Below are 57,671 nucleotides of genomic sequence, written 5' to 3' on the forward strand. Positions count from 1 at the left end.
CACTGGCGGGTAATCTGGCGAAGCGCGATCTCGTCGCGGGCGACCTCGTACAAGATCTGCGACTCGCTGCGGCCGTGAGTGCGCAGATCAACGAAGTTGAAGACGAACGCGCTGACTCCTTCGTTGCCGATGGCTGTGCCGAGGTGTCGCTCCAGCTCGTCGGAGTTCGCAGCGGTAGAGATCTTCTGGTAGCGGACCGGTGTCGGCCCGCACAGGTCCACAAGGTGATGCTCGAGGAGCTCGCGCTCATGGGCGTTGAGCGACTCGTCCTCGCGGTCGGAATTCCCCCACCAGTCGGGGAGCCTTGCCGCGATTTCTCCGGGGAAGAGTCCGCTGAACAGCGCATTCCGGGAGTACGGCGTCGCTGTCGGCAGAACGGCGAAATAATGTGTCGTCTCCACGTCGAAATAGGGCGCCAGCAGCGGCTCGAGCACCCGCCACTGGTCGAGCCGAAGACAGTCCACCACAATGAACACCGCGGCACGATCGCGCTGGAGAATCGGAAGCAGAAACTCACTTACGATGTCGATCGAGAGCGGCGGGCGGTTTCCCTCGAGGTTCTTCAGCCAGCCCGGATATTCCGCCTGCATATAGGCGGCGAACTCTCGATGCATGTCGGGATAGAGCCCCCGCAGTGAATCGTACAATCCGGTCTCACCGGCGGCGGCGAGGTCGACGTCCCAGCGCATGAGCTCGTCGAAGCGGTCGATCCAGCCGCGCCAGTCGAGGTTGCGATCACGCTCCAGCTCGATCGCCCGGAAGCGCTCGACGAATCGGCGCGCGATCGCCTGCTGGCGAATGCGCGGCCCGTCGAGAATCTGCGTGATGATGCTCAGCACCTGACGCGGATTGATCGGCTTGACAAGGTAATCGCGGATGTTCGCGCCTATCGCTTCCTTGAGGGTCGCGTCCTCCTCGCTCTTGGTGACCATCACGACCGGAAGATTGGGAGCGAGCTCGCGGACGTCCCGGTAGGCTTCGAGCCCCCGCTTGCCAGGCATCTGCTCGTCGAGGAGCATGATGTCGAACGGGCGGCGCCGGAGCATCTCGACGGCATCGTCGGCGTTGCTGGCCCACTCGACGTCGTAACCCTTGGACCGCAGGAAGATGCGGTGAGACTCGAGGAGCTCGCCTTCGTCGTCCACCCAGAGGATGGATTTGGGGGGTGGTGCCATAGGTTTTGTGAATGTAGCCGGGGGTCTAATGAATGCCTAGATTCGACTCTGTGATAGGACAGCAGCCTCGTTTTGCGCTTGCTACGCCACGTTTTCGCTTTCGCGCGCTGGCTGCGTGCGCCGGCCGCGCATCAATTGGCGGCGACCGTGAGGTGGCGATGGCATGCCTCGTGGCCGGCCGCCTCGCCGCAGCGCTCCTTCCGCCCTACACAATTGGCGCCGCCGACCTTAAGGCGCGATCGACTGGCGCAAAGCATTGGCTCGCCTCGCTTTCGCTTCCCGCTCCCATCAGATCGGCGCTAACACATCTTGCTGACGCGGTAGCTGCTGGAAACCGTAAGACGGCAGCTACCGCGCTCACGCAACTCGTCTCCGTGGCGCAGCGCAGCATCGACGACGCGTCGGCCGCGGAGCTCGCAGCTGTCGTGGCTAACCTCGAGGCTGAGACCTGAGCCTCTGGCTCCTCGCACCAGTGCTTTTCTCCGTTGACTTTGTCTCCCCTCCCTGCCGGTATATTTAGAAAAACGAGAGCGATATAGGCGATGGCCGGTCATAGCAAATGGAAGCAGATCAAGCATTACAAGGCGGCGACCGACGCCAAGCGCGGAGCGCAGTTCACAAAGCTCATCCGCGAGATCACCATGGCCGCCAAGCTCGGCGGCGGCGATCCGGCCGGCAACCCGCGGCTTCGCACCGCGATTGAAGCAGCCCGCGCCGCGTCGATGCCGAAGGAAAACATCGAGCGCGCAATCAAGAAGGGCACGGGCGAGCTCGAGGGCGTCGAATACGTCGACATCACCTACGAGGGCTACGGCCCGGGCGGTGTAGCGATCCTCATTTTCGCGCTCACCGACAACGCCAATCGCACCGTCGCGGAGGTGCGGCACAAGCTCTCGCGATTCGGAGGCAACCTCGGCGCAGCGAACTCGGTGTCGTGGATGTTCGAGCGGAAGGGGCAGATCTACCTCGACGCCGCGCGATACGGCGAGGACGCTACCCTCGAGGCTGCGCTCGACTCCGGCGCGCAGGATTTCAGCGCCGAGGGTGAGCAGTACGTCGTGACGACCGAGCCGACCGACATGCAGCGTGTCAGGGCCGCCCTCGACGAAAAGGGATTCTTTCCGACCGAATCGGAGATCGCGTCAGTCCCGAAGAACCTCGTCCACGTCGAAGGAAAAACAGCTGAGTCGCTCGTGAAGCTCCTGGAGGAGCTCGAGGACCTGGACGACGTTCAGAAAGTCGCGGCGAACTGCGACCTGGAGCTGGAAGAGGCGAAGTGACCGCCTCATGATCGTGCTCGGCATAGACCCAGGCACTGCGGTCACCGGGTACGGCGTCGTAAAAGGCGAGCCTTCAATTGCGCCGCACTTGCTGGAGTGCGGCGTCATTCGCACGCGAGCCCGCGACACGTTGCCCCGGCGACTCCACGAGATTCACGCCGGCATTCGCGAGCTGATCGAGAGGCACCGTCCCGATTGCCTTGCGATCGAAGATGTCTTTTACGCCCGAAACGTTCGCACGACCATCGTGCTCGGCCACGCGCGCGGTGTGATTCTGCTCGCGGCTGAGGAGGCACGCATCGAGATCTGCGAGTATCCTCCCGCTGAGATCAAGAAGGCGATCGTCGGAACCGGCGGCGCCACGAAGCAGCAGGTGCAATTCATGGTATCGCGGCTGCTCCGTCTGAAAACCGCGCCTGAGCCGCCCGATGCCGCGGACGGAGTTGCCGCTGCACTGACGCGAGTAATGGCTTCGCCGCTGCCGAGGATCGCGGATGAGATGGCGCTGCTGGCAGGGCGACGATGATCGTTCATCTCGACGGTATGCTCGTAACGAAGGACATCGACCGCGTCGAGATCATGACGGACGGCGGCGTGGGCTACGAGCTGCAGATACCGCTCGGAGCTTTCGAGGCGCTGCCGCGCCAGGGCGAGCCGATCTCCCTGCACACATGGCTCGTCGTGAAAGAGGATTCGTGGCAGCTCTTCGGATTCTCGTCGCTGTACGAGCGGCGCCTGTTTCAGAAGCTGCTGACGGCCAACGGAGTTGGCCCGTCACTGGCGCTCGGCATGCTTTCGGCGTTCTCGGCGGAGAGGCTCGTGCGCGCGATCATGGAGAAGGACATTCCCACTCTTCAGCGCGTGCCTCGCGTCGGGCGCAAGAAAGCCGAGCGGCTGGTACTCGATCTTGCCGACAAGCTCGATTCGATCGGCAGTGATGGCGAGGCGGGAATGGGACGTCGAGCGGGCGGCGTGTCGGAGGATGCCCTTCGCGCGCTGGTATCCCTTGGCTACAGCACGAACGAGGCGGAAAAAGCTGTTAGAACCGCGCTTGATGCGGGCGGAGGAGGATTGTCGGCGGCCGAGTTGATACGATCTGCTTTGGGGAAGCTCGCGGACAAGTAAGGAATTCCACCAGGACTGCTGACTAGTCGAGCCAATCCTCCACGGCGAGACCGGGCACGCGCCTGAACTCGCGCGTGTTGTGTGTGACCAGAGTAGCGCCCTCAGATAGCGCGTGACCTGCGATCAGCATGTCGAAGCGGCCTATCGCCCGGCCGGTTCGTTCCAGCGACGTGCGGACGAATCCGTAGGAGATTGCCGCGCTGGTCCCAAAATTCAGGACCCACAGAACTTCGAGAAGTGACTGCATCCGACGCAGCTCTTGTTCTGGCCGGCCGCTGCGCGCGGCGCCGTGATAGAGTTCGGCCGCAGTAATCGATGAAATACCGATTTCGTCGGCGGAGAGCTTCTGTAGCCGCGATAGTACTCCAGGCAATCGATTTCTGATGATCGAGATGCAGGTACTGGTCTCAATCAGATACACCGAAATACTCTTTGATCTCGGGGCGCATCGGTTCGAGGATGTCTGGAGCACGATCGGGGAAATTCGGAGATGATCCCATGAGGGCAATCAGCCGCTCGATGCGATCGTCAACCGGCGTAAGAATGACTCGGTTGCCTTCTTTTCGTGCGTACACGTGCGTACCCTTGAAACGAAATTCCTTGGGGAGCCTTACCGCCTGGCTGCGCCCATTCATGAACAACGACGCCTTCTTCAACCCACTTTCTGGTTGGGACCCTTGCGATGTATCGCGTCCCTTCCCTGCCGGTCGCTTCGAGCGACCGGCAGGTGTAACGGCGATTCGTTTCCTGCGCGCCTTCCTGTCCATCCCGCCCTGCCAGCCGTTGGTATATATCACAATATAGATGGTCGAACGCCGCAAAGCAAGTTCCTTGATGGTAATCGGCGGGGTATCTTCTCCGTGATCATTTCAAGGTCAGCATGATCACAACAGCATTACGCGCCTCGACATTCCAGGAATCCGTCATCCGTGAGATGACGCGCGTCGCCAACCAGCACGGGGCGATCAACCTCGCCCAGGGATTCCCCGATTTCCCAATGCCGCAGCCGATGAAGGACGCAGCCTGCGCGGCGATCCAGGGTGACATCAACCAGTACGCGATAACGTGGGGAACTCCGGCGCTCAGACTCGCAATCGCCGCGAAATATCGGAAATGGTACGGGATGGAGATCGATCCCGAGCGAGAGATCACCGTGACCTGCGGTGCGACGGAAGCGATGGCAGCCGTGTTCCTGGCGCTGGTGGACCCCGGCGAAGAGGTGATTGTCTTCGAGCCGTTCTACGAGAACTATGGGCCCGACGCGATTCTTGCCGGCGCGACACCCGTGTTCGTTCCGCTCGAGGGACTGGACTGGAAGCTCGATCCCGAGAAGCTGCGCGCCGCGTTCTCCGACCGTACTCGTGCGATCGTCGTCAACACTCCGCACAATCCGACCGGCCGCGTCTTCACGCGCGAAGAGATCTCATTGATCGCGGAGCTCTGCATCAAACACGATGCTATCGCGATAACGGACGAGATCTACGAACACATCCGCTACGCCGGCAGCCATCATGTTCTTGCGACATGGCCGGGAATGCGCGAGCGCACGGTGACGATCTCGGGACTCTCGAAAACTTTCAGCTGCACCGGCTGGCGGCTCGGCTACGCGATCGCGCCCTTCGAATTCACGTCGCCGATTCGAAAGGTGCACGACTTTCTGACCGTCGGCGCTCCGGCTCCGCTGCAGGCCGCGGGAGCAGTCGGCATGGCTTTCGACGCCGATTACTACAATCATATCGCTCTCGACTACCGCGCGCGCCGCGACACGATGGTGGCGGCGCTGCAGGAAGGCGGATTCAAGTTTTCGGCGCCCGAGGGTGCCTACTATATCCTCGCCGACTTCTCGGAGCTGAGCGATCTCCGCGGAGTGGCATTCGCGCTCTGGCTCGCGAAAGAGGTGGGCGTCGCGACCGTTCCGGGCACGAGCTTCTGCCACGAGCCGGCGATGGGGGAGACCGTCACGCGCTTCGCGTTCTGTAAAAAGCCGGAGACTCTGGAGCGTGCCGCCGAGCGGCTGGCGACACTTGCTGCCAGAGTCTAGGAGGACAAGGCAGGCCATCAACGAAAAGGGGCCGACACTCGCATGTTGCGATAGCCGGCCTTTTTACTGGTTTTCGGTCTCTCTTCGGCCTACATTGGAGAGTCCATGGAACCTCTCCGGTTGCCCGATGAGTGACCACCAATGACCAGGGCGGAGATCACCACTCCGGAAATTCTGGCCGACGAATCCGTCGTCGAGCTTTCGCTGCGCCCCCAGCGACTGGCCGAGTTTATCGGGCAGCCAAAGGTGAAGGACAGCATGCGGATCTACATCGACGCCGCTCTCCTTCGCCGCGAGCCGCTCGATCACACCCTTTTCTTCGGGCCCGCCGGACTCGGCAAAACGACTCTGGCCGAGCTGATCGCGCGAGAGATGGGTGTCAACGTTCGCGCCACGTCGGGACCCGCGCTGGAAAAGCCCGGCGACCTCGTTGGAACACTCACCAATCTTCGCGAAGGCGACATTCTCTTTATCGATGAGATCCACCGGCTGCGTCCGATCATCGAGGAATTTCTTTATCCGGCGATGGAGGACTACAAGATCGACATCCGGCTTAGCGAAGGGCCCAAGGCGCAGACTATAACGATGGGGATCGAGAAGTTCACCCTCGTCGGCGCGACAACGCGACTCGGATTGCTCACTCCCCCGATGCGCGCGCGTTTCGGGATCGAGCAGCGATTGAATTTCTATCCGGCAAGCGACCTCGAGATGATCGTGCGCCGCACCGCGGATGTGCTGAAGGTTTCCGTTGACAAGGGCGGAATGGAGGAGATAGCCTGCCGCTCACGTGGAACGCCGCGCGTGGCAAACCGGCTGCTGCGCCGCATTCGCGACTACGCTCAGGTGAAAGCGGGCGGTTTCATCACGCGCGACGTGGCGAAGGAAGCGCTGCAGCTGCTCGACGTCGACCAATTCGGCCTCGACGACATGGACAGCCGGATTCTCAAAACGATCATCGAGAAGTTCGATGGGGGACCCGTCGGCGTTGGGACGATCGCCGCCGCCGTGGGCGAGGACCAGGGGACGATCGAGGAAGTTTACGAGCCGTTCCTCGTACAGAATGGGTTTTTGCAGCGGACCCCGCGCGGGCGAATGGCTACCGCGCAGGCGTACAGGCATTTCGGGTTTGTGCAGCCGGTGGGGCCGCAGCAGACGCTCTTCTAAGAGAGCTTGGCGCTCAACCGAGAAATGCCTCGCTACCCGCTCATCGCTGAGCGCTGTCTGCCGCGCGCTAAAAACAACCGAGAACCTGGATACCCTAGCTCGACAATCTTTCAACGAGACCGTGAAGCATTTTTCTCACGTCGACTAATTCGCTCAGTAACGAAAGAAAATCGTTCTGCGAAATCACTCCAAAGTCCTGCGCCATAATCATGTGCGCTTCAAGCTCGGACGCCGACGCGAGCGAGTACCGCAAGAAACGAATGAACTCGCGCTCTGAAGCCTGGCTTCTACCTTCCACAATGTTCGCCGGAATTGACATCGCTGCGCGAATCATTTGACTCCGCAGAGACGAGTACTGCGATCCGCGAATCCGGCCAGCAACGTGATGCGCGTGAATAGCGAGCGCGCGAGCATGCTTCCAAACGCGCAGCTTTTTGAAGTCGGCCATTCATTAACTCTGAAGCGAGTGGCCACGCCAGCAGCACCGTTTCATTGCGCGTCCGCGCACTTTCCCCGGAGTATTCGCTTTCAGCCCGCAGCGGAAAGCGCTTAGCGACCAGCGGGTAGCGAGGTACTTCTCAGTTGAAGGGCGAGCTGTGCAATTAGTTTCCCGGATATGACTCAAGGCTCTCGCATTTCCGACTACGACTACGCCCTCCCGCCGGATCGTATCGCCCAAACGCCATCAGAAAAGCGAGACGAAAGCCGTCTGATGCTGATCCACCGCCAAGATGGACGAATCGAGCACAAGAGATTCCACGATCTCCCGAGCCTCATCCCGCCAAACGACGGAATCGTTCTCAATACGACGAGAGTCTATCGCGCACGGCTGCTCGGCACCCGCGACTCCGGCGCACCAGCCGAGCTGCTCCTTCTCAAGCCACTCGGCGATGGCAGGTACGAGGCGATGGTGCACCCCGGCGGGAAGCTCAAGCCCGGACGCCGCGTGCACGTGAGCCCCGACCTAGAAGTGGAGATTCTCGAATCGACCGAGCGGCGCACCCGCATCGTTCGGCTCCGCTCCACTCTGCCAGTCGACGACGCTATCGAGCGCTACGGCCACACTCCGTTGCCGCCGTACATCGACCGGCCGGACGAGGCCACCGACGTCGATCGCTACCAGACCGTATACGCCGACGTGACAGGCTCGGTCGCCGCTCCGACCGCCGGCCTGCACTTCACCGATGAGACGCTCGCGGCGCTGGAGCAACGCGGCGTGAGACGGGCCGACGTGCTGCTCCACGTCGGCGCAGGAACGTTCAAGCCCGTCGAGGTCGACGATCCGGCGGAGCACGTCATGCACGAGGAGACCTTCACCCTCCCCGCGCGAGCCGCGGCAACGTTGAACGATGTGCGCCAAAGTGGAGGAAGCATCTGGGCGGTCGGCACTACTTCGGTACGCGTACTGGAGACAGCCGTTCAACTTGATGGGACATTCAAGGAGCGAAGCGGCGAAACTCAGATTTTCATCCGCCCGCCTTACCGCTTTCGCGCTGTCGACCGGCTCATCACGAACTTTCATCTGCCGAGGTCAACGCTCATCATGCTCGTCGCGGCGTTCGCGGGTTACGAGCTGACAATGACCGCTTACCGCGCAGCGATCCAGGACGGGTACCGCTTCTATTCCTACGGCGACGCAATGGCGATCATCTGAGCGTGCCGAGCTTCAGTTTCAGCATCGAGTCCGAGTCGGGCGCAGCGCGGAGCGGAGTTTTCAAGACTCCGCACGGCGACGTGGAGACTCCGGCATTCATGCCGGTGGGCACTCTCGCGACAGTGAAGGCGCTCGATCCGCACGAGCTGAGCGCGATGGGCGCGCAGATGATTCTCGCCAACGCGTATCATCTCCATCTGAGGCCCGGCGACGATCTCGTCAAGGAAATGGGCGGACTCCACCGCTTCATGCATTGGGACGGGCCCATCCTCAGCGACTCGGGGGGCTTCCAGGTTTTTTCGCTCGCAACGTTGCGAAAAATCACCGAAGAGGGCGTGGAGTTTCAGAGCCACATCGACGGGTCACGCCGCTTCTTCACTCCCGAAACCATGGTCGGAATTCAAAGAAATCTGGGCGCCGACGTCATCATGCAGCTCGATCACGTGATACCAGGACAATCGGACGAGGCCGCGGCGAAGGATGCGAGTGAGCGCAGCATTCGCTGGGCGGCGCGGTGTCTCGCGGAATTCATCAAATCATCGACCAGCGCGCAGGCTGGCACCGACAGCAGCGGCGGCAGCGACGTCCAGCGGCAGGCATTGCTGCCCATTGTCCAGGGAGGCATCCACGTCGCGCTTCGAAGAGAAGCGGCCGCAGCCCTCGCCACAATGCACGACTGGCACGGATTCGCTATTGGCGGGCTCTCGGTCGGCGAGGAGAAGCCGGCGATGCACGAGATGCTCGACGTCGTCAACGAAGTGCTTCCCCGCACGCGGCCGCGCTACCTCATGGGTGTCGGCTTCCCCGCTGACCTGATCGAGAGCATTCGGCGCGGAGTCGACATGTTCGACTGCGTCGCCCCGACGCGCATGGGACGAAACGGAACCGTCTTCACGAGCACCGGCCGCCTCAACATCAAGCGGGCCGAGTACCGGAACGACGCCCTGCCGCTCGACGAGAGCTGCGAGTGTGTCGCCTGCAGTCGCTTCAGCCGCGCGTACATTCGGCATCTCTTCGTGAGCGACGAGATACTCGGCATCCGCCTGCTCTCTCTGCACAATGTACATTTCCTGCTCTCACTGGCCCGCGCCGCGAGGCGCGAGATTGCCGCCGGTAATCTGGACGCGTGGAGCCGCGACTGGCTCTCCCGTTACAACTCGAAGGCACCCGCCCTATGACAATCACTTTCGCCACACTGGCTCTGCTTCAGTCCCCCGGAAGCGGCATGCTCGGCCCCATTTTCATGTATGGCGCAATCTTCGCCATCTTCTACTTCATTCTCATTCGCCCCCAGTCGAAGCAGCGGAAAGAGCATGACGCTCTCATTCGCGCTGTAAAGAAAGGTGACGAGGTCGTGACCGCCGGTGGAGTGATCGGTGAGATCATTCACATCAGGGAAACGCCGAAAGCCGATGGCGGCTCGACAGCGCCTTCGCTCGAGGATCGCATCACCATCAAGTCGGGGGAGTCGCGACTGCTGATCGAGCGCGGCAAGATCGCGCGCATCATCAAGCGTGAGACTCAGCCTGCAGCCGAGGGGTGAGCATCCTCGACATCCGCGTGCTCGGCGACCCCGCACTCAGGAAGGAGACGGAGGTTGTCGAGAGAGTGACCGATGAAGTTCGCGCGCTCATCAATGACATGTTCGACACGATGTACGCCGCCGAGGGTATAGGGCTCGCGGCCCCGCAGGTGGGGCGCAGCGAGCGTGTGACGGTAATGGACGTCGAGGGAGCGAAGTACGCGTTGATCAACCCGGAGATCACCTCGCGCCAGGGGAACGTCCGCGGAGAAGAAGGCTGCCTCTCTATCCCTGAATTGTTCGGGGAAGTCGAGCGAGCCAGCGTCGTCACGGTGACTGCGCTGAACGAGAACGGCGAAGACATCGAAGTCGTCGGGACCGAATTGCTCGCGCGGTGCCTCCAGCACGAGATCGATCACCTGCACGGAAAGCTTTTCCTGGATTACCTGAGCGTTCTCAAGCGGCGAGCCGCGCTCGCCAAATGGGACGGCATCAAGGCACAGTATCCGGGCTACATCCGGAGGGTGATCCTCGAGAAACGCACGCCTCACCACAGCGAAGGCGAGCTGTAGATGCGTGTCCTCTTCTGGGGGACGCCCGAGTTTGCGGCAGCGCCATTGCGCGCGCTCATCGGCGAAGGGTTCGACGTGGCAGGCGTTGTCACTCAGCCTGATAAGCCCCAGGGGCGAGCTCGAGTGGAGACACCCCCGCCCGTCAAGCAGATCGCGGTGGAGGAAAGAATTCCATGCTTCCAGCCGGCGACGCTGCGTGGCGCGGAATTCACGGAAATGCTCGCTGTGATGCAGCCCGACATCTCGATCGTCGTCGCCTACGGCAACATCCTGCCGAAGAAGCTCATCGATCTGCCGGAGCTCGGAACGTTGAACATCCATGCATCGCTCCTCCCCGCGCTCCGCGGAGCGGCGCCCATTCAGGCGGCGATCAGACAGGGATTGACCGAGACCGGCGTCTCCATCATGCGAATGGTTCCGGCATTGGACGCGGGCCCCGTGATACTGCAGGCGCCGACGCCGATACCTGACGACGAGACATACGGCGAGCTGCAGCTCCGACTGTCGGAGCTCGGCGCCCTCACTCTTGTCGAAGCACTCACGCTGATATCATTGGGACAGGCATCCGAGACGGAGCAGGACGAGTCGCGCGTCTCATACGCGCCCAAGGTCACGCGCGATGATGCTCGAATCGACTGGCGACTCGACGCAGCCGAAGTATCTCGCCTCATTCGCGCCTACGATCCGAAACCAGGATCATTCACGACGCGGAATGGAGTGGACGTAAAAGTCTTCGGGCCGCGCGTCGTAAGCGATGCCGGTGAAGCGGCGGCCCCCGGCGAAGTGATCTCCGCAACGCCGGACCTCATCGTCGCGTGCAGCAAGGGAGCGATACGAATCAGTGACGTACAACCTGCGGGAAGGAGCCGTATGATCGCGGCTGACTGGGCACGCGGACGCGGCATTGCACCCGGCGACGTCCTCGGCAGCTGACGACTTCCAGGCCTCCGTCGAGCGCTGGGCCACAGGCCGCAGCGACGCTGCGCGATTTTCCCCGCGTCCATGCGGTGACGAACACAGCCACCGTGAAGCGCACGGAGTTTCTTCAGACCGCGGAGCGAGTGATGCGCGCTTTAGGCGCACGGGGGGCTGTTCATCTCCGCACGTCGAGCACGCCCGGCCGGCGGTTCCACGAGCTGGCGTCGGCACTGGCCGATATTCAGAACACCACCGGCTGCTGGTTGATAGTGAACGACAGAGTGGACATCGCTGCCGCCGTCGGAGCAAAGGGAATTCAGCTCGCATCTCATTCCTTGAGAGTTTCCGAAGCCCGGGCCGTTGCCCCCGACATCCCGGCGGGAATCAGCGTTCACAGCGTCGACGAAGCGGTGGCAGCGCAAGCGTCCGGGGCCGCCTGGTGCGTCGCTGGAAGCGTGTTCGAGACGCCGACGCATCCCGGTCGCTCGGAGGCGCGTGTGCCGTTCATCGAAGAGGTCGCGCGAGCGGTGAGCATTCCCATCATCGCGATCGGAGGCATCCAACCGGAGCACGTTACCGCGCTTCGCCAGGCCGGAGCGTACGGAATCGCCACCATTCGCGGCGTCGACTGGGAGCGGCGGTTGTCCATGCTCGATACCGATCCTTCTCCTGGAAAAACGCGACTTGCAGGCTCGCCTCACAGAACGTCTGAGGAAGCCATCATCCGCTATATTTCGATCTATGATTGGGACTCCGGAAGCGAGCGAGATCATCACGCTGACGGTAAACGGCGCTCCCCGGGATATTCCGCGGAATAGCACAATGGCGGAGCTCCTCGGATCGCTCCGCATCGACCCCCGCCTCGTTGTCGTCGAGCACAACCGGACCATCCTTCGCGATCGCGATACCTATCCGACGCACGGACTTTCACACGGCGACGTAGTGGAGATCGTTCACTTCGTCGGGGGCGGCTGAGATGCGTTGGGGGCGGCTGAGATGCGTTGCGGGCGATTGAGATGAGCGGGTCCACAACAGTCGAGGCGTCTCTCGATCCCTTTCCGCTGACTATTGCGGGCCGCGAGTTCCGCTCGCGACTCATGTTGGGCACCGGAAAGTACGGCTCGAACGCCGAGATGATGGAGGCAATCGAAGCTTCCGGTGCTGAGATCGTAACTGTTGCGGTGAGGCGCGTGGATCTCGATCGCGCGAACGACGAAGGGATCCTCCACCATCTCGACCCCGATCGGTTGTTCCTCCTCGCCAACACCGCCGGCTGCTACTCGGCTGATGAGGCGATTCGCTACGCTCGTCTCGCGCGGGCCGCAGGGTTCAACGAGTGGGTGAAGCTCGAAGTGATCGGCGACCAGGAGACGCTTCTTCCCGATACGGAAGGTCTGCTTGTCGCGACGCGAGCGCTTGCCGCTGAAGGATTCAAGGTGATGGCGTACACGAACGACGATCTGATCACCGCGCTGCGCCTGGAGGAAGCAGGCGCGGTTGCCGTGATGCCGCTGGCGTCGCCAATCGGATCGGGGCTCGGGATGCTGAACCAGTACGCGATTCGCACAATCAAGCGTCGCCTGAGCGTTCCGGTAATCGTCGATGCAGGCGTCGGCACCGCGTCCGACGCATGCATCGTGATGGAGCAGGGCGTGGACGGAATTCTCATGAACACCGGCATCGCCGCGGCGTCCGATCCGGTACGCATGGCAACTGCAATGCGACAGGCAGTCGACGCGGGACGCCTTGCTTATCTGGCCGGCAGGATGCCGAAGCGGGAGATTGCTCTTCCCTCCTCTCCCGTCTCGGGAATGCTCGACCGATGACTCCCGCAACGGGCGGCGGCATGACCGGAAGCGGAGGGGCCACTGCTCAGCTCGCACAGGTCGCCGGAGTGACTCCGGGTCGGATCGCGGCAGCGAAAATCTGCGCGGACATGCGCGGCGGTGAATTGCTCGACGCTGCTTTCGAGCGAAGAACGGGCGGCCTCGATGCCCGCGACAGGCGCTGGCTCCGCGAGCTCGCTTACGGAATGCTTCGCCGGCGCGGTCTGATCGACGCCATTCTCGCAGAGCGCGTGCGGGGCGGCCTCGCGAGGATAGATGCCGATCTGGTCGATCTTTTCCGCCTGGGAGTATACCAGCTGCTGTACATGGGGAGTGTCCCCGCCTACGCCGCAATCGCACAGACAGTCGAGCTCGCGAAGGTGAGACACGGCATCGGCGCGAGCAAGCTGGTGAACGCTGTGTTGCGCAGAGTCGACCGCGAGCGCGACGACCTCGAGCCTGTTCTTCCGTCAGACCCGGCCGAAGCGCTCGCCGTCAAATACTCGCACCCGGCGTGGCTTGTGCGCCGTTGGCTGTCGCGATGGGGAAAGGACGCCACCGAGCTGATGCTGACGCGAAACAATGGCGAAGCCCCGGTAGTTCTTCGCCCGTTTGGAATCGTTCGGGAGCAGCTCGAAGCGATGCTCGAGTCCGCGGACGTTCACGTCGAGGAGGGCGGCGCTCCGCTCGTGCGCGACAGCATTCAGGTTTCGGGTGGAATCACGCTCGGCGATCTCGGCGCGTTCAGGCAGGGGTTGTTCTTCATTCAGGATCCGGCTTCCACGCTCGTCACGTATTACGCCGCCATGCCCGCTGATGCGGTGGTCGCAGATCTCTGCGCGGCGCCGGGAGGAAAGGCACTCGAGCTCTCACGATTCGCTCGTCTCGTCGTAGCAGCCGATCGCTCCCCCACCCGTCTGGTTCGCGTTGTCGCGAATCGCGCGCGTCTGGAAGTGGAGAACATGCACATCATCGCCGCCGATGCTCTCCTCCCTGCGATCCGGCCTGTCGAAGCAGTTCTGGTGGATGCTCCCTGCACGGGCACCGGGACATTCCGCCGGCATCCGGACGCGCGATGGCGACTGCGTATCTCGGACCTCGCGGTGATGGCATCTCGTCAGGCGAGTCTGCTGCACTCCGCGGCGACAGTCGTGGCACCGGGCGGCCTCCTCGTCTACAGTACCTGCTCGCTGGAGCCCGAAGAGAATGAGGAGCAGATCGAGGCCTTTCTTGGGACTCACGAGAACTGGCGGCTCGAGCCTCCGCCTGCGGGAGCGGTTCCCGCGGAGACGCTCGACGGCGGATATCTGCGCGTACTTCCACATCTGCATGGCACGGATGGCGCGTTCGCGGCCCGCCTCCGGAGGGTGGACTAGTTGCAGGGGCGCGCGCTCGGAAGGCGTGCGTTCCCTTATCTGGTTGTCGGCGTCTTCGGGTTTCTGCTGTCCTACATCCTCCTTTTTATCTTTGCGTTTCCATCGGAGGTGCTCCCAGACGACGGCCGTGTGCCGACCGTCATAGGCCTTCCATTCGACGCGGCGGTCGCTTCAATCGAAAAGGCGGGGTTCAGCGCGGTGAAAGGAGAGACTCGATTTCACCGCAGCGTCGCAAAGGACATCATCCTGCAACAGGACCCGCCGGCCGGCAGCCTTCAGAAACGCGGAATCGACATCACGCTCGCGGTAAGCGGCGGGCAGCGGAGTGCGGTTGTCCCCGATGTCGCAGGGCTGAGCCAGCAGCAGGCACGGCTCGCGATTGAGAATGCGGGCTTCCAGTTCGGTTCGGTACGGCAGCAGACCAGCGAGCAGCCACGCGGAGCCGTGGTCGGCAGCGATCCTCCAAGCGGTGACTCGCTCCCGCTCCCCGCGGTTGTGCGAATCACCATCAGCCAGGGACCATCGGCGCTTCAGCTGCCCGATCTCGCCGGGCGCACCGTGGCCGACGCCCGCTCGACCCTCGAGCAGCTCGGGCTTCGCGTAGGCGGAATCTCTCGCGACACCAGCTCGTTCCAGCCCGAGAACACAGTGCTCTCGCAATCGCCGGCTGCCGGCAACCTCGTGGCCGCCGGATCGCGCGTGGACCTGCGTATCTCCCTGTTCCCATCGCCGCCGGTTATCCCGCCTATCGACACCGGTGGCGTGGAGCGATGAGCGCGCGAATTGCGCCTTCGATTCTTACCGCCGATTTCGGCCGCCTGTCCGAAGAGATCGCGATGCTGGTCGCGGGCGGAGCGGACATGATCCATCTCGACGTGATGGATGGGCGCTTCGTCCCGAACATCACCTTCGGCGAAAAGATGATCGCGACCGTGCGCGCCCTAACGTCGCTTCCGCTCGACGTGCACATGATGGTTGAAGAGCCCGAGCGCTACTTCGAGTCCTTTGCGGGCGCGGGAGCTACCGGGATGACGATCCATGTCGAGGCGGCTCCGCACCTTCAGCGGCAGCTTGCGCAAATTCGGGAGCTGGCATGCGCCGCCGGCGCGGCAGTGAACCCGGGAACTTCGCTTGCATCCGTCCGCGAGGTCCTCGCCGATCTCGATCTTCTTTTGATCATGACGGTCAATCCCGGCTTCGGGGGCCAGGAATTCATTGCTTCGTCGCCCGACAAGGTCGCGCGGGCGCGCCAGCTTCTGAGCGACGGACGAAGCCGCGCCGCGCTTGAAGTCGATGGAGGAATCGGGCGCGAGAATATTGCTCCGGTCTGGCGCGCGGGCGCCGACACGTTCGTTGCAGGCAATTCGATCTTCGGCGCGGCCGATCCGCAGGCGGAGATCGGTGCGCTCCGCAACATCTGCTCGGTGACGGTATGATGGACCGACCGCGCATTGCGATTGTGCTCGGCGTGATCGGACTCGTCGGCGCCGTCTTCATGGCGGGCAAGAGCTACCTCGGTAACGAGCTGTCCCCGCTGGGCGTCGGTGACGAGGCGCCGAACTTCAAGGCTGCGACGCTCGACTCGGTCGCGCGCGAGAAAACGCTGGCGGAGTACAAGGGCAACGTCGTCATGATCAACATCTGGGCGACCTGGTGCAAGCCATGCGTCGTGGAGATGCCGAGCATCGAGCAGCTCCACCAGGCGTATGCCCCTCGTGGGTTGAAGGTCATCGCCGTCAGCGTCGACGACCCCGGAACCGACGAGCAGATCCGAGCTTTCGTGAAGCGGTACGGCCTCACGTTCGAGATACTCCACGATCAGGGAGGTCAGGCAGGCCCGGTCAGCAAGCTCTACGATGCCACCCGTTATCCCGAGACAGTCATCATCGGCCGCGACGGAATCATCCGCAAGAAATTCAGCGGAGCGACGGATTGGAATTCGCCCGTGAACCGCGCGCTGATCGAGCGGCTTCTCGAGGAAAAGACGACAACAGATTGACGCGCATCCTCGGAATTGAGACGTCGTGCGACGAGACCTCGGCGGCGCTGCTCGAGGGAAGCGGCGACGACGTGTCGCAACGCTCGCTCGTCATTCTCTCGCAGGACGTCCATCGGGTATTCGGCGGCGTTGTCCCGGAGATCGCGTCCCGCGCGCACCTTACCAGCATCGTCCCTGTGGTTTCCCGGGCGCTGGAGGATGCGGGAGCCACCATTGACCAGGTCGACGCTATTGCGGTGACCCACACGCCCGGGCTCATCGGTGCTCTTCTCGTTGGCGTCTGCTACGCGAAAGCGCTCGCGTTTGCGCGTGGAATTCCGGTCATCCCCATCCATCATATGGAGGGACACCTTTTCGCGACGTCACTCGAGCATCGGGATGCGATCCCGCCGTTCACGGCGCTTCTCGTTTCCGGCGGTCACACAATGCTTCTCGACGTCGAAGAGTGGGGACTCTATCGGCTACTCGGCGCAACCCGCGACGACGCCGCGGGTGAGGCGTTCGACAAGGTTGCGAAGCTGCTCGGCCTGCCCTATCCCGGCGGCAGGCACATCGAGGCGCTCGCCCGCGAGGGAGACCCGGCGCGATTTCGCTTCACAAGGCCGATGGTGCGCCGTAACGATGCACCGACGGACGCCGACTATTACGCGTTCTCGTTCAGTGGACTCAAGACAGCGGTGCTCAACGCGGTGAAAAGCACCGGCGGAGAGGAGATCGATCGCAAGCACATCGCGCGCGGATTCCAGGACGCGCTGATCGACACCCTGGTCGAGAAAACTTTTCGCGCGGCGAGCGAGTTCGGCAGGCAGCGAATCGTCCTCGGCGGCGGTGTCGCGTGCAACTCGGCGCTGGTGGAGGCAATGCGCAAGCGGGTCGAGGAGATTGGCGCCGAGGTTTTCGCCCCGTCGGCGCGTCTCGCTACCGATAACGCAGCGATGATCGCGCGCGCGGGTTTTCATCACTACTATCGAGGTGAGCGCGGATCGCTTGATTTGAACGCCTTCGCGAGTCGCCCGCTTCCCGGACTGATCGCCTAACCAATTCACGGAATGATACCAGGCATCTTCGCCACGATCGTGCACCATCCGCTGTCATATCAGGTCGGGCCGCTGCAGCTCACCGGCTTCGGGCTGGCAATGCTTCTGACGTTCGTCATCGCGCAGATAATCTCGCAGCACGAAATGGAGAGGCGCGGTCACGACGGGTCCGTGATGAGCGATCTCGTGTTTGCGGCGGTCATCGGCGGGCTTCTCGGCGCCAAGCTGTACTACGCGATTATGGCAGGCGACTTCTCGGCGCTCGCGAGCCGGGCGGGGTTCGTGTTCTGGGGCGGGCTGATGGGAGGAATCCTCGCCACCGCGGCGGTGATGCGTTACAAGAAGCTGAGCTTCGCGCGGATCAGCGACGTCGCCGCAACTACGCTCGCGGCGAGCTATGCCGTCGGGAGAACGGGATGCTGGGCGGTTGGCGACGACTACGGCCGCCCGTGGAATGGCCCGTGGGCGACGATGTTCCCGGAGGGTGCGCCGCCTTCGACCGTCGGCAACATGTCGCGCATGTTCGGGGCGCAGTTTCCGGTGGGCACGCCCGAGAATGAAGTCGTTGCCGTGCATCCGACGCAACTTTACGAGGTCGCTCTCGGTTTCGTGATGTTTCTCATTCTCTGGCGCTTCCGCGATCACAAGCACGCCGAGGGCTGGTTGTTCGGCTTCTACTGCGTTCTCGCCGGAATCGAGCGGTTCATCATCGAATTCTTCCGGGCGAAGGACGACCGGTTCCTGCTCGGTGGCTGGATGACGACCGCGCAGCTGATCGCCATCGCGTTCGCCGTCGGCGGGGCGTTGTGGATGTACCTTCGCTGGAATGTCGGGCCGGGCAAGCCGGGCATTAACGGTCCTGCCGCAGCGCGAGCGGCTGCGAGATAGTTGACTTTGTCAACTATTTCAGTCGCGAGCCGTTTGCCTGGGAATGAACGTCTTGACCAGGGCGAAAGCAAACAAACCCAGTAGCAGTGCCTGAGCAGCGAGCGTCTCCGCACTGGGGAATACCCCCATTGACGGCATGTGCGGCATGCCGGGCATCACCGTGATCGAAATGAGATTCCCTTCCTGCAGCTCGCGAATTCCCTTCCCCATGAAAACGAACGCCATGTAGTAGAGGAGCACGCTCGTCACGGCGAAGAACGGGCGCATCGGAATCTTTACTCCGTACCTGTAAAACAGGGTGAACACCAGAGCGAGAATCACCAGGCCGGCAATAATGCCCAGTGAGAGCGGCAGGGCGATGTTGCTCCCTTCATTAAATAGCGCCTGGTAGAAGAGCGCGGTTTCAGCCCCCTCCCTGTACACGGCCAGGAACGCCACGAGCGCCAGCGCCTTCCCGCCGCCGTGCTCCAACGCCCGATTCACCTTTTCGCGAATGAACTTCTGCCATTTGACCGCTTCCACCTTCGAGATGAGCCAGTAGCTCACTGAGAACAGCACGATCACGGCGATCAGCATCGTCACGCCCTCGACGATCTCGCGGCTGGCCGGCAGCTGCGCGAAAAGTGTCTTGAGGGCAATCGCCGTCACGGCGCTTGCCGCTACACCGAGGGCGACTCCGGTCCAGATCGAGCGCAGCCGCTCGCGGTGACCAGTCTTGATGAGAAAGGCGACGACAGCTCCAACGACGAGGATTGCCTCGAATCCCTCGCGAAGGATGATCAGGAATGATTGGAAGAATGCGCCCCAGCCACCCGATGTCGGGCGCGTTAGCTCGACTATCCGCGGCAGGTCCAGCGCAATCGCCTCGCGCGCGCTTCGCGCCGCAGCCATGTCGTGCTGTCTGACCGCGCCTTTGAAATCGGCGAAATGGCGTTCCATCGAGGCGACAAGGCCCGGCTCCTTTGCACGTGCCGGAGTCTCGAGAGGCTCGAATGCGATGTAGGCGTCGAACGCGCGATCGCCGGCTTCAGCCGGCCGGCCTGCCCGTGCAAACTCCAGTGCGCTGTCGAGCAAAGCGATAACCGTTCGCGCCGCCTCGGCACCAGGCGCTGCTTTCGCGTCCGCCTGCGCCGCGGGAAGAACCATTGGTTGTCTGCGGAGCGAGTAGACGTAGTTCACGATGTCCCACCGGTCCTGCGGCGGCAGCGAGGCGAACGATGGCATCGGAGTTTCGCGAATGCCGACCGACACGACGTTGTAGGCGAGCGTCGCCGTGAGGTCTGGCGTCTCTCTCGCGTCTCCAATCGCCGGAGCAGGCACGTTGCCTGCTTTCGCCGCGGGTCCGTCCCCCCGACCGGCTTCACCGTGACATGAGGCACAATTCGCGGTGTAAAGCGCGTGTCCCCGTGCCGTGTCGAGCGGAGCAGACGGCAGATCCAGCGCTCCCGCAACACCAAGTGCTCCGCGGAACCGCGCTTCGATTAGCTGGACTTCCTGCGGCGGCCGCCTGGCTTTGACTGCAGCGATCAGCGTGTCGAGAAGAGCCTGTGTCGGCGGAGCGTTGTAACCCCTCAAACGCGTCGCGACGACGCGTGCGTCGCCGAGGAACGAGGTGGCCTCGGCGTATTCCTCGGCGGAGATGACATTGCCGCGGTCGTCGATGCCTTTCCGGTATTCCTCGACCGCCACACTGACGATGCTGGAAAGCCTTTTTGCCGAATTTTCCTGGGACTGTGCCGCGGCCGGCAGCAGGATCGCCGCAACCACGATCAGGCGGCCGATCTTTGAACCCGATTTCATTCCGAGTGAATCTATCTGGATTACAGCTTCAGGCAAACGGGCTTGCAATTACCCACGGAAGAGGAAGCGACGCCTACGCATCCTCGCTGCGGTACCGGCGCTCGCCCCGCAGCTCGGCTTGCGAGAGAGACGCGCGTCGGCCGGTCCGGGCCTCGAATCGTGCAACGAATTCCGGCAGGCGCTCCGACGTGAACCCGCTGCGGGCCAGTCCGCTCGCCGTCACTGCACGTTCTATCGCCTCCGGAGGGCCTTCCACTTCCACGAGCGGATCCATGTCCGGGTATTGCTCGAATCGAACCGTCGCACCGTTCAGCTCGTACTGAATGATGTCGCGCTCGATCTCGACAGTCACCACGAAACCCAGCTTCTCGAGGATTACCGCAAGCGCGTCGGCATCGGTCACTCCGGTGGATGCTTCCTCCCGAATCTTGAATCCGCCTTCGTAGAGGGTTGGGCCCTTCCAGTCGAGGTGCGCGCGTTTGCCGGTATCGTCCTCGTAGACACGCAGCCGGAGCACATGATCGCGCAGCACCATCGAGTGATCGCGCAGATCGTAACGCGCGTCGATGAGGCGCCCTGAATATATGAGCCGGCCGCCGGCGGCTTCGATTTGCGCTCGCCGCGCCGGCACATCGTCCACCACGCTCTTGAGCTCTACCTCAAGCATTCATGATCGAGCTGAGCACCGCGCTGGTATCCGCCAGCGACTCGAACAGTGCATAGGGTTGGTGCGCCGCAAGCTGCTCGACTGTGTAGCCGCCCGTCGCAACCGCGATTGCCCGCGCGCCGATTGCTTCGCCGCACTGAATGTCCGCGGGCGTGTCACCGATGATCACGAGCCGGTTCCCCAGAACGTCAATGCCGAGCAGCTCGCTCGCGCGGCGCTGGGCGACGGCGGGGAGCTCCGGCCGGAGCTCGTGGTCGGACCCGAACGCATTCACGCGAAAGCGGGCCGGATCGATCCCGGCGGCAGCGAGCTTCGCGCGCGCTCCTGTTTCGATGTTCCCAGTCAGGAGCCCGACGACGACGCGGTCTTCGCGCTCGAGCGCGTCGAGCAGCTCGAGCACTCCCTCCAGCACGAGCATCGTGCGATCTCCGGATTCGAGCTCCGTCGCCAGCCCGACGACGTACGACTCGAGCAGCTGATCCATCTGCGCGTCGATGGCCTCGTCGGTGAATCCTTCCCGCCGCATGAGGTCGCGCACGATCTGCCGGTCGGTCTTTCCACCATAATGGTATTCGCTCGAGCCGGGAGACCCGAATACTTCGGTAAGCGCACGCTCCATCGACCTGCGCCCCGCTCCGCCACTCATGAGGAGCGTACCGTCTATGTCGAAGAGAACGATTCTCACGTGCGTGTCAGGAAAATTCCGGTCATGATCGTCCCGGTTCCAACTCCCTGCCAGAGCGTGGGCGACTCGTGGAGGAATATCCACGCGACGATGATTGCAATAGCCGGCTGGAGATTGCTGTACACCGCTGTGCGCGTTGGGCCCAGGACGCGGAGGCCGCGGTACCAGAAGAGATACGCAACGACCATCGAGATGACGCTTGCGTAAAAGAGTGATGCCCACACGGCCGGACCCACCGTTTCCCACTTCGTTGCGGCGAGCGCTCTCGGAGAAGCGATAAGCAGAGGCAGCACGCCTCCGGTCATCGTCAGCGCCGACAAATGCACTGGGTCCGTTTTTATCGCCAGCGGCTGGAGCATCACCGTGAATGCAGTCCAGCAAAAGACTCCGACGAAAACGAGGAGCGTGCCGAGCAACGTTGCGTTGCTGTGATCACCGCGTGCGCTGCCGAATACAACCAGGGCTACCCCGCCAACCGAGAGCGCCACTCCGTAGAGAGTGCGCCGCCTGACGCGTTCGATTCCCTTGAGGCGGCTGGCGACGGCGATGAACGCCGGCGCTGCGGCGACTATCAGCACAGCGTTGCCGACATTCGTCCGCGAGAGGCCTTCGACAAAAAATATCTGATACAGGCCGTTGCCGAGAATTCCGAGCAGCATCAGCGTGATGATGTCGCGCCGGGGCGGCCATGGGCGCCGCCGAAAAAATGCGATCGCCATCAGGACGGCCGCGGCGATGCCGACGCGCAGACCGGTGAACGCCAGCGGTGAAAAGACGGCGGTCGCGTACTTGATGACGCTGAAGTTCACAGCCCAGATCAGCGCCATCAGCGTCAGCAAAGCGTCAGTCGTGCCGAACGAACTGCCGTCTTCGGTTCCTGTCATGCGGAAAGCTAGCTAGTGCCGCCGCATGGCTGCTACTTTCTCGCGATGCATATCTCGTTCGCCGTTTTTGCCGACGGTGCCAATCTCTCGCAGGAGGGAAAACTCAATGTCCTGGGCGTGTTCGATGCGCTTCAGGTCGGCGGATTTCCCGCGATTCATCCGCGTACTCACTTCGTCATCCGGCTCAAGGGATCGGTCGAAGACACGGGCGGCCACAGACTGACATTTCGCTGGATCAGTCCCGGCGACGAGGAGCTGTGGTCGTCCGACGGGGAGCTGAACGTTGCGCCCGGGCCCAATCCTGCTTTCGAGATGGACCTGCCCATAATCGCCGTCATCGACCTGCCGCTCAACTCCGCGGGCCTTTACACGATGCGGGTGTCACTGGACGGTGAGCCGACGGCCGATGTGAGATTGTTCGTGAGCGGTGTGCAGCCGGTTGTGATGCAGCAGAACTCGATGGTCAGCTAGCGACGATCCTTCGCGCGAACCGGAACCGCGCGATCAGCGCCCGCGTGTAGTCGTCCTGACGGTCCAGCGATTCGATCGAATGACCCCCTCGACCGAGCGCGACATGCACGAGGTTCGTCGAGCCGGCAGCCAGTGCGACGTGAGTGATCTGGGCGTCCTCACTGTCAGCGAAAAAAAGAAGATCGGCCGGCTTCAGTGCGTCGAGCCCTCCCTCCACCGCCACGCCCTGGGTCGCCTGCTGCCACGCGTCGCGCAGAAGGTGAATGCCGTGCAGCGCAAAAATGCTCTGCACCATTCCCGAGCAGTCGGCCCCCCACGGAGTGATGCCGCCCCACTGATAGTACGTGCCCTGAAAAAGTGCGATCGCCGAAGCGACAATGGCGTCGGCCGTCGGCGGGAACGTCTCGCGCCGGCGCGCCAGCTCCATGCTGCGGCCCGCGATACAGTGCCCATCGCCGACCACTGCGCCCAACGGAAGGTCGAGTGTCAGGCTCCGGCTGTCGCGAATGCTGCAACCCATCGACAGCTCTCCTTCGATGTCCCATGCCCACTCGGGCCCGTCGGCAGCGGACGGCGCGGTGTACCCTTCGTGCATCCAGCCCTCGTAGCCGTCGGCGCCGCGAAGCCTGAGCCAGGACCCTTCAGTGCTGATGACCTCGGCCGAATGACCGTAGAGCAGTTGACTTGTCTGCGTGCTCGCCGCCCTTTGCTCACCCAGCAGCGGCGCAATGGGGGTTCGAACGACAATACGCGTCAATGCTCCGGCCAGTCGATCAGTGGAATCTCGCGCCTCGCCGGGAGCGCCGGCTCGGGCGTGAGGTCATCGGCGCAGCTCCGGCATCGAAGCACACCGCGAATACTGCACATGACGCAGATGAACGTTCCACACGTGGAGCACGGGTAGCCTTCGGACGCGCGCTCCTCATTACCGCAGGAGCGGCAGATCATCGCATCCTTCTCGTGCAGCTCGCCCATCATTACCCTCCGATCTTACTCCCCGAACTCACCAAGCTAGCACCTATGACGGAGGTTCCTTCTTGATTCGGCGGATTGTCCGGATTGAGTCGTACCGTCTTAATGCAAGTGTCCATAACAGAGCCTTCTTCTTTTTGTTTTACAACAAAAGCTCGAACGCTGGGTGGCGCTTTGCCTGCCCTGGAGCCACTTCCGGGATGATCCGCATAATCCGCCGAATCAAGAAGAAACCTCTGTCATTGATGCAGGCCTCGTGCAACCAGCATCAATCCGACGAGCGGGAGCCCGCCGTCGCAACGGTAGAGCTTGGCCTAGAAGCGCCAGGTGCGGAAGAGGTCGAACCCGAGCTGCCGGGGCGTCTGCTGCTGAATCTGGCTCGCATTCGACCGCGCGCACGTCAGGTCGCTCGAGCCGGGCTCGATGCCGGCCTGGGCCGAGTAGATCGAGTTGAACCGGTACTCGAGCTTGAGCCCGAAGTTCTCGACGAAATTGCTGGCATTGACGACGCACAACCCTGTGCTCAGGCCGACGAACCACTGATTCCCGATCTGCTTTCCGAGTATCGCGCGCGTATTCAGAAGATTGTAGTAGTACGGGTCCGTGGTGCGCGCGCTCGCGTCGTATCCCGCGGTCTGCAGCTCCACGATGTCCAGAATATTCTTTGGAATTGCATTCGTGAGAAGATTGCCGCCGTAGCGGATCGCCACCGACGCCAGCTGCGACTGATACTCGGCGCTGCTGTTATCGAGCGCGATGGCGGGCTCACCCGTGATCAGATAGCTCAGCAGATCCGACTGTGAGAGCGGGAGGTTGTCCGGGTTGTCGAGTGACAGCAGCGGACGCTCGAGCGTGCCGCCGATTGTAACGCGCACCCGGATATCGCGAACGTTGGCGCTCCGCTGCCGCGGCTGACGGATTGTGTGAATCGCGCGGATGTCCAGCGTGGGATTCAGATCGGGCGTTCCGAAGAATCGCAGGCTTCCGCTTTCCACGTCGAACGTCGGCTGGACGAATGGATCGACGAGATTGAGGCGATAGGTTCCGCGAACCGCGTTGAGCGTTCCCTCGAGCGCGAGCTGCGAGGACTCATTCGTCCGTGAGCTCTTTCCCAGCGTCACATTGAGCGATCCGCCGAGCTTCACGTTCGCTTCGGAGGACCGGAGCCAGACGGCGTCGCCGATGTTCACCTGGACGTTCTCCAACGAGAGATTGCGGGCGAAATCGCTCGGCGTCTCCGGGAGGAGCGTACGGTCGCGGGCGAGCAGCGTGTCGAGGATTACAGCAAATTCCGGATCACTCAGGTCGACGATCTTCTTCGTGATGAGCTCGGGGATGTAGATCGTGCCGCGGTCGACCCTGACCGCGCCGCTGACGGTCGCCGCCTTGTACAGACCGCGCAGCGTGATCACGCTGTCGGTCGAGATGTCCAGCGACGCGAGCCCGGGCTTCTCGATGATGTGGAAGTTCTCGGCGCGCGCGCGGAGTGAGAACTCGGGATTGTCGTAGCGCGCGAGGTTCACGAATCCGTCTACGGACATCGTGCCGCGCCGCTCGCGGCGCGTCTCGGCCGCAAGGCGCTTCACGAACACCGTGTCCCCCGCAAGCGCGACGTCGGCGTTGATCCGCTCGAGCCGCGTGCCGACGTTCCTCAGCGTCGCGACTCCGTCCGTAATCCTGAACTGGCCCGAAAGCACCGGCTGCTTGACGGTGCCCGACATGTCGACGTTTGCGACGAGGGGCCCGCGCGCACTCTGAACGCCGGGAATGAACGCCTCGAGAATCGCGAGGTCCACGCTGTCCGTTCGAACGTTGCCGCGCAGCGAATCGCCGATCAACCGAACGTCACGAATGGCAAGTCGCGCGTTAGAGTAGCTGAGGAGAAGCGAATCGAGTGTGCCGCCGCCTGGCACGAGCATCACGTGCGCGGGTGCATCCAGGCGATAACTCGACCCGTCGGATACCGTTACCCGCCCACTGTCCAGCACGATTCGCGTCGTATCGTTCGAGTGCATTGCACTTCCGCGCAGCGTCGATGTCACGCCGTTGCCGCTCACGAGCGATGCGTCGAACACCGCGAGTCCGGCCGAATCGAGGCGCGCGTCCGCGTCAACGGACGTGAAGCCGACAGGGCCGGCCATGAGACTCTCCGCATGGAGATTCAGCGTTCCACTGGGGGCACCAGCGAGGTCGCGAAGCGCAAACTTTCCGGTCAACGAGCCAATCCGTCGCCCTTGCGCCGAAAGATCGTGGCCCGAAACAGTTCCGCTCAACGCCATCGAGCGGGCCGATCCAACAACTTCGCCCGCCACGCGGAGGGAGCCTCGCAACGAGTCGGCCGGGAGCGATGTCGCCGTATTGACGTAACGCTTTACGTCGGAGAGAGAATCAACTGATACCACGAAGCCGAGCTTGCCGGAGCCGGCTTCGGTCATCGCGACACTGCCGGAGGCACTACCGCTGGCTGAAGCGCTGCGGACGAGTAACGTGTCGATGTAGGCCATGCCCTTGTCCACGCGCACCGAAGCGGACGACGAGGCAATGTCGATCTTCTCGATCGTTCCCTTCAGCGCAGTCTTCAGCGATCCCGTGCCGGTGACTATCGAGTCGCCGACAAAATCCACGACGTAATCGCCCGCCAGGCTCGTGCGCGGCGCCTTGGGATTCTCGACGAGCGTGCGGAAGTTGAGCCCCGTCACCGTGCCGGTGCCGTGCGCACCGTACGTCGGAAGGTTCGCGTCGACGGTTCCGTTGTAGGCAATAGTTCCGCCGGCTCCGGTGAGAGTCGTCACCATTGCAAGCTCGGGCGCGGTGCCCTTCATGCTCATCGGTCCCGTGTAATTACCGCGGAGCGGAATGTCCGGATACGATTTCGCGAGCGTCGTCATGGAGACCGGCGCAGCCTCGAGCGCCATGTCGTAGATCATGAACTCGTCGCCGTACGTCACCCGGCCGGCGCCCGTGATGCGCGACGTCGGGAGGTCGTCATCGTGGTGCACGAGGTCGGCGTTGGAGAAGCGGAGGTCGAGCCACGAAGAGTCGAGTCTCGCCGTGCCGGACACGGTACCGCGCAATTCCAGAAACGCCGGATTGAGATAACGAATCGTGCGAAGGTCGAGCGTCTCAATGTCGACGTCGAGTCCGCGAAAGGTCGTGAACGCGGGATACAGGATATCGAGTCCACCGCGCGCAGTGCCGCGAGTTACGGCACCGGGTACGTTGGCGTCGGCGAAAGTGAACCGGGACTCGTCCACCCTGAAGCGATTGAGCGGCCCGCCGGTCGCGCGCACCGTCCCTGTGATGTCTCCCTGCCAGTCGTAGGGAAACTCCTTCCCGTTCAGCGCCCGGATGAGGTCGAAGTTGACCGGCGCGGCCTGGAGACGAACGTCCTTCATGGCGAGCACCGGTCCGCCCACCGCGTAGGTCATGTCACCGATGAGCCGCGAGCGCGTGGTTCTGACGTCCATATCCGTTATCGCGTAGTCCATCACGTGCGGGTGACCGACGTTGTTGATCTCCAGATTCAATCGGCCGCCACCCGTGCGAGGGAGAGTCGCATACACCCACGCCACGTCGTTCAGCGAGACGGAGTCGCCCGTGATCTGAAGGGCGTACCGCATGGGCAGATCGTTTCCCCAGAAAAGCTTTCCGCGCGCCTTGCCGCTGGACCCGGGAAGATCGAATTGCGGTATGTTCAGCCACACCGAATCGCCGAGGATGCGGACGTCCCCCGCAAGCTTCCGGATGTCGAGCGGCGGATCGGCGCTCGTCCCGCTGGCTCGCGTGATACGGAAGAAGCGCCCGATCGAGTCGGGCTCCGCGATGCGCGCGTAACTGAAGCTCGACCTTAGGCCCGTGAACCTCCATGTGCGGGCAAATCCTTCGCGCGTTCTCCTGATCTCGCTCCGCCAGTCGTTGCCTGGCTCGTCGCGAGTGAGCGATCCGAGAGCGTGCGCTATGACGCTGTCGCGCTTCCGGCCGCGCAGCGTATCATCGGGATGCCAGGGCAGCGTAAGAACGACCTGGCCGTCGTGCACGTCGGCGGAGTCCATCACGATGAAATCCCCGAACCCCCTGCCGGTGCCGGGCTCCTCCGCCGGGCCCTCCGGGAATATGCGCCGCCAGTTCCAGTCTCCGTTCTCGTGCTCGCGTATGTGCACGACCGGATGCTGAACGTCGAGATGGCTGAGAAGAATCCGCCGGTCGAAAATGTCGCGCATATCGTAGCGCACGCGGATGCGCCCCGTGCTCACGAACAGCGAGTCCTCGTCGTCGCGGATCTCGAGGGAGTCGATTGTCACCCCGTTGAACAGTCCACCGCTGATTCGCCCGACGTAGATCGTCCCCTTCACCTGTCCGGACACCCACGACTGGACGAAGCGGCGCACCTGGCCCTGACCGTACTCCGTCTGCGTCAGCGAGAGCGCGATGAAAAACACGATCGCGATCACTGTGAGCAGAGTCAGTGCACTGAAGGTGACTATTCGTTGACGCCGTGACATCGTCTAAAAGGCCTGGCCTATCGCCAATCCAAAGGTCAGCCGGCTGCGGAAGCTGGTATTGCTTCTCGGCAGAAAAGTCGGACAGATGCCTTCGGATTGAACAAGTATGTTGCTGTTTGGATCCGGTCTGTGCACTGCCAGCCTGTTCCCCGGACTTACGCAAGGCAGTGAGCCCGCCTCGGCGCCGAGCTCGTCGCTCGACCCGACGACACGTGGAACCTCATAATAGATGGGTCCGGGCGGCCGGCTGTATGGATTGTACCCCACTACGAGACGCACCGGTCCAACCGGCGAGAGTGCGGTGAACTGAAATCCCGGCGTAACCTTGAGGCTGAAGTTCTGAAAGCTGCCGCGCTGCCCGCGATTCCAGACGTCGCCGGCGTCGGCAAAGACCGTCCACTGAAGCACCTCGGGAAGAAACGGGCTTCGCAGCCGCAGCTCCAGATTCGTCACGAGCAGTGAGTTGCCGCCAACCGGGACGGCGCGGCGAAAAGACGAATCACCCCCGGGTATGCGAAACAGCGTGTCCGTGAATGGGAAGATCGGGTATGCAACTTCGTAGCTTCGCGCGATATAGATGGCCGATCCGAGCTCGTTCTGGGAGAATCCACGCACCGTTGTCGGACCGCCTGCATAGAGACGCTCCTGGGGCGGAATGAATCCCGTGTTGCTCAGAGATCTTCCGAACACGATACCGCCCCGCACGCGGAAGGCAATCACCGCCCCGCCGGGAATTCCCCAATACTGCGACCGCTCCGCTAGCAATTTGCTGAAGCGCAGCGAGGAGTCCGACAGCGTCACCGGCGAGGCGTGACGCGCTTCCACCCTCCACTGCGAGCCCGCCGTCGGAGAGAAAACATTGTTCGAGTTGTCGCGGGATACGAGTGCACTCACCACCGCGAGACGCTGAGTCTGCTGTACGCGCTGCCGATCCTGTCTGTCGCAGATATTGAACACTGCGCAAAAAAGAGCCGGCTGCGCTTCCGTTCTGCCAAGGTCCATCGAGTAAGAGAGCGTCACCGGCGTGCGCCTGAAGCGGCGCCAGTCGAGCGACGCGATGCCTCCTATCGCAGTCGTTCGCAGATACGCGTTGTACTCGGAGACCCGTTCACTGAAGACGGTGATGTTCGGAAGCACGAGAAGGCTGCGGAATATCGGCTGACGGAGGGTCGCACCCACGTAATAGTTGAGTTTCCTGCTAAATGGGTCAGACCTGGCCTGCGGACAGACATCCTTCAGGCCGCTGAGCGGCTCGCCGATTCCAATCTTCGACACACGCGTAGTCAGGTCGAGACGCCGGGCGGTGTGCATGAAATTGTAGTTCGACAGCTCGCCGCTGACTCTGAAGCAGTCGAGCGTCCCGTATCCCGCGCCGAGCCGGGCGGCCCTCGTTGTGTTTTCCGCCAGGACCGCCTTGATCGTGAGGATCGAGTCGGTTGGGCCCGAGGCAGTGTCCGGAAGAAGTGAAACGTGCTGGTAAGCCTCGGTCTGATAGAGAGTGCGTTGCGCGTCAAGCAGCTCTTCCTCGCGATACACACGGCCCGAGTCGAGCCCGATGATTCGGCGCACGACCGGCAACGGGATCTGCTGAGACTTACCCGAAAACGGCACGACCGCTATGTCGACGCCGCCAATCCGGGTGAAGGGTCCCGGCTGAACGGCAATGGTGTCGAACGCTGCGAGTCTCAGCGAATCGACGCCGAAGCTGTTGGTGACGACCGCGCGCGGGTAGCCGTTGTTGCGCAGGCGACGTGCTATCGTATCGCGCGCAGCTTCTACAAGGACGCGATCGAATCTCTGTCCCGCCCGGATTGGAAGTCCGCGTGTGATTCGGCCTGGCTCGGGAACCGAGTCGAGGCCGGCAATGACCAGAGACTCGAGTCGAGTCGGTCGCCCCTCGTTGATTTTGAATTCGACCTCCACGCCTCCGGCGCCGGCGCTTCTCACCGCGGTGTCGACGGTAACATCGGGGAATCCGCGCCTTCGGTAGAAGACGATGAGCCGGGCGCGATCCTTTGGAAGCTCCGCGCGATCGAGGCACCGACGGGCGGTGAACGGCAAATGCAGAAACCGCCGCGCCCACGCGGACGGTGTGGTGACGATGATCTTCGCCAGCTCGGCCGAGGTAAACGCCGTGTTGCCGGTAAACTCGAGCTCCCTCACCTCCAGATCCCCCGTCTCGCAGGTCACGTCCTGGGCGGAGGCGGTTCGCGCGGCGATGAGAAAAAGTGCTGGGAGAGCGAACTGCGGAATGCGCCGCGCGAATCCGTGAAGCATCACCCGCTGGGAGTTCGGTCCCAGGGGCCGGCGGGTCCGCTCGTGGGCTCGGGCGGCTCCGGCTCACGCGCCAGCGCGTCCGGCGGTACCAACGGAGTGCGCTGGATTAAGAGTTGCACAAGGTAAAATCCCGCAAGGCCCGCCGCGATGCCGACGCCGATGGCAGGCACGAGGTCAGCGGCACCCAGGTGGCGCCTGTAATAGTAGTCTTCACTCAAATTGACGCCTTCAAGAGGGCTGGGTAAGTTCTCGCGTTCGCCCACCACATGTCAACGGTACCGTAATGCACATCCGACGATTCGCCTTGGCGGCGCTGACCGCCATCGTCGCGTGCACCGGGGGCGAATCCTCGCCCGCGCGTCGCACGCTGATCGATTCCCGCGACACCTACGATCCCCGCTCCCTCGATCCCGCCCTTTCAACCGATGCGCCAACCGGGCGCGCAGTCTCGTACGTTTTCGACGGACTCGTCCGGTTCACGCCCGAGGCGCAGCTCGTACCGGGCCTGGCACGAGACTGGATCGTCTCCCCCGACGGACTCACCTACACGTTTCACCTCAGGTCCGGCGTAAAGTTCCACGACGGGAGGCCTTTTGGCGCGCGGAACGTAATCTCGAGCTTTCAGCGCGCCCTCGACCCCGTAACCAAGGGTGGACGTGGCTGGCCGCTCTATCCGATCGCCGGCGCCAAGGAGTATGCGGACGGCAAAGCCCGATCGATCGCCGGACTCTCCGCGCCCAACGACAGCACCGTCGTCATGCGGCTCACGGAGCCATTCGGAATTTTCCCCAAGCTGCTGGCGATGCCGGTTGCCTCGATCGTGCCCGACTCGGTGCCCGCCAATTTTGGCGAGCATCCCGTGGGCACGGGCCCCTGGAAGTTCGTCGAGTGGAAGCACGACGACTACCTCCTCTACGCGAAGAACGACGGTTACTGGGGCGGCGCACCGAAGGCTGATTCGCTGAGAGCACGCATCATCCCGGAGCCCAGCACGGCTGTCGCGGAATTCGAGTCGGGGAACGTCGACGTCCTTTACGTGCCCGAAGGTGAGACCCGCAACTGGGAGGAGACCGACGACAAGAAGGCGATGCTCGAGTCGGCCCCCGCACTCAGGATGCTTTACGTCGCCATCAACACCACTCGCGGGCCGCTGAAAGATCCGCGCGTCCGCCAGGCGCTGAACTATGCGACAGACGTTCGCGGTATCCTGGATGGAATCATGAGCGGCCGCGGCAACCTCGCCGCCGGCGTCATCCCGCCGTCGCTCGCCGGCGGAGACTCCACGCGAAAGGGCTATGCACGAGATGTCGCCAAAGCCAAGCAGCTCCTCGCCGACGCAGGTCATCGTAACGGAATCGACGTCGAGCTGTGGTCATCGCAGACAGCGCCCTTCCCGCGGATCGCGCAGACGATACAGGCGAACCTTGCGGATGCCGGCGTACGCGTGAAGCTCGTCCAGCGCGATGCGTCATCCATGCGCGAGGCCGCGCGCGCCGGACAGACTGATATGGCACTCAAGGACTGGTTCGCCGACTACCCCGACGCCGAGAATTTCCTATATCCTCTGCTTCACACGAGCAACAAGGGAGTCGGCGGAAACGTCTCCTTCTACTCGAACCCGCAGTTCGACAAGCTCGTGTCGGATGCCCGGCGCGAGCCGGACGAAACAAAGCGCGTCGCGATGTACCGTGACGCAGACCTCATGTCCTACAACGACGCGCCGATGATCTACCTGTTCTTCTACAAGGAGCTCTACGCCATCCAGCCGTGGATCACCGATTTCAAGGTTCCGTCCATCTTCACGGGCCAGGCATGGACGTCAGTTCAGATCAAACGGCAGCAGCAGCAGTGACCGGATAGGTCATTGTTCGCCTTCATCATACGCCGCCTCGTCCTCTCCATTCCGACGCTCCTCGGCGTCATGGTCGTCGTATTCCTGCTCCTGTACGTGGCGCCCGGTGACCCGGTGCAGGACATGGTTGGCGAGCGCGCAGACGCGGAGACAATCGCGCGCCTGCGAAAGGAGCTGCATCTCGACGAGCCCGTGCTGAAGCAGTTCGCGCTTTACACCGGCGGGGTTCTTCGCGGCGATCTCGGCCGCTCGTACATCACGCAGCGCCCGATAATCCAGGACATTCGCGAGCGATTCCCAAAAACGCTGCTGCTTGCGGGCTCGGCAATGCTCCTCGCCTCGGTCCTGGGTATCACGATAGGTGTGCTGAGCTCGCGCAATCCGGGGGGATGGTTCGACCGCATATCGCTCGGCCTGGCGTACCTGGGGATCTCCTTCCCGGTGTACTGGGTGGGACTGATCCTGATCCTGGTATTCGCGGTGACTCTCAAGTGGCTGCCGCCGTCGGGATACGGCGGCGTCGAGTATCTGATCCTGCCCGCGCTCGCGCTGGGCTCGAGGTCCATCGCATTTCTCGCGCGCGTCACGCGATCGGCGATGCTCGACGTACTCCACAGCGATTTCGTGAGAACGGCGCGGGCAAAAGGTTTGACTGAGCAGGTTGTGGTGATGCGGCACGCGCTCAGGAACGCGCTAATCCCGATAGTAACTGTGCTCGGCCTCGACTTCGGGTACTACCTGACGGGGAGCATTCTTACAGAAACGATCTTCTCGTGGCCGGGAATCGGTCGCTATGTGGTCAACGCGATTGCGCGCCGCGATCTTCCCGCAATCAGCGGGACGGTTTTGTTCCTGAGCTTCGTGTTCGTTCTCGTCAATCTTCTCACCGACCTCGCATACGCGAAGGCCGACCCACGAGTGACGTACAGCTAGCGGGAAGGATGTGGGGGAGATTTTCGGATCCTATTGCCAGTATTGGCAATCGCGCTACGATGGTCGTCTGCGGCACCAGGTGCATTGCCAATACTGGCAATGAGATCCGAAAATCTCCCCCATATCCTTCGCGCGGTCAGCTACAGCGCTAGTCGTCCTTTTGCCCGAAAACGGCCATGTTGGATGAGTGCCCCGGATTGACCTTCTTCTCGGGGTAGATCCAGTGAAAGGCTTGATTGACCGCGGCTGCAGCCTCCCCGAAACCGGTCGCTATCAGCTTCAGCTTTCCCGGATAAGCCGTGATATCGCCCGCGGCATATATGCCGGGTCGTCCCGTCTCCATCAGCGAGTTGACGACGATCTCGTCCTTCTCGAGAGTCAGCCCCCAATTGGCGAGCGGACCGATGTCGCTCACGAAGCCCAGCATCGGGAGCACTGAGTCAGCCTCGACGTCCCGGGTCTCTTTCGTTTTCACGTCGCGCAGTGTCACGCCGGTGAGTCGGTCGTCGCTCGACAGAACGTCGTGCAGCTCATGAAAGGGCAGCAAAGTGGTTCGCCCGGCCACGACTGCAGCGTTGACCTCCGCGACCGTTGCTCCGTGCGCCCGATACCTGTCGCTTCGGTGCACCAGCGTCACCGCGGCGGCGCGATCGCGAAGCTGGTGCGCCCAGTCGAACGCCGTGTCTCCGCCGCCGATGATCACGATCCTCTGGTCTCGAAACAATTCCGGGTCGGCGACGTTGTCGAAAATCCCACGCCCATACCACGGCTCCGCGCACGCCTGCGGCAAGCGGCGGGGGGTAAACGCCCCGATTCCGGCGGCGATTATCACCGACCGGCTCGGAAAACGGTCGGTCTCCGTGACCAGGACGAAATGCCCATTCTCTTGCTCGAGACCTGTAACGTGCTGGTTGAGAAACGAGGGGAAATTGAACTGCCCCGCCTGGTCGGCTAGAGCGTTTACGAGGTCCTTCGCGAGGATCTGCCGGTAGCCGCCGACATCGAAGATGTACTTCTCGGGATACAGAGCGGTGAGCTGCCCGCCGAGCTGCGGAAGCGTGTCGACTATCTGCGCCGTCGCGCCCCGCATGCCTGCATAAAAGGAGGCGAAAAGACCCGTCGGTCCACCGCCGATGATCGTCATGTCCCTTATCTCGTGCATCGCGCAAAATATAGCCACATTTCAAATCATGAAGATTTACACGAAGACCGGCGACGAAGGCATGACCGGACTCTTCGGTGGCGGCCGCGTCTCTAAGGATCATGCGCGCGTCGAGGCGTACGGCGATGTGGATGAGCTCAACGCATTCGTCGGGCTCGCTCGTGCCGCCGAGCCGATGCCGCAGATAGACGAAGTGCTCGTTCCGATCCAGCGCGATCTCTTCAGCATCGGCGCCTTGCTCGCAACTCCGGATCAGGAAAAGATGCAGCAGCATCTCAGCAAAGCGCGCATCGGTGACGATCGGATTGCCGAGCTCGAGCATTCCATAGATGCATGCGATCGCGAGCTCGACACATTGAAGGCGTTCATCCTGCCCGGTGGAACGCAGAAAGCCGCAGCACTTCATGTCGCCCGCACAGTATGCCGGCGCGCCGAGCGACGTGTGATCAGCCTGCAGCGGGAGGTGGAGATCCCTCAGATCGTGGTGGTCTACCTCAATCGCCTGTCTGATCTTCTCTTCACTCTCGCCAGGGCTGCCAATGCCCGGGCAGGAGCGGGAGAGGTGACCTGGTAGCGGGCAACTCCGGGTTGAGTGGCCTTGCGTCACCGGGTGAGGGAGGCGAGGTCCGCATCCTCCCGTATCCGATCATCGTCGAGCGAGGGGCGCTGGACCGGCTGGGCGACATCGTCCGGAGATTCGCTCCCGCCCATCGGTATGCCGTCATCACAGACTCGAACGTCGGCCCTATCTATGGTATCCGGGCTATCGGCGGATTCCTCCCCGGTTCGGCCGATCTCTTCACCGTGCCGGCCGGTGAGACAAACAAGACCCGGGAGAGCTGGAGTCGTCTGACCGACGATCTCGTTGCCGCCGGTTTCGGGCGGGATTCTGCGGTCGTCGCCCTTGGCGGCGGGATGGTGGGAGACCTCGCGGGATTCGTTGCAGGCACGTTCATGCGGGGCGTCCCCGTGGTCCAGGTCCCGACCACTTTCCTGGCGATGATCGACGCGTCGATCGGCGGGAAAACGGGGGTCGACACGCCCTCGGGAAAGAATCTGGTGGGGCTTTTTCATCCTCCGGCTGCAGTCGTATCAGACCCGGAAACTCTTGGTACGCTTGCACTTGACCTTTTGAGAACGGGATTTGCCGAGGCGATTAAGCATGGCGTAATAGCGGACTCGGGTTACTTTGGGTTCGTGACGCAGGAGCTACCCACGCTCCTTGCGCCTGGCGGTGCCGGGAGTGACACGTTGACTCGCGTCGTCGTCCGCAGCATACAGATCAAGGCAGGGATCGTCGCCCGCGACGAGCGGGAGCGCGGCCTCCGGAAGGTGTTGAACTTCGGTCACACCATCGGACACGCACTCGAGGCTCTGAGCGGCTACGATCTCGCACATGGCGAAGCCGTCGCGATTGGAATGGCGCTCGAAAGTGCCCTGGCCGAGCGCGCCGGAATAGCCGAAGCCGGAACGTCGGAAGCGATTCGCAACGCTCTGAGCGCGGCGGGTCTGCCCGTGCGTCGCCCACTGGGGGTGGCGGGCGAAAGGATCATCGAGGCGATGCGGGCTGACAAGAAAGCCCGTCGCGGCGAAACAGAGTACGCGCTCCCGTGCCGTATCGGAGCGATGGCTGGCTCGAGCTCTGGTTGGGCTGTAACGGTAGCTGACGACATCGTTCGGGAGGTGCTGACATGAAACGTGGCGATTTTATCCGGCTCGCAATCGCCGTCGCTATTGCCATCATGTTCATTCAGAGCGGTGCCATGCGGCTGCCCATGAGCAAGGTCGTGCTCAAGCACCAGCCCGTATTCGTCTATGCGAAACCCGCCATGGTCTATACCAAACCCGCCTTGGTCGCCGGAGCGAAGAAGGTCATTCGCGAGAGCCGTCACATCAAGGGAGTGATCCGTCGCGCCTCGGCGCGCGAGGCGCTTCGGATGCGCGCCCTGGGAATCGTTCCCCACCCGCGCCAGTTCGCGCGAGCCAGTGCAGGTGAAGAGGTGCCCGTTTCCCTTACGCAGTATTGCCTGAAGGGGACCACGCGCCGCGGCCGCTGGGTCCGACCGGGCATCGTCGCGGCCGACCCTCGAATTTTTCCGCTCGCGCGCTACGTCGAAGTCTTCATGGGCAACAAGTACATCGGCCGATTTCTGGTGGATGACACCGGCAGGAACGTCATCGGCGCGACGCTGGATATCTGGACTCCGTCATGCAAGCAGGCCACGCGTTTTGGCCGGCAGTTCGGGCGAGCCGTTCTCGTAGCTCGCGAAGAGGAGCATAGGCCGAGTCTGGCCCAGCTTCAGCTCGACGTGATTCCGGATTTGAGGGCAGTGGCCGAGCTGTTCGAGGGACTAGCCAAGCGTTGAGGTCGCCAGTCCACAGTTCGCGAATTGGTCCGATGCGCGGTCCGCAAATCGGCCCGAAGTGCGCGGCGGTTGTTTGGCCCTACAATTGCTCGACCATGCCTCAACCCTAAGAGGGACAACAGTATGTCATCGTTCAGTACCTACCTCGTCGGCTTCATCGTGCTCATCCTCGGTCTGGCTGTCGCAGCGTACCTGGTGGGCGTCTCGCCGACGTGGATTGCTGTCGGTGTAATCGTGCTGATCGGCATTGGCATTCTCACTGGAACGAGCCGAACGAAGACCAAAGATCCGCCAACGACTCCGTAAGAACGCCGGCGCCAACTAACGGGATGACCAGTCCTCTGTAATAAACGGACGAACCTCCGCCGGTATCGCATGTCGGAGAACCCGATAAATACAGGCACTCCGTGACTGGCATGAAATGTGGCAGTTGACCTTGCAATTCCCCCTCATTAACGTGCGCCTTGGGTTGAGCACCGCGAGCTGATCGAGCGCTTGCCGGACAATTCGCTAGAGGGCGTCCATGCAGACTTCGGCCGAGAGCAAGTCTAAAGGCTTCTTCCGTTCGTCTCCCTCCACCGCTTTCGACCAATACCTCCAGGACATACAGAAACTCCCGCTGATAAGCAACGCCGAAGAAGAGCGTCGCCTCGCGCGCCGGGCGCAGGCAGGTGACGAGAAAGCTGCAGAGCGTCTCGTCACGGCCAATCTCCGGTTCGTCATCTCCTACGTGAAGAAATACCAGGGCCACGGACTCGACTTGAGCGAACTTGTGGCGATCGGAAATGAAGGGCTTCTCAAGGCAGTAAGAAAGTTCGATCCGGAGCAAGGCGTAAAGTTCATTTCGTATGCAGTGTGGTGGGTCCGGCAGGCAGTTCTCAAAGCCCTTGCAGAGCAGACCCGATCGGTAAGAATTCCCCTCAATCAGAATTCGCAGCTAATCAAGCTCGCCCGCGCACAGACAGTTCTCTCCCAGGTTCTCAAGCGCGATCCCACAGACCACGAAATAGGCCGGCTCCTCGAGGAGACACCCGAGGCCGTTCGCTCAGCAAAGCAGATGTCGGCCACGGAGATCTCGCTCGACGCTCCGATCGACCGCTCGGACCGCGAGGCCTGCACTCTTGGGGAGAGATTCGCCGGGGTTGACGGCGCGGAGATCGAGGAAGTGACGGACTTCCATCTCATGCGCGAGTTCATCGATCGCGTTTTCCGGAAGTATCTCACGCCCCGCGAGCGGAAGATTCTTCACCTGTATTACGGTCTCGAGCAGGGCTCGGATGCGATGACGCTCGAGAAGATCGGCGCTCTGATGGGCGTAACCCGCGAGCGCATCAGGCAGATCCGCGAGCGCGCGTTCGAAAAGCTGCGCGAGTCTCCGGACGGAGCAGCGCTGTCGGGGTTCTGGACAGCGGACTAACACAACTGCAGGTGAAGGGGTGACGGACCGCTCACTCATTCCAGCGTTCGTCAACCCCGGCTCAGGAAGCTCCGAGAAGGCCCGAGACGCGCTGACGTCTTCGGGCCATTTTGATGTACAGGAAGTCGAGCCGGCAAAACTCGAGCACGAGATAAAGCGCGCGGTCGCAGCCGGCGCTAAACGCATCCTCATAGCGGGCGGCGACGGATCGATTTGCGCCGCGGCACAGGTGATTTCGGGTACCGACGTCGAGCTTGCCATCCTGCCCGGCGGCACGCTCAACCATTTTGCGATAGACAACGGAATTCCTGTCGAGCTCGCGGAGGCGGTGCGGGTGGCCATCGGCACAAGGACGAGAACCGTGGATGTCGGCTTTGCGGGAAATCGAGTGTTCCTCAACACGAGCTCGATCGGCGCTTATGTCACGTTCGTCCGGTTGCGCGACCGGCTGGAAAAGCGTTTCGGCTACAAGCTGGCGAGCCTCATCGCGTCGATCAGGATATTCTTCAGCCTGCGGAGGCTCCGCGTCGAGCTGGAGGTGGACGGCCAGGTCAAACACTACCGGACGCCCCTGGTGTTCATCGGCGTTGGCGAGCGAGAGCTCGAGTTTCCGCATCTTGGCACCCGCGTCAAGAATGGCAAGCGAGGCCTGCACCTGTTCATCGTGCACGGGCGCAGGCGCGGACGGCTCCTGGTCGTCGCCTTCGAAGCGGTCTCGCGCGGAGTGGCGAGCGTTCGCCGCATGCCTGAGCTGGACGCATTCGTGCTGGAGCGCTGCACGATCGATCTCCGGCGGCCTCAAGCCTTGATCGCGTTCGACGGCGAAACGGAGCCGATGGCGACTCCGCTCGAGTATCGAATAGAGCACGACACGCTTCGCATCGTTGTCCCCGTGCCTGTCGAGGAACTGGTCGGAGAGGCAGCGGCCGCGCATCCCGCATAGGTTTCCGGTATGGCGACTGAAAAGCTGGCGAACCAGCTCGCCGGCGTGGTCGGCGAAAGGTTCGTGCTCATGCGGCCGTCGGAGCTGCTGGTTTACAACTCCGATGGACTTCCTGGATATCGGCGCAAGCCGCGCCTTGCAGTTTTTCCCGGGACTCGAGAGCAGACGATAGAAGTGGTGCGAATCCTCGCCGCCGCCGGCGCGCCGTTCGTCCCCCGAGGTGCCGGCACCGGCCTGTCCGGCGGTGCGCTCGCAGACGATGTAGTTCTGCTTGGACTGCATCGTTTGAAAAAAATCATCTCGATCGACGCCGAGAATCGCCGCGCGACTGTCGAGCCCGGCGTTGTGAATCTCGCTCTGAACCGAATTGCCGGTCCGCTGGGACTGCTGTATGCGCCGGACCCGTCGAGCGAAGCCGCGTGCACGATCGGCGGGAACATCGCCGAGAACGCGGGCGGACCCCATTGCCTCAAGTACGGCGTCACGCTGAATCACGTCCTTGCTATCACGGCCGTACTTCCCGATGGCGAGATCATGACACTCGGCAGCGACACCGGCGAGCGCGAAGGCTACGATCTCCTTGGCGCGTTCATCGGATCGGAGGGATGCTTTGGCGTCGCGCTCGACGTGACCGTGAAGCTGACGAAAAAGCCTCCGGCCGTTCGAACGATGCTCGCGGATTTCACTTCGGTCGACGATGCGGCACGCGTGACTTCCGCCATCGTCGCGTCGGGAATCATTCCGGCGGCGCTCGAGTTCATGGACAGCGCGACAATACAGGTAGTCGAGTCGAGCATCTACGCCGCGGGATATCCGGCGGATGCGGCCGCGGTGCTGCTGATCGAGCTCGATGGGCTGCCCGCGGGTGTGGAAACCGACGTGCAGACGGTGCGGGAGCTGTGCATCGCCGGCCATGCGCGTGAAGTGAAGGTCGCCGGAAACGAAGCAGAGCGGCTCCGATTGTGGCAGGGACGCAAAAAGGCGTTCGGCGCGATGGGCCGCATGGCTCCGCACCTCGTGGTGCAGGACGCAGTTATTCCACGCACGCGGCTCGCTGAGATCCTCGCGACAATCGCCCATATCGCTGCAACGCATAGGGTGACGGTGTGCAACGTTTTTCACGCCGGTGACGGAAACCTGCATCCCAACATTCCCTACAACGCCGATGATCCGGATGAAAGCGAGCGTGTCCATCTGGCGATGGGCGAGATCATGCGTGCATGCGTCGCTGCCGGTGGCAGCATTACCGGAGAGCACGGCGTTGGACTGGACAAGCTGAATTACATCGAGCTCATCTTCTCACCTGACTCGCTCGACGCGATGTGCCGCCTGCGCTCTGCGTTCGACCCCGATCGCCGCGCGAATCCAGGAAAGGTCGTTCCTATCCACGCATGTCAGGAATGGAAATCGACGCCCGCGTCAATGCGGGAACCTGCCGGAGCTCTGGCGTGACTTCGACGATTCAGGAGCGGGTTCGTGAGGCCGGAGCCGCCCGGACTCCGCTGCGCATTGCCGGCAATTCCAGGTGGCAGAACGCGGGCAGGCCGGTTGCCGCCGTCGAAAAGATCTCCGTCGCCGATCACAGCGGCGTGGTGGATTATGTCGCGAGTGACCTGACCATTACCGTGCGCGCGGGGACAACGCTCGCTGAAATCGCGCGCGTGACTGGTGACGAGGGGCAGTGGCTTCCGCTGAATCCCTTCGGCTCTGCCGAGGGGACGATCGGCGCAACGGTTGCGACGGCGTCCTCAGGTCCTCTCTCACAAGGGTTTGGTACGATTCGCGACCTCGTGCTCGGGGTCGAGATCGTCACCGGTGATGCGAAGATCGTTCGGGGCGGCGGCCGCGTGGTTAAGAACGTCGCCGGCTTCGATCTGGTTCGGCTCCTGACCGGCTCATGGGGAACACTCGGCGTGATCACCGAGGTCTCGCTCAGGCTGTATGCGCTTCCGGCGCACCGGATGACCATGGCAATGGACTCTCCGACGGATACGCGGCGGCTTGCTCAGCGTCTGCGATCACTGCTCGACGCGCCGATAATTCCCTTCTCTCTCGAGCTCGTGGGCGAAGAGCTCGCGCGTCGAATCGGGCTCCCCGCCCGGCCGACGATTCTGGTCGAATTCGGCGGCAATGCCGCGGCGGTGTCAGCACAGCGTGACGCGCTCGCCGCGATTGGGAACGTGAACGAAGTGTCGAGTGAAGTCTGGGAGAAAATGCGAGCCACCGCTGTGTCCGACGCGATGGTGGTCCGCGTGTCGGGACTGCCGGCGGGCCTGGCCGAACGATGGGAGCGAGCGCGCTCGATCGGCCGGGATGGTGAGCCGCCGATGATGCATGCGTCGATTGGCCGCGGGACGGTTCGATGCATTTTCCCCGGAGAGCTGCCGGCTTCCGCGATGGAGGGAGTGGCGGCTTCGCACGCCGACGATACGATGATCTTCGAGACTCTTCCGCCGGCCGTATGGGCATCGCTCGCTGACAGCGCTACGGCAGATCGTGTGTCCCAGGGTATCAAGAGAGCGTTCGATCCCTTCGGCATTCTCAATCCAGGCATCCTCGGACCGACGAATTGACTTCGCTCCCGCTGGTTCAACTACAGGACAATCTCGACGAGGATCCCGTTCCCGCCGACGCCGTGCCGGCGTGCGCGCTTCCGAACTCGGAGCTGGCGGGAGAGCTCCCGGGAATCAACGCTTGCGTGCACTGCGGATTCTGTCTTCAGGCGTGCCCGACATACCTCGCGCTCGAAGACGAGAACGACAGTCCTCGCGGACGCATTTTTCTAATGCGCTCGCTGCTCGAGGGCACGATAACGCCCGACGACGAGTCGGTGCAGACGCACATCAGTCGCTGCCTGGGATGCAGGGCGTGCGAGACAGCGTGTCCGTCGGGCGTTCCCTACGGGCACCTCCTCGAAGCGACGCGCGCGACACTGACTCAGAGTCAGCGAAATCCGATTGTGGCGCGACTCATTCTCAGGGTGTTCGCGAACCGCGTGCTTCTGGGCATTGCGATGTTTGCGTCGCGCCTTCTTGCCGCCACGCCTGTGCCGACGCTCCTTGCCCGAGTCAGTGGACGAAGCGGCTTCGCGATGGCAATGCTTTCCTCCGCCGGCAGCCCGCTCGAGCGCGACCCGTACAAACCGCGCGCCAGTGGCGAGCGTGGAAAGGCGGCGGTTCTGCTCGGGTGCGTCATGGAAGGATTGTTCACGGACACGAATCGCGCGACCGAGCGTGTGCTGCGCGTGAATGGGTACGAGATCGTCGAGTCGAAAGGGCAGCGATGCTGCGGCGCGCTGCACGCGCACGCCGGCGATATCGACGCTGCCCGGCTGCTCGCGAAGCGCAACGTCGAAGCATTCGAGCGCTCAGGCGCCGACGTCATCGCCGTGAACTCTGCCGGCTGCGGGGCGATGATGAAGGATTACGGGCATCTGTTGAAGGACGACACTGCGTGGGTAGATCGAGGCGCGGCGGTCGCGTCGAAAGTGCGAGACGTGAGCGAGCTGCTGGCTGCGGCGGGCCCGCTGCCGGGTGCGCCTATGCCGCTCCGCGTCTGCTACGACGCGCCGTGCCACCTCCTCCACGGCCAGCGCGTATCGACGCCGCCGTTGGCGGTGCTCGCCGCGATCCCGCAGCTCGAGCTCGTGCCTCTGCGTGACTCGGACCAGTGCTGCGGCGCTGCCGGGATCTACAATCTGATCGAGCCCGAAACGTCGGATGCTGTTCTCGCGACAAAGCTCGCCAACATAGCCGAGACGGGTGCTCAGTTTGTTGCGACAGGCAATCCGGGGTGCCACATGCAAATCGGAGCGGGCCTTATGCGGAGTGGATCAAAAGCGCGGGCTATACATCCAGTGGACTTGCTCGACGCGTCGTACGCAATGATGAGCAGGTAAATCTCACGGTGGTGCCGGAGTCGCACTTCGCGCCGCCAATGCAGTAGCATTCCCAACTACCCCCGGTTTAATTCCAAGTATGTCCGAGGCGAGCGAATACGCCGCAATGCGCTCGGGCGCGTTGCTGATCGACCGCGGAGACCGAATCCGCATCCGCTTCGGCGGACCCCGCGCCGCCGAGCTTGTCACCGGGCTCGTCACGAGTGACGTCCTCTCGCTCTCGCCTGGCGAGGGCCAGTACGCCGGCGCGCTCACGGCGAAGGGCAAAGTCTCCGCGGATGTCCGCATTTTTGCCGACGCCGAGGGGCTGCTGACGGACACTTCGGCCCGCGCCGGCGCAAATTGGCGGGACATCGTCAAGAAATACATCAATCCCCGCGTCGCGCCTTATCGTGACGTGACCGCCGAGCTGGACGATCTTGCGGTCATCGGCCCGAAAGCGCGTCGTGTGGTCGCGGCTGCAACAGGCGCCGACGAAGACGCGCTTGCTGCACTCGGCCCGTACGGCCACCTGCACGTAATGCACGGAGATGCGCGCATCATGATCGCCCGCAATGCCGAGCTGGATGTCGAAGGTTACGAGATCTTTGCTCCGATGAGTCTCGATCTGGTGATGCGAGACCGGCTCCTTGCAGGAGGCGCAGTGCCGGGTACCGCGCGCACGTGGGATATCGCCCGCATCGAAGCGGGGCGGCCTGAGTGGGGGATCGACATGAACGACTCCACAATTCCCCAGGAAGCCAACTTCGACGAGCTGGGAGCGATCTCTTACACGAAGGGATGCTATACCGGGCAGGAGACTGTCGCTCGCGTGCATTTTCGCGGGCACGTGAATCGATTCCTGCGGCGGCTCCATTTCGTCAGTGCCTCGATTCCTCCGACCAACGCCGAGCTGGTGGACGACTCGGGAAATATTGTCGGGGATGTCCGGAGCGTCGCCATTTCACCGCGTCATGGCGGTGTGGCGCTGGCGATGGTGCGTCGTGAGGTAGCGCCGGGAACGACGCTGCACGCACGGTGGGATGGCGGCGACTGCACGATGCAGATCGCCGGACAAGAAAAAGGCGCGACTGGTTAGTCGCGCCTCTTCGCCTGCCGGAAGAAGAAGGTTACTTCTTCGTTCCCTTGGCGATGCTGTCTTTCATCGCGCTATCCCGCATCATCGAATCGCGCATCATGGCGGAATCCATCATTCTCATTCCGGTATCCATGGCGGCGGGAGCCGGGGCCATCGCAGCACCGGTGTCAACAGCGGCTTCATCCTTCTTTGCACATGCGGCAAGTGCGAGGACGGCGGCGACGAGAGCAATGCGCTTCATTGAAAAATCTCCTTGGAGGGGGCCAACGTGGTCAAACGCCGGTCCGTGCACGCAGTCGCGATGCTCGTGGTTGGCGCGGGCGAAAAGTTACCGTGTCGCATATGGCTGTCAAGACCGCAAGGAGGGTGCCTGACTACCAGACGTGCACGGTGCAGGAAGGTAACTGGACCAGGGCATTCAATGCTAGCTAGTAGCTGTTATTACCGACGGGTAGATTAAGCGCTCGTCTCGAAAAAAACTTGGGAGTCACAGGTCTTGTCATCGTCGTATCCGCAAACATTTGGAGCGCTGAAGCGGTCTCCTTATGGCCAGCCTCGCCTCGCGCTGCGTTCGATAAAGGACGAGCTTCGCGAAAATCTTCTTTCGCGCCTCGCCCGTGGGGGCCCTCTCTTCGAGGGAGTGGTCGGGTATGAGGAAACGGTCATGCCCCAGATCGTCAACGCGCTTCTCTCGCGGCACAACCTCATACTTCTCGGTCTTCGCGGGCAAGCCAAGTCCCGCATCCTTCGCGCGCTTACGACGTTTCTCGACGACGTAATTCCAATCGTCGCCGGCAGTGAGGTGAACGACAATCCTTTCGCGCCAATCTCTAAGTACGCACGAAACATTCTCGACGAATGCGGCGAAGCGACCCCGATCGACTGGGTCGGCCGCGACAGCAGATTCGTCGAGAAGCTCGCGACACCCGACGTAACAGTCGCGGACATCATCGGCGACGTCGATCCCATTCGAGCGGCGCGTGGTGGGCATGTGCTCTCCGACGAGCTCACGATCCACTACGGAATGCTTCCACGCGCGAACCGCGGAATCTTCGCGCTGAATGAGCTTCCCGACCTCGCCGGAAAAGTGCAGGTCAGCCTCTTCAACATCATGCAGGAAGGCGACGTCCAGATCAAAGGCTATCCGGTGCGCCTGCCGCTCGACGTTCTGCTCTGCTTCACGGCCAATCCCGAGGATTACACCGCGCGCGGCAAGATCATCACTCCGCTGAAGGACCGAATCGGAAGCGAGATCATGACACACTATCCGGAGACGGTCGAGCTCGGCATGGCGATCACCGAGCAGGAAGCATGGACGGAGACCCGCGGCCGTCCGGTGCGGGTTCCCGACTTCATCGCCGAAGTCGTCGAGCGGATCGCGTTCGAGGCACGGGAGGACAAGCGGATCGACAAGCGCTCGGGAGTTTCACAGCGCATGCCGATAAGCGTGATGGAGAACATCGTGTCGAACGCCGAGCGGCGCGCGCTTGTCACGGGGGAGCGCGAGATCGTTCCTCGCATCGCCGACATCTACGCGGCGCTTCCGGCAATCACGGGGAAAATCGAGCTCGAGTACGAAGGCGAGCTCGTTGGCGGACACAACATTGCTCGTGAGCTGATACGCCGCGCGTCGGACGCGACGTTTCAGGATCGCGCCGGCGGGTTGAACACGGATGACATCATCATGTGGTTCGACGCAGGCGGCGCGCTCCAGGTCGCTGACGATGTCGAAGCCGCAGCCGTAGTTCGCGGGTTCAATACCGTGCCGGGTTTGATCGATGCTGTCGAGCTGACCGGGCTAGCCGACGACAAGGACACACCTGTCCTGGCTGCCGCGTGTGAGCTGTTGCTTGAATCTCTCGTTGCGCGAAAGAAGATCTCACGCACTGACGCCGGCCTGTACGGGCGCTCGCATGAGGAGAAGCGACGCAGACCGTACCAGGACTAAGTGTCGATAATCACGGTCTCGCGGCTCTACGGCTCGGGGGGCTCCGAGGTCGCAGGGCTGGTCGCAACCCAGCTCGGCTGGTCGCTGCTCGACAACACCGTCGTCGATATGGTCGCGGCGCGCCTCGGAATCACGCCAGCGCAGGTGGCCGCCCGTGAAGAGCGTGTCCCGTCTCTCGTCGAGCGTATATCCGACGCACTGACACTCGGCTCGCAGGAATGGATAACGCCGATGACCGCGGCCCGCCGCGCGCCGACAGACGAGCAGCTGATAGAAGTGACCCGCCACGTTCTCGACGAGGCAATTCTGGCAGGCCCGCTTGTCGTCGTCGGGCGCGGTGCGCAGTCGATGCTCGCCGAAAGATCGGATACAATTCACGTCTTCTGTTACGCGCCGCGCGCCGCGCTGATCTCACGCGTGATGGAGCGCGAGCGCCTCAGCTCCGCGGAAGCGTCGAAGCTCGTCGACGATACTAATGCGCAGCGTGAGGGATGGGTCCGCCGGCATTTCCGGCGCGCGTGGAGAGCGCACGAGAACTATGATCTCTCCCTCAACACCGCATGGCTCGGCATTCCACGCTCAGCCGACCTCATAGCGTTCGCGGCCCGGACGCGCTTCGGGCTCTAGCCACTTTTTTCTCTGGCGCGTCAACACGAGTGATGACGCGCCAGGGATGATGTCAATCTTTCGGATTAGCAGCCCAGACAGTCGCCTCGGTCACCATCCCCCTATCATCGAGCTCGAGCATGCTCACGATGGCATGGGCGATGTCGGAGGATTGAAGCTTGCTCGAGTTCGCTGCGCGAGCCGCCCGGCCCGAGCTGACGAAGAAGTTGGTCTGCACTTCGCTCGGGTTCACCTGCATCACGCGGATGTTGTTCTTCCTGAGCTCCGCTCTCCAGCATTCGGTCATTCCCGAGAGAGCGAACTTGGTGGAAACGTAGGCGCTTCCGCCTGGGCCGCCGCGCTGGCCGGAGGTCGACGCGATGTTCACGATGTTGCCTGTATTCTTTGCGACGAAATGACGGGCCGACTCGCGCGCGACGAGCATCGCTCCCAGGACGTTCGTCTCCCATACGCGCCTGAAATCGTCGACGGTCGTCTCGATGAGTGGAGCCCACCGCCCCCATCCCGCGTTGTTGACCAGGACATTGTAGCCTCCAAGCTCGGCGATGACGCGGCCGACCATCCTCTTCACTTCCTCTTCCCGCGAAACGTCGCAGACGATTCCGAGCGCGCCGAGCTCGGACGCAGCTTCATCGAGGGCGTCGGCGCGGCGGCCGCAGATCGCGACCTCCGCGCCGCGGTCGCGCAGCAGCTGTGCCGTCGCGTATCCGATACCTGAGCTTCCGCCGGTTACAAGCGCCTTTGCTGTTTTCAGATCCATCGTTTCCGCTCCTTACTGAGTCAGACACTCGCGCACTTTCTGCACGAATGTCGTCACATCGTCCGTAGTCGTATCGAATGAAGCCACCAGCCGCACTTCAGCGGTGGCTTCATTCCACACCTGGAACCAGAGCTCCTCCTGCAGTCGGGCAACATGTTCGCGCGGAAAAACCGCAAATACCTCGTTTGCTTCGACTTTCTGCGTCAAGGTAATACCGGGAATGCGCGCCAGCTGCTCGCCGAGCAGCGCAGCCATCCGATTGGCGTGTGTCGCGCTTCGCAGCCACAGATCATCCGTGAACAGCGCGTCGAACTGCGCCGCAATGAACCGCATCTTCGATGCAAGCTGCATTGATTGCATTCGGCGGTATTCGAAATCCTTTGCGAGCTTCTTGTCGAAGTAGACCACAGCCTCGGCCGCGAGCGCTCCATTCTTGGTTCCGCCGAACGTGAGCACGTCTACTCCCAGTGTGCGCCCCATTTCGTTCAGTGGTCGTCCCAGCGAAGCCGCCGCATTTGCCAGCCGGGCGCCATCCATGTGCAGTCGCATATCGTGATCGTGGGCGAAATTGGCGATCACGCGCACTTCGTCGGGTGAATAGACCGTCCCGTATTCAGTTGCCTGCGAGATCGACACCGCACTCGGCTGCACGTGATGCTCATTGCCCAGATGATGCAGATGCTCGCCAATTCTCTCGGGCGTGATCTTGCCATTCGGCGCTGGAACCGGCAGCAGCTTGCATCCGATGTGCTTTTCGGCCGCGCCGCACTCCGATGTATGGATGTGAGCGGTGCTGGCGCAGATCACCGCGTTATGCGGACGGGCCAGGCTTTCGAGTCCAATGACGTTGGCACCCGTCCCGGTGAAGACAAGAAACACCTCATCGGCTCCGAGCGCGTCGCGGAGCTTCTCGACTACCGATTTGGTGTAAGCATCCTCACCGTAGGATGCGGCGTGTGCGACGTTGGCTGCCGAGATCGCCGCGATGATTTCCGGGTGAACACCGGCCCAATTGTCGGATGCGAGCGCTCGACGCGGCTTGGCAGTGGCCATCGCGAACTTTACGCAGGCACGGCATCGCGGGCAAGAAATGCAGTGTGGCTATCCGCGAGACGAAGACTTTCGTGTATAGCACCGCTTTGGCTTCCACCGCGGCAGCCGACCGGCCGAGTTTCAGCGCGATCACGTGGAGTGACGTGTTCCGTTTGGCAAGGTCTTCGAGCAACCTCACCTCGTCAGAGGTCCAGGGTGTACGGCTTTTCAAGAGTTCACTGGCAGAAACTCCGCTGGGGGACGCGATAACCAGATCGCATCCCCCAGTCTATGGAGTCGCCGAAAAGAAAGAATGCCGGTTTTGTATCAGAACATGCCGTTTTTATACATGCGCGATGGTTAACCCTTACCGCAGCTTTGCGCGCTCCAGATAAAACACTGTCTTGTCTCGCGCAGCGAGGTAAACCGTCCCATCTGAACCGAATCCGACGATCGTTCGATTCTCGGGAATCTGAACGCGATCGACGAGCTCTCCCTTCTGATTGAGAACGTCGTAGACCGGCCCGCCAGGAATTGCTTTTGTCGGGATCGTCCTGATCCACAGGTTCCCTTGCGTATCGGCACGCACGGATCCCGCAAAGAACGGCGGCTTGTAATCCGGCAGCTCGCTCGCCGGAACGAAGTTCATGTGTATGCCTGGACCGCCGCCGGGGCCGCCTATTCTGATATTCGCACCCCCGCCCGGCGCGGCGGCGCCGCCGGGCCCGCCCGGACCACCTGGCCCACCCGGCCCGCCCGGCCCGCCCGGCCCGCCGCCTGGGCCACCAACGATTACCATCTGCGGACCGGCACCCATCATCGCACCAGCCATCGCTCCCAATCCACCCATCGTGGCATTCGGGCCAAGCCGTTCTCTCGCCGCCTTGAGGGAATCGAGAAACGCAACCTTGTCCTCATCGGTGAGGCGCTGCCAGTCGAACGGGACTTTCACCGCGGATGCGCGGGTGCCGTCGGCTCGCACAAAATCAACGTGATAGTCACGGCCCCGCACCAAGGCAACCGTGCCATCGGACAGAACTGCCCAGTCATCTACGACCGGCAGCGGGTTGATCTGCGAGGTCGCAGTCACTCGGCCGTTGTCGTCACGCGTGACATCGAGCTTCACCTTCGGAATCTTGATGAAGCCGAGCGTATCCATTTTCCGGGATGTGAGATCCATCCGCACGATCGCCGTGGAGTCGGGAATCTCGGGCATCGTGAACGCACCCCCGGGAGCGATGTTCGGTCGGCGGAGATTCGGGGGAGCGCGATAGATCAGCCGTCCTGCTGCGTCGAACGCCGCGCCACCCGCGCCCATGTTGGCAAGCATCATCGCGTCCTGAGAACGCGGGACAGACATCACGCGCGCGACCTTCCCGTTCGGATCGATCACGAGCATCGAGAGCGACATGGGATCGGCGAAAATCGTGGAGTCGCCACGGTACGTGATGAGTCCACCGATGCGCCCGCTGAAAGCGTTCGCCGTCGCGCTGGTAGAGTCGGCAACGACCGTGAATGTTTTGAGCGCAGGATCGAAGAGCAAAACGCGACGGTTGTTGTTGTCGTTCACGAACACGCGGCCGTCGGGCAACGGGCGAAGTCCCGCCACGACGGAAAGCGCTTCGGTGGATTTGGCGGTCACCGCTCCAAGCTGACGAATGGCCGGCCGCTGCTGAGCACTCGCAGCAGCAGCGAATGCCGTGACAAGAATCAACGATGTGAATGTGGTCCTTGATATCATTTTCGACTCGGTGGTGGATGATTGTGCGTTGGAACGTCCTTTAGTGGCGGATTACCGTGATGTTACCGCCGGCGGCGGCGCCGGCAGCACCGGCGACGAAAACGTCGCCGCCCGCGAACACTGGACCGCCTGCACCAAACCCTGAGCTGCCCGTAAACGTCGCCGTGCCGGAGCGTATCGACGCGAGATACCTCGGCTCGAGATAACTCGCGATCAGCGGCGGAAGCTTACGCCTCTGCTCCGCCGTCAGCAGGTCTTTGACGGTCGGGCCAATTTTCATGAGAAGGTCTACACTTGCCTTCCGCGCCTGCATGTAACGCTCGTAGGCGACGCTCTGGTCGTAATGCTTCGGGAGCTCCGCGAAGTATTTCGCGACGGGAGTCCAGATCGCATCCGTCTGAATCGTGTACGCGCGATTCAGCCCCGCGATACTGTCCGCCTGCACACTGGTGAGCTTGAGACTGTCCTGCTGTCGCAGAATCGCGCTCATCGGATTTGGAATGCTGCCCGTTCCGTAAATGGCCTTGAGCAGCTGCTCCGGAACCTTGTTGCCTTCGGTTGTTCGCCCGCGGTTGAGCTGCTGCGTGAGAAGCTGCCGCTCGCGTGTCGGGCCTACGTCGAACCGCAGCATTGCAGTGAGCGTGACCGGCGAGCGGAAGCCGCCAAGCGCCTGGTTAGTCGCCCCGAATCTCTGATTGACTTCGTAACGGTAGCGCTGCGTCGCCTGATCGAATCCCCTTACATATAGTAGTGATTGATCGGGGAATGCAGGCTGACCCCAGCCGCGCAGATTGTTGGACCCATGAACCAGCAAGTCGGCGGCGCCGAGTGGATTCGTGAGCTGCAGTGAAAGCGTTGCCCGCTGCGGCATCCGCACCTTCACGGGATTGAAGGAAATCGACATCGAGGCATTCGAGATCCACGGACCCTGACAGCTGTTCCGCGTTGCGAGCAGTCCGACCTGGCGGCTGAGGCAGTCGCGGGCGACGTCCGATCCGTTTTCGAGCAAGGATGTCATTGCCGCCGCAAGCGCAGGATCGGTTGTCTTCGCCCGGTCGAAGACGAATGCACGATCGTTCTGGAAGCCGTCGCCGTTTACGTCGCCGGCGATCATCGGCGAGAATGGCGTTCCGGAGCGGAACGAGCCGAACCAGTTCACACGAACGAAATCGAAGAAATTGTATCCGAGGTTGTAAACGAGCTGATGCCGCGAATCCATCGAAGCCCTTCCCCACTCGGTCGCCAGCGGATTTCCGGTGGTGCTGCTGAACCCGCGGAATTGCTCGCGCACGTTGGAGTACACGTACGACAGCCCCCACGTGAGGCTCGAGCTGAACGTGGCCGGGGCAAGACGGAATGTCAGCTGCCTGCTGCGCGACTCGAGATCCGATCGAAGCTCAGTGACGCGCGAATATTTCGGCGTCACGCGCGCATCCAGTGATGCGTTCGCGCCAGTTGCCGGGACAATGCTCGTCGGGCGAACGAACACCGGCCGTCCGGCTTCGTCGGCCAGCGTGAACCGGCTGATGGGGTTGAAGTTGAGATCGAAATTCCCCGGCTGGTTCAGATTGAGCGAGAACGTCCCGTCCACTGTCGCCGAGAATCGATTGCCAAGGATAGGTCCGTTCCACTGCAGGTTCGAGCGAACACTCCTCGGCGCCGAATAGTTGTCGGCAAAGAGCGTCACATTCGGAGCGGCATTGGAAAACACCGAGCCTGTCGTCCCGTCGGCGCACCGTGTTGGAATGGTCGACGGGTCAGCGGCGTAGGCATCCCATTCCGGAGTCGGCGCAGCGAGCCCGACGCACGTCAGCTGCTGGATCGCGCCGGGCAGGCCGGTGTTGTCGATCGCTGCGCCTACGATGCCGGTTGATGGCGTGTTCTGGAATACGCCAATTCCTCCGCGGACCACTGCGCGCGGACCACGCGCCGCTCCCTCGAAGCCTGCAATCTGAGCGGCTGTGCCATACGTCCAGGAGAAGCCGAGGCGTGGGCTCAGATACACACGGTTTGGAACGCGATCGTTCGAGACACCGAACAAGCTCTCGATTTCCGGATTCGCGGCGGGCTCGGTCAGAAAATGGTTTCCATCCAGGCGAAGACCGTACTGAAACTGAAGATTCGGTGTGCGGCGATACGAATCTCCAAGTGATAAGCCGCCCACCAGCTGGCTGACGTCCCGCACGCGCGGACTGAGCTGGCGTGAGTAAGACGCGGGACGTCCCGCTTCGAGGTCGGCCAGCGAATTGAAGGAGAACGTTCCGAGCAGATTCGTCGACTGCTCCTGTGCGGTCGCGTCGCGCCTTAGCTCGGACGTGAGCTTGATGCGGTGCTTGTTGTTGACGCTCACCCACGACAACTGGTTGAGAAAATTCGTCGTATTGGTGGTTTGTGTGCTGTTGAGCGACTGGCTCCCGCCGAACAGGAGATTCTGTACGCCGCTCGCACCATCGGCGAAAACGGAATTCACGCGAACCTGCCCGCCCGGCATCAGCAGGAATGGAGCTGCCTCCGACCGTGACGCGCTGAAGCCCAATGAGGTCTCGCTCAGAATAGCGTTGCGCACGTACGCGTTGTGCCTCGCCTGAATTCCCCCTCGCAGGCTCGTGCGATCGCCGCTGTGAGACGGCAGCTCCGTCGCCAACCCCGTTGCGGGACTCTGCTGGCTCCAGTTCCCATTGAAGGTGATGTTCAGCGCCTGGCCGGTTGTGGATGACGGTGGCGCAAAGTCGAGGCTGCCGAACACGGAGCCCTGGTCGCTCATGCGACTGCTCCCTGTCCCGCCGCTGAGCGGAATTCCCGCGGTCTGCAGGAGCGACAAGAGACGCGTCACCGAATCTGCGGCGACGCCGGCCGCCTGCAGTCCGCGCGCGTCAGTGGTAATGAGCGTCTGCAGATCGTTCGCCCGCCGGCCAAGCTGATAGGAGAGGTTGTAGAACGCCTTGTCGAATTTGATCGGTCCGGAAACGGTGCCGCCGAGTGACAAGTTCGAGTATTCCTGGCCCAGCGACTGAGCGGCACGATCGCTCCACTGGAGCTGAGGCGCGTCGACGTTGAGGCTCATTCCGCGCGTGATGAAGTTCGAGCCAGGCCGCGTGCGGAGCGTGAACTGCGCACCGCTGAATCCGCCGCGTGACACATCATAAGGTGACGTGCTGAGTGAGCTCCCAACCGCTGCGTCACGCGGCAGGCTCGAGCCGCCGAACTGCATACCATTCAGCGTGGTGTTGTTCTGATCGGCGCCCAGGCCCAGCACCGAGTAGCCGTCAGCTGCTCCATCCTGGCCGGGCACCGATTGAACCCCGGGAAGAGAAGCAGCCATCGCTGCAAGATCGCCGAGAAGATTTGCGGGGACTGCGGGATTGTTGAGGGACTGCTCGGTGCCGCTGACGTCCGGAGTCACGGCATTCCGCGGGACTTTTTCCCGCTGAGCCATCACCTGAACCGGGTCGAGGACGGTGCCGATGCGAGTCATCCGCGCATCGGCGATGAGCACGTCCTCGTCCGCCGAACGCTTGACCTCGAACCGTTTGGCGGCGAACCCGAGTGAGGCGAACGACACCATGTAGTCGCCGTCGCCGCCGGGAAACGTCACAGTGAAGCGCCCGTTGCTGTCGGTACGCGCCGTGCGGCTCACGTTTCCGGAGATCGAGGTCACCGTTACGGTCACTCCCTCGAGCCCGGCACTGTCGGGTCCGGTAACGCGACCGCGAACGATATCGGTCTGCTGCGCGAGCGTGCTGCGAGGCACCGCTGCCGCAGCGGCGATCAATGCTATGTAAAGGAAAAGACGCTGCCAGGTCATTGATTGTTCTTGAGGTTCAGAGTGTTGGACCCGCGGCCGCCGTCAAAGGGTTTACATACGATGTGTCGAATGGCAAAACAAAATCACATGCTGATAGCTGGAGCCCTCGAGCTACCGGCGTGTGCTTTGATTCTCTCGCGCGGTCTCTGCGCTTACAGTCCGCGAATGCCGGGCAGACAAGCTCGCGCTCCGCCCTCGAGCCCGCGGCCGAAGTTATCCATACGCTGCTCACGCGTCCCATGCGCCATGCGCCGAGCACGAGCGAGGATATAACGATCCGCCTGTCGATCGCCCGTCAGCTGCGGCGTCGGATCGCCCGCGGCTGCCATCGCGTAAAACGCTTCGTCGATGTCGCCTTCCTCGAGCGATCCATCACGTCCGGCCTGCTGGGTGAACGCTCCCGCAAGACAATCGGCCGTCGCTTCATTGGCGTACGTCGTTCGTGCAACGTGGCCAAGCTGTATCGCTACAGCATGCCCCATCTCATGAGCGATGATGCCGACCGCAGCCATGTCGCCATCGGTTCCAAGCTCCCGCGATGCAAGCTTGGCTTGTGACACGATGAACACCTCGTCGAAGTAGATCGTGTTGTCGCGCGGACAGTAAATGGCATTGTTCCCGCGCATTGTTCCGCATCCGGTTCGAACGCCACGGAAAAACGGGACGATGTCCGGCGCGTAGAAGCGCTGGCCCAGCCTTCTGAACCCGTCGCTCCACATCGAGACGAGTGCCGAATGCGCCATCCTGACTTTCTGATTCGAAAGGGCGACGTCGCGCGCAGTGATGTCGAGGGCGGCCGTTGTCTCGACGGCGCTGTACGCTCCCGCGACGGGTGAGGGCTGCGGGACCGCTGAAGTCAGCGTGATCCCAATGACCGCGACCAGGGCTGCCCTCAGGCTGCGCGGCGGGAAGAACCGATTCATGGTAAACCCCCTTCGATGCTATTTAGTACCCATGTTGTGCTGCGGTGTTGCGGCCACAGTTGCGCCGGACTCAACGAGAATTTCCCTGAGCAGCGAGCGATGGCACCGCGCTTCGTCCTCGCAGTAGCAGCCAACCGAGAAATCGGACTTCGACGAAAAGGCAGCGAGCAGAGCGATCAGCCGGCGGGCCTCCGGCCTCTTCATCTCCTGCCGGTAGCTCTTAGCGTACCTCGCCCAGCGCTTCTTGGTAAACGGCTCGGACAAGGCCCACGAGACAAGTGGCGCGCTCGGAGCAAGATCGGGAAGCCAGAGGTCGAAATAGTCCTCTCTCGCGTAGCTCTCCTTGCGGACTCCGCGCGGTGGTCGCCGCACCGTGCCAAGCCGAAGTCCTTCGTTGCGGAGCCGCGGGCTTCCCAGTCGAATCACACGTATGGCCATGACCACGTCGCTGATTCATGAACCGGGCCGCGCTACACGCCGTGCCGGCGTATTAGTGCTTCGTTTTCGCCCTGAGCTTCTTCGGGGCAATCAGCAGATATGCATCCTGGAGAATATCCGCGATCGTTTTCCAGCTCGGCCGCTTGTCGAGATAGACGCCGACCCAGCCGCTCGGGCCGACGTAGGGTGGCACGAAATAGCGCGCCGGTTGCCACCGAACAAGCAGATCCTGGTTGACGGGCGTCGATTTCACCCAGACGCTTGGCCTGCCGGCTCCGTGATGGGTACCGGAGCTCGCATACATCGCGAAGAGCTTGTTCTTCACGCGAAACGTCGGCTCACCCCACGCTTCGACCTCGTGTGCTTCCGGAAAGCCGAGGCAGATGGAGCGCAGCTGGTCGAGCGGAGATTGTGGGGCTTCCTTCAGCTTTTTCCGGGGCATCCGAGGGAAAAATAACCGAGCGAGTCTCGGATCTGTGCCTTACTAGGTTGCCTCTGCAGCAGAAGCAACGGCGTCCAGACTGGCGATGAGCGCCTCCTGTGCGCCCGGCCCCTTTCCTCGCCGCGGCACGTACTCTCCACTCGAGGTGAGATCCCATCCGGTGGGGTCGTTCAAGTACAGATCGAGTATGCGATCGAGCTGCTGCTGATGCTCGCGTTGCACGACCGGCACCAGCAGCTCCACGCGACGGCGAAGATTTCGGGGGCGCAGGTCCGCTGATCCGATGAATACCTCGGGAACGCCGTCGTTCTCGAACCGGTAAATGCGCGAGTGCTCGAGCAGCCGCCCGACTATTGACACGACACGAATACGCTCGGACCGGCCAGGAACGCCCGGCCGAAGTGTGCAGATGCCGCGCACGATCAGATCGACCGTCACGCCGTCAGACGACGCGTAGAGCAGGGCGCGCACAACTTCAGCGTCGGAAAGTCCGTTGACCTTTGCCGTTATTCGTGCCGGTCGCCCAGCGCGTGCGTGGGCGGCTTCGCGCTCGATCATCGTCAGTATCGCGTCGCGCATCTGATGTGGCGCCACCAGCGCACCACGTGAAAGTCCGGTTGGCGGAAGCGATCCGCCCGTCAGCGCGTTGAACAGGTCAGCCGCATCCGCGGTGATTTCCTCGCGCGCCGAGAAGAGGCTCAGATCGGTGTACTCACGTCCCGACTTGCTGTTGTAGTTGCCCGTACCGACGTGCACGTAGCTCCGCATTCTCCCGTTTTCGCGCTTGATGACGAGCGCCACCTTCGCGTGGTTCTTGATTCCCACCAGTCCCGATACTACGTGACCACCCGCGCGCTCGAGCTTACGCGCCCAGGCGACGTTGTGCTCCTCGTCGAAGCGTGCCTTCAGCTCGACAAACGCAACGACCTTCTTGCCGTTCCGCGCCGCATCGAGAAGCGCATCCACGATCGCCGACGAATCACCTACTCTGTAAAGCGTGATCTTGATGGCGGTCACGTCGGGGTCGGCCGCCGCCTCGCGCAGATATCTCACGACAGTCGAAGCAAACGAGTCGAACGGATGGTGGAAGATCAGGTCGCCGTCCCGCACTGCATCCAGTATCGATTCGCCTTCTCCAAAATGCTGGGCCGCCTGGAACGGCTCGTAGGATAGCGACGGGTCCGTCGGCACCGGGAGCCGCGTCAGACTGCGCAGGTCGAGGAGTCCGGATGCCTCGTTGACGTCGGCAGGCTCGAGCTCGGCTTCCTCGTCCGGCGTCTCGCGCTTGAGGTTTCCGAGGAGCAGGCTGCGGACGAAATCGGGCATCTCCCGCTCGACTTCCACGCGCACCGCGGGGTTGTAGTGCCGCCGCTCGGCCGCATCGGCGACGGCCTCGATGAGATCGTCCGCCGCTGCCTCATCGAGATCGAGATCACCCCCGCGTGTCACTCGAAAACCGTAAACCCCCTCG

General features: G+C 62.5%; 57 protein-coding genes (1 of these 57 running past the window's edge). 35 read left to right on the top strand and 22 right to left on the bottom strand.

Translation table 11 applies throughout. The features are described from left to right. A partial coding sequence (locus VES88_17995; protein HYN83376.1) for a response regulator occupies positions 1-1,175 on the bottom strand: 1,175 nt, incomplete at its 3' end. 32 nt (positions 1,176-1,207) lie between these two features. Between VES88_17995 and VES88_18000 the strand changes: the two genes are divergently transcribed. The 4 genes from VES88_18000 (at position 1,208) to ruvA (ending at position 3,580) form a co-directional block, all read left to right on the top strand. After that, positions 1,208-1,627, top strand: a complete 420-nt coding sequence (locus VES88_18000) for a hypothetical protein (GenBank protein HYN83377.1) — start codon at positions 1,208-1,210, stop codon at positions 1,625-1,627. Between the two features lie 90 nt (positions 1,628-1,717). Continuing rightward, positions 1,718-2,455: a YebC/PmpR family DNA-binding transcriptional regulator gene (locus VES88_18005; protein ID HYN83378.1), complete on the top strand. Its 738-nt coding sequence runs from the start codon at positions 1,718-1,720 to the stop codon at positions 2,453-2,455. Positions 2,456-2,462: 7 nt separating this feature from the next. After that, positions 2,463-2,981, top strand: coding sequence for a crossover junction endodeoxyribonuclease RuvC (gene ruvC, locus VES88_18010; protein HYN83379.1), 519 nt, complete (start codon positions 2,463-2,465; stop codon positions 2,979-2,981). Then, positions 2,978-3,580 carry a Holliday junction branch migration protein RuvA gene (ruvA, locus tag VES88_18015; GenBank protein ID HYN83380.1) on the top strand — a complete coding sequence of 201 codons (603 nt, stop codon included), beginning with the start codon at positions 2,978-2,980 and terminating at the stop codon, positions 3,578-3,580. Before ruvC ends, ruvA begins: the two co-directional genes overlap by 4 nt. Positions 3,581-3,602: 22 nt before the next feature. On the opposite strand, the gene VES88_18020 is transcribed toward ruvA, so the two are convergent. Continuing rightward, on the bottom strand, positions 3,603-4,052 hold the full coding sequence (locus VES88_18020; protein ID HYN83381.1) for a type II toxin-antitoxin system VapC family toxin: 450 nt from the start codon (positions 4,050-4,052) through the stop codon (positions 3,603-3,605). Then, on the bottom strand, positions 3,988-4,236 hold the full coding sequence (gene vapB / locus VES88_18025) for a type II toxin-antitoxin system VapB family antitoxin (GenBank protein ID HYN83382.1): 249 nt from the start codon (positions 4,234-4,236) through the stop codon (positions 3,988-3,990). The genes VES88_18020 and vapB overlap by 65 nt, the downstream gene beginning before the upstream one ends. A gap of 224 nt (positions 4,237-4,460) precedes the next feature. Here vapB and VES88_18030 point away from each other — a divergent pair, with 224 nt between their 5' ends. The 16 genes from VES88_18030 (at position 4,461) to VES88_18105 (ending at position 18,577) form a co-directional block, all read left to right on the top strand. Next, complete coding sequence (locus tag VES88_18030) at positions 4,461-5,621, top strand: aminotransferase class I/II-fold pyridoxal phosphate-dependent enzyme (protein ID HYN83383.1); 1,161 nt, start codon at positions 4,461-4,463, stop codon at positions 5,619-5,621. A gap of 141 nt (positions 5,622-5,762) precedes the next feature. Beyond that, positions 5,763-6,785 (top strand): Holliday junction branch migration DNA helicase RuvB, encoded by a 1,023-nt coding sequence (gene ruvB, locus VES88_18035; GenBank protein ID HYN83384.1) that lies wholly within the window; start codon positions 5,763-5,765, stop codon positions 6,783-6,785. Between the two features lie 616 nt (positions 6,786-7,401). Next, on the top strand, positions 7,402-8,439 hold the full coding sequence (gene queA / locus VES88_18040; GenBank protein HYN83385.1) for a tRNA preQ1(34) S-adenosylmethionine ribosyltransferase-isomerase QueA: 1,038 nt from the start codon (positions 7,402-7,404) through the stop codon (positions 8,437-8,439). Between the two features lie 2 nt (positions 8,440-8,441). Then, positions 8,442-9,617, top strand: a complete 1,176-nt coding sequence (gene tgt, locus VES88_18045) for a tRNA guanosine(34) transglycosylase Tgt (GenBank protein HYN83386.1) — start codon at positions 8,442-8,444, stop codon at positions 9,615-9,617. Continuing rightward, positions 9,614-9,982 (top strand): preprotein translocase subunit YajC, encoded by a 369-nt coding sequence (gene yajC / locus VES88_18050; GenBank protein ID HYN83387.1) that lies wholly within the window; start codon positions 9,614-9,616, stop codon positions 9,980-9,982. The genes tgt and yajC overlap by 4 nt, the downstream gene beginning before the upstream one ends. Further along, positions 9,979-10,533 carry a peptide deformylase gene (gene def / locus VES88_18055; protein HYN83388.1) on the top strand — a complete coding sequence of 185 codons (555 nt, stop codon included), beginning with the start codon at positions 9,979-9,981 and terminating at the stop codon, positions 10,531-10,533. Before yajC ends, def begins: the two co-directional genes overlap by 4 nt. Continuing rightward, a complete protein-coding gene (gene fmt, locus VES88_18060) occupies positions 10,534-11,466 on the top strand; it encodes a methionyl-tRNA formyltransferase (protein ID HYN83389.1) in 933 nt (310 codons plus the stop codon). 74 nt (positions 11,467-11,540) lie between these two features. After that, on the top strand, positions 11,541-12,269 hold the full coding sequence (locus VES88_18065) for a thiamine phosphate synthase (protein HYN83390.1): 729 nt from the start codon (positions 11,541-11,543) through the stop codon (positions 12,267-12,269). Between the two features lie 4 nt (positions 12,270-12,273). Next, positions 12,274-12,426 (top strand): sulfur carrier protein ThiS, encoded by a 153-nt coding sequence (gene thiS, locus VES88_18070; GenBank protein HYN83391.1) that lies wholly within the window; start codon positions 12,274-12,276, stop codon positions 12,424-12,426. Positions 12,427-12,467: 41 nt separating this feature from the next. Beyond that, positions 12,468-13,277 (top strand): thiazole synthase, encoded by an 810-nt coding sequence (locus VES88_18075; GenBank protein HYN83392.1) that lies wholly within the window; start codon positions 12,468-12,470, stop codon positions 13,275-13,277. After that, positions 13,274-14,653, top strand: coding sequence for a transcription antitermination factor NusB (locus VES88_18080; GenBank protein HYN83393.1), 1,380 nt, complete (start codon positions 13,274-13,276; stop codon positions 14,651-14,653). The genes VES88_18075 and VES88_18080 overlap by 4 nt, the downstream gene beginning before the upstream one ends. After that, positions 14,654-15,427, top strand: coding sequence for a PASTA domain-containing protein (locus VES88_18085; protein ID HYN83394.1), 774 nt, complete (start codon positions 14,654-14,656; stop codon positions 15,425-15,427). It abuts the gene before it with no gap. Beyond that, positions 15,424-16,089: a ribulose-phosphate 3-epimerase gene (rpe, locus tag VES88_18090; protein ID HYN83395.1), complete on the top strand. Its 666-nt coding sequence runs from the start codon at positions 15,424-15,426 to the stop codon at positions 16,087-16,089. The genes VES88_18085 and rpe overlap by 4 nt, the downstream gene beginning before the upstream one ends. Further along, the gene (locus VES88_18095) at positions 16,086-16,652 is read left to right on the top strand and encodes a TlpA disulfide reductase family protein (protein HYN83396.1); all 567 of its coding nucleotides are present in this window, start codon (positions 16,086-16,088) and stop codon (positions 16,650-16,652) included. Before rpe ends, VES88_18095 begins: the two co-directional genes overlap by 4 nt. Further along, positions 16,649-17,689, top strand: coding sequence for a tRNA (adenosine(37)-N6)-threonylcarbamoyltransferase complex transferase subunit TsaD (tsaD, locus tag VES88_18100; protein HYN83397.1), 1,041 nt, complete (start codon positions 16,649-16,651; stop codon positions 17,687-17,689). The genes VES88_18095 and tsaD overlap by 4 nt, the downstream gene beginning before the upstream one ends. A gap of 12 nt (positions 17,690-17,701) precedes the next feature. Beyond that, the gene (locus tag VES88_18105) at positions 17,702-18,577 is read left to right on the top strand and encodes a prolipoprotein diacylglyceryl transferase (GenBank protein HYN83398.1); all 876 of its coding nucleotides are present in this window, start codon (positions 17,702-17,704) and stop codon (positions 18,575-18,577) included. A gap of 18 nt (positions 18,578-18,595) precedes the next feature. On the opposite strand, the gene VES88_18110 is transcribed toward VES88_18105, so the two are convergent. The 4 genes from VES88_18110 to VES88_18125 form a co-directional block, all read right to left on the bottom strand. Beyond that, complete coding sequence (locus tag VES88_18110; protein HYN83399.1) at positions 18,596-20,377, bottom strand: cytochrome c/FTR1 family iron permease; 1,782 nt, start codon at positions 20,375-20,377, stop codon at positions 18,596-18,598. A gap of 73 nt (positions 20,378-20,450) precedes the next feature. Then, positions 20,451-21,044, bottom strand: a complete 594-nt coding sequence (locus VES88_18115) for a class IV adenylate cyclase (GenBank protein ID HYN83400.1) — start codon at positions 21,042-21,044, stop codon at positions 20,451-20,453. Then, positions 21,037-21,729: an HAD hydrolase-like protein gene (locus tag VES88_18120; GenBank protein HYN83401.1), complete on the bottom strand. Its 693-nt coding sequence runs from the start codon at positions 21,727-21,729 to the stop codon at positions 21,037-21,039. Before VES88_18120 ends, VES88_18115 begins: the two co-directional genes overlap by 8 nt. Next, positions 21,726-22,613 carry a DMT family transporter gene (locus VES88_18125; protein HYN83402.1) on the bottom strand — a complete coding sequence of 296 codons (888 nt, stop codon included), beginning with the start codon at positions 22,611-22,613 and terminating at the stop codon, positions 21,726-21,728. Before VES88_18125 ends, VES88_18120 begins: the two co-directional genes overlap by 4 nt. 15 nt (positions 22,614-22,628) lie before the next feature. Between VES88_18125 and VES88_18130 the strand changes: the two genes are divergently transcribed. Beyond that, the gene (locus tag VES88_18130; protein ID HYN83403.1) at positions 22,629-23,084 is read left to right on the top strand and encodes a hypothetical protein; all 456 of its coding nucleotides are present in this window, start codon (positions 22,629-22,631) and stop codon (positions 23,082-23,084) included. On the opposite strand, the gene VES88_18135 is transcribed toward VES88_18130, so the two are convergent. The 5 genes from VES88_18135 to VES88_18155 form a co-directional block, all read right to left on the bottom strand. After that, positions 23,077-23,841, bottom strand: coding sequence for an NlpC/P60 family protein (locus VES88_18135; protein ID HYN83404.1), 765 nt, complete (start codon positions 23,839-23,841; stop codon positions 23,077-23,079). The genes VES88_18130 and VES88_18135 overlap by 8 nt on opposite strands. Further along, on the bottom strand, positions 23,838-24,062 hold the full coding sequence (locus tag VES88_18140; protein ID HYN83405.1) for a hypothetical protein: 225 nt from the start codon (positions 24,060-24,062) through the stop codon (positions 23,838-23,840). The genes VES88_18135 and VES88_18140 overlap by 4 nt, the downstream gene beginning before the upstream one ends. 308 nt (positions 24,063-24,370) lie before the next feature. Next, positions 24,371-28,558: a translocation/assembly module TamB domain-containing protein gene (locus VES88_18145; protein ID HYN83406.1), complete on the bottom strand. Its 4,188-nt coding sequence runs from the start codon at positions 28,556-28,558 to the stop codon at positions 24,371-24,373. Positions 28,559-28,561: 3 nt separating this feature from the next. Beyond that, positions 28,562-30,835, bottom strand: coding sequence for a BamA/TamA family outer membrane protein (locus VES88_18150; protein ID HYN83407.1), 2,274 nt, complete (start codon positions 30,833-30,835; stop codon positions 28,562-28,564). Beyond that, a complete protein-coding gene (locus tag VES88_18155) occupies positions 30,835-31,053 on the bottom strand; it encodes a hypothetical protein (protein ID HYN83408.1) in 219 nt (72 codons plus the stop codon). The genes VES88_18150 and VES88_18155 overlap by 1 nt, the downstream gene beginning before the upstream one ends. Before the next feature lie 65 nt (positions 31,054-31,118). Here VES88_18155 and VES88_18160 point away from each other — a divergent pair, with 65 nt between their 5' ends. Together VES88_18160 and VES88_18165 are read left to right on the top strand one after the other, a co-directional pair. Next, the gene (locus tag VES88_18160) at positions 31,119-32,687 is read left to right on the top strand and encodes an ABC transporter substrate-binding protein (protein HYN83409.1); all 1,569 of its coding nucleotides are present in this window, start codon (positions 31,119-31,121) and stop codon (positions 32,685-32,687) included. Between the two features lie 12 nt (positions 32,688-32,699). Continuing rightward, entirely contained in the window at positions 32,700-33,620 is a 921-nt protein-coding gene (locus tag VES88_18165) for an ABC transporter permease (GenBank protein ID HYN83410.1), read from the top strand. A gap of 148 nt (positions 33,621-33,768) precedes the next feature. Here VES88_18165 and VES88_18170 read toward each other — a convergent pair whose 3' ends face one another. Further along, on the bottom strand, positions 33,769-34,764 hold the full coding sequence (locus tag VES88_18170; GenBank protein HYN83411.1) for an NAD(P)/FAD-dependent oxidoreductase: 996 nt from the start codon (positions 34,762-34,764) through the stop codon (positions 33,769-33,771). Between the two features lie 46 nt (positions 34,765-34,810). On the opposite strand from VES88_18170, the gene VES88_18175 reads away from it, so the two are divergent. The 10 genes from VES88_18175 to VES88_18220 all read left to right on the top strand — a co-directional run bounded on the left by VES88_18175 (position 34,811) and on the right by VES88_18220 (position 44,484). After that, positions 34,811-35,356 (top strand): cob(I)yrinic acid a,c-diamide adenosyltransferase, encoded by a 546-nt coding sequence (locus tag VES88_18175; GenBank protein HYN83412.1) that lies wholly within the window; start codon positions 34,811-34,813, stop codon positions 35,354-35,356. Between the two features lie 14 nt (positions 35,357-35,370). Beyond that, positions 35,371-36,477: a 3-dehydroquinate synthase gene (aroB, locus tag VES88_18180; protein HYN83413.1), complete on the top strand. Its 1,107-nt coding sequence runs from the start codon at positions 35,371-35,373 to the stop codon at positions 36,475-36,477. Further along, a complete protein-coding gene (locus VES88_18185; protein HYN83414.1) occupies positions 36,474-37,148 on the top strand; it encodes a 3D domain-containing protein in 675 nt (224 codons plus the stop codon). Before aroB ends, VES88_18185 begins: the two co-directional genes overlap by 4 nt. A gap of 123 nt (positions 37,149-37,271) precedes the next feature. After that, on the top strand, positions 37,272-37,454 hold the full coding sequence (locus VES88_18190; GenBank protein HYN83415.1) for a hypothetical protein: 183 nt from the start codon (positions 37,272-37,274) through the stop codon (positions 37,452-37,454). A 217-nt stretch (positions 37,455-37,671) separates the two neighbouring features. Next, the gene (locus VES88_18195; protein ID HYN83416.1) at positions 37,672-38,565 is read left to right on the top strand and encodes an RNA polymerase sigma factor RpoD/SigA; all 894 of its coding nucleotides are present in this window, start codon (positions 37,672-37,674) and stop codon (positions 38,563-38,565) included. Between the two features lie 19 nt (positions 38,566-38,584). Beyond that, positions 38,585-39,508 carry a diacylglycerol kinase family protein gene (locus VES88_18200; GenBank protein ID HYN83417.1) on the top strand — a complete coding sequence of 308 codons (924 nt, stop codon included), beginning with the start codon at positions 38,585-38,587 and terminating at the stop codon, positions 39,506-39,508. Positions 39,509-39,517: 9 nt separating this feature from the next. Next, positions 39,518-40,960 (top strand): FAD-linked oxidase C-terminal domain-containing protein, encoded by a 1,443-nt coding sequence (locus VES88_18205; GenBank protein ID HYN83418.1) that lies wholly within the window; start codon positions 39,518-39,520, stop codon positions 40,958-40,960. After that, a complete protein-coding gene (locus VES88_18210) occupies positions 40,957-42,081 on the top strand; it encodes an FAD-binding protein (GenBank protein HYN83419.1) in 1,125 nt (374 codons plus the stop codon). The genes VES88_18205 and VES88_18210 overlap by 4 nt, the downstream gene beginning before the upstream one ends. After that, positions 42,078-43,406, top strand: a complete 1,329-nt coding sequence (locus tag VES88_18215) for a heterodisulfide reductase-related iron-sulfur binding cluster (protein HYN83420.1) — start codon at positions 42,078-42,080, stop codon at positions 43,404-43,406. Before VES88_18210 ends, VES88_18215 begins: the two co-directional genes overlap by 4 nt. A 79-nt stretch (positions 43,407-43,485) precedes the next feature. Next, positions 43,486-44,484, top strand: a complete 999-nt coding sequence (locus VES88_18220) for a hypothetical protein (GenBank protein HYN83421.1) — start codon at positions 43,486-43,488, stop codon at positions 44,482-44,484. Positions 44,485-44,515: 31 nt separating this feature from the next. On the opposite strand, the gene VES88_18225 is transcribed toward VES88_18220, so the two are convergent. Beyond that, complete coding sequence (locus VES88_18225) at positions 44,516-44,725, bottom strand: hypothetical protein (GenBank protein ID HYN83422.1); 210 nt, start codon at positions 44,723-44,725, stop codon at positions 44,516-44,518. 255 nt (positions 44,726-44,980) lie between these two features. Between VES88_18225 and VES88_18230 the strand changes: the two genes are divergently transcribed. Both VES88_18230 and VES88_18235 read left to right on the top strand, forming a co-directional pair. Beyond that, positions 44,981-46,432 (top strand): magnesium chelatase, encoded by a 1,452-nt coding sequence (locus tag VES88_18230; protein ID HYN83423.1) that lies wholly within the window; start codon positions 44,981-44,983, stop codon positions 46,430-46,432. Next, on the top strand, positions 46,433-47,059 hold the full coding sequence (locus VES88_18235; protein HYN83424.1) for a cytidylate kinase-like family protein: 627 nt from the start codon (positions 46,433-46,435) through the stop codon (positions 47,057-47,059). Positions 47,060-47,111: 52 nt separating this feature from the next. Here VES88_18235 and VES88_18240 read toward each other — a convergent pair whose 3' ends face one another. The 8 genes from VES88_18240 to ppk1 all read right to left on the bottom strand — a co-directional run. Continuing rightward, the gene (locus tag VES88_18240) at positions 47,112-47,819 is read right to left on the bottom strand and encodes an SDR family oxidoreductase (protein HYN83425.1); all 708 of its coding nucleotides are present in this window, start codon (positions 47,817-47,819) and stop codon (positions 47,112-47,114) included. A 12-nt stretch (positions 47,820-47,831) separates the two neighbouring features. Further along, positions 47,832-48,872: a beta-eliminating lyase-related protein gene (locus VES88_18245; GenBank protein ID HYN83426.1), complete on the bottom strand. Its 1,041-nt coding sequence runs from the start codon at positions 48,870-48,872 to the stop codon at positions 47,832-47,834. Positions 48,873-49,218: 346 nt separating this feature from the next. Continuing rightward, complete coding sequence (locus VES88_18250; GenBank protein HYN83427.1) at positions 49,219-50,592, bottom strand: hypothetical protein; 1,374 nt, start codon at positions 50,590-50,592, stop codon at positions 49,219-49,221. A 40-nt stretch (positions 50,593-50,632) separates the two neighbouring features. Further along, positions 50,633-54,397 (bottom strand): TonB-dependent receptor, encoded by a 3,765-nt coding sequence (locus VES88_18255; GenBank protein ID HYN83428.1) that lies wholly within the window; start codon positions 54,395-54,397, stop codon positions 50,633-50,635. 152 nt (positions 54,398-54,549) lie between these two features. Further along, on the bottom strand, positions 54,550-55,320 hold the full coding sequence (locus VES88_18260) for a neutral zinc metallopeptidase (GenBank protein ID HYN83429.1): 771 nt from the start codon (positions 55,318-55,320) through the stop codon (positions 54,550-54,552). Between the two features lie 18 nt (positions 55,321-55,338). Next, entirely contained in the window at positions 55,339-55,758 is a 420-nt protein-coding gene (locus VES88_18265) for a DUF488 family protein (protein ID HYN83430.1), read from the bottom strand. A gap of 52 nt (positions 55,759-55,810) precedes the next feature. Beyond that, on the bottom strand, positions 55,811-56,200 hold the full coding sequence (locus tag VES88_18270) for an MmcQ/YjbR family DNA-binding protein (GenBank protein HYN83431.1): 390 nt from the start codon (positions 56,198-56,200) through the stop codon (positions 55,811-55,813). A 42-nt stretch (positions 56,201-56,242) separates the two neighbouring features. Next, positions 56,243-57,671 carry the 3' portion of a polyphosphate kinase 1 gene (ppk1, locus tag VES88_18275; protein ID HYN83432.1) on the bottom strand. It continues 1,370 nt past the right edge of the window, so 1,429 of the gene's 2,799 nt are visible here — the last part of the coding sequence; its start codon lies off the right edge, out of view — the gene reads right to left on this strand; it ends in the stop codon at positions 56,243-56,245.

Source organism: Gemmatimonadaceae bacterium, from assembly GCA_035633115.1.
In the GTDB taxonomy this organism is placed as follows: domain Bacteria; phylum Gemmatimonadota; class Gemmatimonadetes; order Gemmatimonadales; family Gemmatimonadaceae; genus UBA4720.

Excerpts from the sequence above, each read along its gene's own strand:
- VES88_18225 (HYN83422.1), bottom strand. The coding sequence starts at position 44,725 with ATGAAGCGCATTGCTCTCGTCGCCGCCGTCCTCGCACTTGCCGCATGT.
- VES88_18145 (HYN83406.1), bottom strand. The coding sequence starts at position 28,558 with ATGTCACGGCGTCAACGAATAGTCACCTTCAGTGCACTGACTCTGCTC.
- VES88_18240 (HYN83425.1), bottom strand. The coding sequence starts at position 47,819 with ATGGATCTGAAAACAGCAAAGGCGCTTGTAACCGGCGGAAGCTCAGGT.
- VES88_18075 (HYN83392.1), top strand. The coding sequence starts at position 12,468 with ATGAGCGGGTCCACAACAGTCGAGGCGTCTCTCGATCCCTTTCCGCTG.
- VES88_18260 (HYN83429.1), bottom strand. The coding sequence starts at position 55,320 with ATGAATCGGTTCTTCCCGCCGCGCAGCCTGAGGGCAGCCCTGGTCGCG.
- VES88_18125 (HYN83402.1), bottom strand. The coding sequence starts at position 22,613 with ATGACAGGAACCGAAGACGGCAGTTCGTTCGGCACGACTGACGCTTTG.
- VES88_18115 (HYN83400.1), bottom strand. The coding sequence starts at position 21,044 with ATGCTTGAGGTAGAGCTCAAGAGCGTGGTGGACGATGTGCCGGCGCGG.
- ruvA (HYN83380.1), top strand. The coding sequence starts at position 2,978 with ATGATCGTTCATCTCGACGGTATGCTCGTAACGAAGGACATCGACCGC.
- yajC (HYN83387.1), top strand. The coding sequence starts at position 9,614 with ATGACAATCACTTTCGCCACACTGGCTCTGCTTCAGTCCCCCGGAAGC.
- rpe (HYN83395.1), top strand. The coding sequence starts at position 15,424 with ATGAGCGCGCGAATTGCGCCTTCGATTCTTACCGCCGATTTCGGCCGC.
- VES88_18220 (HYN83421.1), top strand. The coding sequence starts at position 43,486 with ATGTCCGAGGCGAGCGAATACGCCGCAATGCGCTCGGGCGCGTTGCTG.
- VES88_18265 (HYN83430.1), bottom strand. The coding sequence starts at position 55,758 with ATGGCCATACGTGTGATTCGACTGGGAAGCCCGCGGCTCCGCAACGAA.
- ruvC (HYN83379.1), top strand. The coding sequence starts at position 2,463 with ATGATCGTGCTCGGCATAGACCCAGGCACTGCGGTCACCGGGTACGGC.
- VES88_18110 (HYN83399.1), bottom strand. The coding sequence starts at position 20,377 with ATGAAATCGGGTTCAAAGATCGGCCGCCTGATCGTGGTTGCGGCGATC.
- VES88_18095 (HYN83396.1), top strand. The coding sequence starts at position 16,086 with ATGATGGACCGACCGCGCATTGCGATTGTGCTCGGCGTGATCGGACTC.
- VES88_18140 (HYN83405.1), bottom strand. The coding sequence starts at position 24,062 with ATGATGGGCGAGCTGCACGAGAAGGATGCGATGATCTGCCGCTCCTGC.
- VES88_18000 (HYN83377.1), top strand. The coding sequence starts at position 1,208 with ATGCCTAGATTCGACTCTGTGATAGGACAGCAGCCTCGTTTTGCGCTT.
- VES88_18105 (HYN83398.1), top strand. The coding sequence starts at position 17,702 with ATGATACCAGGCATCTTCGCCACGATCGTGCACCATCCGCTGTCATAT.
- VES88_18150 (HYN83407.1), bottom strand. The coding sequence starts at position 30,835 with ATGCTTCACGGATTCGCGCGGCGCATTCCGCAGTTCGCTCTCCCAGCA.
- VES88_18245 (HYN83426.1), bottom strand. The coding sequence starts at position 48,872 with ATGGCCACTGCCAAGCCGCGTCGAGCGCTCGCATCCGACAATTGGGCC.
- VES88_18195 (HYN83416.1), top strand. The coding sequence starts at position 37,672 with ATGCAGACTTCGGCCGAGAGCAAGTCTAAAGGCTTCTTCCGTTCGTCT.
- queA (HYN83385.1), top strand. The coding sequence starts at position 7,402 with ATGACTCAAGGCTCTCGCATTTCCGACTACGACTACGCCCTCCCGCCG.
- thiS (HYN83391.1), top strand. The coding sequence starts at position 12,274 with ATGGCGGAGCTCCTCGGATCGCTCCGCATCGACCCCCGCCTCGTTGTC.
- VES88_18030 (HYN83383.1), top strand. The coding sequence starts at position 4,461 with ATGATCACAACAGCATTACGCGCCTCGACATTCCAGGAATCCGTCATC.
- VES88_18185 (HYN83414.1), top strand. The coding sequence starts at position 36,474 with ATGAAACGTGGCGATTTTATCCGGCTCGCAATCGCCGTCGCTATTGCC.
- VES88_18170 (HYN83411.1), bottom strand. The coding sequence starts at position 34,764 with ATGACGATCATCGGCGGTGGACCGACGGGTCTTTTCGCCTCCTTTTAT.
- VES88_18080 (HYN83393.1), top strand. The coding sequence starts at position 13,274 with ATGACTCCCGCAACGGGCGGCGGCATGACCGGAAGCGGAGGGGCCACT.
- VES88_18250 (HYN83427.1), bottom strand. The coding sequence starts at position 50,592 with ATGATATCAAGGACCACATTCACATCGTTGATTCTTGTCACGGCATTC.
- VES88_18205 (HYN83418.1), top strand. The coding sequence starts at position 39,518 with ATGGCGACTGAAAAGCTGGCGAACCAGCTCGCCGGCGTGGTCGGCGAA.
- VES88_18190 (HYN83415.1), top strand. The coding sequence starts at position 37,272 with ATGTCATCGTTCAGTACCTACCTCGTCGGCTTCATCGTGCTCATCCTC.
- VES88_18255 (HYN83428.1), bottom strand. The coding sequence starts at position 54,397 with ATGACCTGGCAGCGTCTTTTCCTTTACATAGCATTGATCGCCGCTGCG.
- VES88_18270 (HYN83431.1), bottom strand. The coding sequence starts at position 56,200 with ATGCCCCGGAAAAAGCTGAAGGAAGCCCCACAATCTCCGCTCGACCAG.
- VES88_18175 (HYN83412.1), top strand. The coding sequence starts at position 34,811 with ATGAAGATTTACACGAAGACCGGCGACGAAGGCATGACCGGACTCTTC.
- VES88_18160 (HYN83409.1), top strand. The coding sequence starts at position 31,119 with ATGCACATCCGACGATTCGCCTTGGCGGCGCTGACCGCCATCGTCGCG.
- ruvB (HYN83384.1), top strand. The coding sequence starts at position 5,763 with ATGACCAGGGCGGAGATCACCACTCCGGAAATTCTGGCCGACGAATCC.
- fmt (HYN83389.1), top strand. The coding sequence starts at position 10,534 with ATGCGTGTCCTCTTCTGGGGGACGCCCGAGTTTGCGGCAGCGCCATTG.
- VES88_18005 (HYN83378.1), top strand. The coding sequence starts at position 1,718 with ATGGCCGGTCATAGCAAATGGAAGCAGATCAAGCATTACAAGGCGGCG.